A 57,037-nucleotide genomic window follows, 5' to 3' on the forward strand; every position below is an offset into this window, starting at 1 on the left:
TCTTCTACTCTCAAGTTTTAAAAAATAAGTCCGATGCCAAAAGGCATCGGACTTATTTTTTAAACTTGATGGCTATGGCTCTAAAGAGCTACCTTTTTATTTTACTTCTACTGTTTCTTCTTTATGTTCATGCAATTCGCCTTTTTTAACATGAACTTTCACTTTGTAAGAACCCTTTTCTTTGAAAGTATGTTTCGTTTCATACTCCCCTTTATTTCCTTCTTTTGCTGGAATGAATTCGTGTTTTTCCACACCATCTTTCCAAATTTCAAGTTGTACTTCAGCACCAGTTAAAGCTTCTTCTTTTTGTTTTAAATGAACTTTCATTGTTGATTCAGCATTTGCTTTTATGTCACCAGCCATAAGGTGAATCATTGTATCGCTTTTATGATCACCATGTCCTGCACCATGATCACTATTTTCTTTTTTCGCATCTTCTACTTTCGCATTTCCTACAGCCACTTTTACTTCTGGCATAACATGCATTTCACGCGCATTTGTGTGAGCGATAATATGGTATACGCCATCCGTCTCGAACGTTTTCTCTACAGCATAAACACCCTTTCCTTTATGCTTACCTTCTAGCATCTCGTGCTTTTCGTCGCCAGCTTTCCAAATTTCAAACTTTACATCATCAGCATCTGTTACCTTTTCTTTTCCTTGTGTAACAAGTGCTTGTACTTCTGTTTTTTCACCAGGTTTAATTTCTTTCGGATTTGTTTGAACTGCTACTTTTACAGCTTCTAGTTTCTGTTCTTTTTTCGGTTCTTCTTTGTTTGTATTACAGCCAGCCAATGCTAGCATCGCGATAAATAAAGTCATAATAAGTTTTTTCATCATCATTTCCTCCTTCATACTTTATTTAGTATAGAGGAAATACATTGTAATATTCTAGTCTTCTGCTGAAAACAATGTACGAAATGTTTGTGAAGTTTCTGTGAAGTGCTATAGCCTTTTGAATCTATGAAAAAAGAGCATAGTACCTATGCTCTCGGATGAAACTGTTTATATACATCTTTTAATCTAGTTTTTGAAACATGCGTATAAATTTGTGTCGTTGAAATATCTGCATGTCCAAGCATTTCTTGCACAGCACGTAAGTCTGCTCCATTTTCTAATAAATGCGTAGCAAAAGAATGACGCAATGTATGAGGTGTAAGCTCTTTTTCAATATTTGCTTCTTTCGCTAATCGTTTTAAAATTTTCCAAAATCCTTGTCTTGATAATCGATTGCCATGATGGTTTAAAAAGAGTGCATCTACTACTTTTTTCCCCATCAATTCTCTTCTTCCCTTTTCAATATACTTTTGAATCGCTTCCGTCGCTAAACTTCCTAGTGGAATAATTCTTTCTTTATTCCCTTTCCCTATGCATCGAACAAATCCCATCGTTAAATGTACATCTTCTAAATTTAATGCAATTAATTCTGAAACACGAAGTCCTGTTGCATATAATAACTCTAGCATCGCTTTATCACGAACCCCAAAAGCGCTCGTCATTTTTGGTGTCTGCAGTAACGCCTCTACTTCATCAACTGACAATACTTTCGGTAATTTCCGTTCTCCTTGCGGCGTTTCAATATGTACGGATGGATCGTGCTCTACCGCTCGTTCCCGAAGTAAAAATTGGTGAAACGAACGAATCGATGCAATATGACGTGCTAATGTTTTCGAAGATTTTCCGTTTTCTTTTAAGTGCTGCAGAAAGTTAACAATGTGCAAGCGTGTCACTTCGTGAAAGCTTTTCGCTTGTTCTACATTTTGCAAATACTTTACATAACTTTTTAAATCACGTTCATAAGATACTACTGTATTTTTCGCTAGTCCTTTTTCAACAACCATATAATGAATAAAATCTTTTAATTGATCTTCCAATCTACACTACTCCCCATTTTCATAGAAAAACATCATTCTATTTACGAAAGCATCCTTTGCCGGCTCTTCATTCCCTGATACTTTTTCTACAGTCTCTTCTTTTGGCTTTTCATAACGATGATAGCTTTCATATTCTTCATTTATCCATAGTATAGCGAAATAAAACAAAATCGTACAACTTGTAAATAATAAAAATACTTTTATCCCATCAAAAGTTAATTTTAAAGCTCGGCGCATTGTAAATTCCTCCAAAATATAAGTTATTACAACATATGCCAAGCTTTCACCAATTTATACCTTATTCAAATAAAAAACCTCTTCCTAGTTAAATAGGAAAAGGTTATTTTTCATCCGTTTCATTTTCTTGACAATTTTTACAAATCCCATGGAATGTTAAGCGATGATCCTTCACCTTAAAGCTCCAGTCATGTTCTACTTTCCTTTCCACTTCACCAAGTAAATCTTCTTGTATTTCTTGTACAGCACCACATTGTGTACAAATCAAATGATGGTGGAAACGCTGCGCACCTTCTTGGCGTAAGTCATAGCGTGAAACACCGTCTCCGAAGTTAATCTTATCGACAACTTTTAACTCAGATAATAGTTCTAAAGTTCGATAGACGGTTGCTAATCCGATCTCTGGCGACTTTTCTTTTACAAGGAGGTAAACATCTTCTGCGCTTAAATGATCTTCTTCATTTTCTAGCAGCACACGAACTGTTGCTTCACGTTGCGGTGTTAATTTATAGCTCGCTGCATGTAATTGCTTCTTAATTCGTTCAATTCTTTCTTCCATTCGGTACTACTCCCTCCTCGCCACTCTTACACCATTATATCAGAAGAAGGGCTTCTGTCAAAAGAAAAACAATAAAAACAAATTGATAATTATTCTCATAAAGTATTTATTGTTTATTAATAGCCTCAACGACTTCTTTCATTAAAACTGGTGATGCATAAGCCTCTACACTAGAAGCAAGAGCTAACACCGCTCCAATTACAAGAAAGAAGCATGTATAACGGATCAATAATGGTAATAGCGGCTCAGTTATTTTTCGGATAAATTGATGCCTAATCATGCGTAAGGAAAAACTTGCGGCAATTGTTGTCATAACGAGAAATACTGGGATGATAATGAGATTTTGTGGCAATACAGAAACGAATGCTAATAATAATCCATTCCATCCATGCTGACTTACTAAGAAACCTACTGTAAATCCGACAACTACTCCTTTTGCAAATAATAAAATAAAAATGAGTGGCAATCCAATAATTGAAATCCCTAAAATCCAAATAAATCCAATGTATTTTAATTGTGAAAAGTAACTTTCTCGAAACATTTCGCCTGCAATAGCAAATTCTCCTTTAGAAACTTGTCCAAAAAAACGTTGCAAATAAAATGATAAATCTTGTTTTTGATTTAATTGTAAACTATTTACAAGAATTGCTCCAAATATTACTCCCATCAATAACAAAACAGCGTTAAATATATATAATGAAGAGTTTTCCTGTATGTGAGACATTACACGGTCTTGCCAAGTTTTTCTCCACATTTTTCTTCCCTCCGTTCACACTCTTACTAAAAATGTATGAAAGAAAGAAAAAAGTATGACGAATTAACATTGAAATTCCGCTCTACTTTGCTAAACTAAAAAGTAGAGAATAGGAGGGATTTCTCTTGAAACCATTATTATTAGATTTTCCAACATTATTTCAAACTGAACGCTTACAGGTTCGTAAGCCATTTCCAGGTGATGGTGCAGAAGTGTATGAAGCAATACAAGCTTCTCTAGAAGACTTAGTACCGTGGATGCCAATTAACGCTGAAACAGAAGAAAGTGCTGAAGAAATCGTTCGTAACGCTCACGGACAGTTTTTACTTCGTGAAACACTTGATTTTCACTTATACGATAAAGTATCTGGTACATTCATCGGAGCTATAACGCTCAAGCCTGAAAACTGGGATATTCCAAAGTTTTCACTTCACTTCTGGCTACATAGCGCTTATACAAAACAAGGCTATATGACCGAAGCTGTGAAAGGTGCCATTCAATTTGCCTTTGATAAGCTAAGCGCTCGAAGAATTGAAATTCGTATTGATGCAACAAATACAAATGCATGTAACTTAGCAGAACGTTTAGAATTTATTCTAGAAGGTACAATGGAAAATGATTTCATAGCACCAGATGGTAGCTTACGTGATGCACGCGTATATGCAAAAATTAATTAAAAACACTCGCCTTTGGCGAGTGTTTATTTTTGTAGTTGTAAATATTGTACTGCAAACATCGTCTTCGCATCGTGAATACGAAGATCTTTCATAAGAGTAGTTGCTTCTTCTAACGATACTTCCATTAATTCCACAAACTCGTCTTCATCTAACGCAGCTTTATTTTCTTTTTTCGTCAAACCTGTCGCTTTATATACATATAAAATTTCATCTGCAAATCCTGGAGATGTATAGAAAGAAGTAATAAGCTCCATATTTTCACATACATAACCTGTTTCCTCTTCTAATTCACGAACTGCTGTCACCTCAGGTTTTTCACCTGGTTCTAACTTGCCAGCCGGAATTTCTATAATCGCCTTTTCAAGCGCTTTACGATACTGCTCAACAAGCACAATTTTCCCCTCATCAGTAATAGCAATAATAGCAACTGCACCAGGGTGATTTACAATTTCACGTTTACTCATTGCTCCATTTGGTAATACTACATCATCAACACGAACTTTTATAACTCTACCATCAAAAATCGGCTCAGTTTTTACTGTTCTCTCTGCAAGATTACTCATACTACTTCATCTCCCTGTTCTATTTCCTATTCTTTCCTCATACATTTTACCACATTGAAAGGAGCGTGATAGAAATGAAAGTTTATATTTTACCAAATCGCGTCACTTTAGTCGGAAAAGCATGGCAAATTCGCCATAAGCTAAAACAATATGGCAAAGAGTATACAACTGTACAAGAGTGGATTACAGCAACTAAAAAGTAAACGTTTGTCAACCTCTTTTCCCTTGCGTACAATAAGGAGAAGGAGGTTGAACTATGAAAAAACGTCAATTAGGAAACTCAGATTTATTTGTGACAGAAATGGGACTTGGCTGTATGTCCCTCGGTACATCTGAAACAGAAGCCCTGCGTATTATCGATGAAGCAATCGATTTAGGAATCAATTTTTTTGATACAGCGGATTTATATGATTATGGATTAAACGAAGAATTTGTTGGAAAAGCCTTAAAAGGAAAACGAGACCAAATTATCCTTACAACGAAGGTTGGGAATCGATGGACAGAAGAAAAAAACGGCTGGTCTTGGGATCCTTCTAAAAATTACATAAAGGCTGAAGTGAAAGAAAGTTTACGTAGACTTCAAACTGATTATATTGATCTTTATCAACTTCACGGCGGGACGATTGAAGATCCTATAGATGAAGTAATTGAAGCCTTTGAAGAATTGAAAAAAGAAGGTATCATTCGCCATTACGGTATTTCTTCTATACGTCCAAATGTCATCCGTGAATATGCACAGCGTTCAAATATCGTTAGTGTTCTAATGGAATATAGCCTTTTGAATCGTCGCCCTGAAGAATGGTTCCAGCTTCTTAATGAACATCAAATTAGCGTCATTGCTCGCGGACCACTTGCAAAAGGAATATTAACTGATAACAATACAAGAAAGATAGAAAGAGTAAAAGAAAAAGATTACCTTTCTTATTCTTACGATGAATTATATGCGACGCTTGCGAATGTAAAAGAAATAATTGGAGAAAACTCCTTAACTGGAACAGCTATTCAATATTGCTTACATAACGAAACTGTTGCAGCTGTTATACCTGGTGCAAGCTCTATTGGGCAATTACGAGAAAATGTACAAGCTAGTAAACAAACAAAGTTAACAACAGCAGAATATACACAGCTTCAGCAAATTGTGAAATGTGATACGTACGCATTACACCGATAAAAAGACGCTACCATACTGGTAGCGTCTTTTTATAACGTATCATATTTATCAGGATTCGTTCCTACATGTAAATTACGATTTAACGTATTAATTTGAGTCATCTCTTCTTCTGTTAATGAAAAGTCAAAGATAGAAAAATTCTCCTGAATGCGAGATGGTGTAACAGACTTAGGAATCGTCACAATCCCGCTTTGAATATCCCACCTTAATATAACTTGCGCAGGTGTTTTTTCATATTTAGTAGCAATGGCCTGAATAATCGGGTGCTGAAATACTTCTCCGCCCCTCATTAATGGACTCCATGCTTCCATTTGAATTTGCTCACCTTGACAGAAATTACGCAATTCAAATTGTGTTAACATCGGATGAAGTTCCACTTGGTTTACCATCGGCTTTATTTTGCAATTTGGTAATAGCAGTTCTAAATGATGTTTATGGAAGTTAGAAACACCAATCGCGCGCACTTTACCTTCTTCATACAGTTTTTCTAATGCTCGGTACGTATCAACATACTTCCCTCTTATTGGCCAATGTATTAAATATAAATCTACATAGTCCATTTGTAATTTTTTTAAGCTTTTCTCAAACGCCTCAAGTGTTTCCTCGTATCCTTGATCATCGTTCCAAACTTTTGTTGTAATAAAGATGTCTTCTCTCGGAATTCCTGATTCACGAACCGCTTCTCCGAAACCGCTTTCATTTTCATATACAGTTGCTGTATCAATCGAACGGTATCCAACTTCTAGCGCTGTTTTTACTGCTTGTTTTACTTCGTCGCCTTCTTTCGCTTTATAAACGCCTAAACCAATCATCGGCATTTTTACGCCATTATGAAGTGTAGTTGTTGGAATGTGCACAGTCGTCTCCCTTTCATCATTACATTTTTTTATAAGCCACCACTTTATTTGAACAAGATTCAACCAAAAAGTCAAAACATATGTACAGTTTACATAATAAACTTATATACTTTCTAAAATAATGCGAACTCATTAATTAACATTATTTTCCATACATTTCTTCGCTTTTTCATCAACATTACGTACAAACTCAGTTTTCCCTTCCGAATATAACGCACCATCATATGTATACTTTTCAGCTAATTCTTTCTTTAAAGTTGCATATGCCTCAGCTTCTTCACAATGAGCCATCATATAATCACGAAATGCTAAATGCCTTACTATCTCAGGGTTTCCTTTTTCAAACACGTGTAGGTGATACGAGCGTTTTTCCTCCGTTCCATGAATAAAATAACGGCGTCTTGAAATACCATTCTCCCCTTTTACGATATAGCCAAGCTCTTCAAAACGTTCATTCCACCTATCTACTCTGTCGATACTCTCTACTTCCATAATCATATCTATAATTGGTTTCGCTGCCAGTCCTGGCACCGACGTACTTCCAATATGATGGACCTTCACCTTTTCTGGCATCGCCGCTTTTAATCTTTCAGCCTCCATTTGAAATTTTTCACCCCAATGATTTTCATGCGGAACAACTACAATTTTTCTCATTCTAACTCCCCTTTTCTTACAAGCTCGTCAAAAAAATGATCAGCGTTATTCACTGATCATTTTCGTTATTATTTAAAGTCTTTCCAAGTAAGGTTACTTTCACTTAACAGTTCTTCAAATGATTTATTCTTTTCACGTTCTTTTTGTTCTTGGCGCTTTCTTTCCTGTTCAGCTGCCACTTTTTCCTCTTCTCTCACTTGCAACTCTTTCTTCTTATTCTTTAATTGCTGCATGAGTGAATCATTTAATTGATCACCTAATGTAAGCGACTCTTTCTTTTGTTGATTCACTTGCGCTTGTCTTTGCATTTGTCTTTGTTTCTTTTTCTTCATACTACTCACCTTTTACTTTTTTCTCCATTATAGTAGATACACAATGAACTCGACAATAAAAAAGGTCCTTTACTCTATTATTCACTTTTTGTAAATATGTTAATTTTTCGAAAAAACTATTTTTTTGTATAGATATAATCCTATGAATCTATTAAAATTATGTCGTATGATGTCAGATTATAAAAAAAGGAGAATTAGATTATGTGGAAAAAAATCATTCCTGCTGTTGCCGTTTTAAGCACCATTACTTTTTCAACCGTATTTGCTGCTCCCCCATCCCAGACTCCAGCTGAACAAAACCGCTACATAGACGTACAAATGCTTGGTATTAATGATTTCCATGGACAACTAGATACTGTTAAAAAAATTAATAACAAAGAAGCTGGTGGCGCTGATTACTTAGCTACTTATTTAAAAGAACGTAAAAAGCAAAACCCGAATACACTTCTCGTACACGCTGGCGATATTGTCGGAGCTAGTCCACCAGTTTCAGCATTGTTACAAGATGAACCAACGATTGAATTTTTAAATGACTTAAAATTTGATGTTGGTACAATCGGTAACCACGAATTTGATGAAGGTATTGATGAAATGAAACGTCTCATTTACGGTGGCTATCACGAAAAAACAGGGAATTTCAAAGGTGCAAATTTCCCTTATGTCGCTGCAAACTTCTATAATAAATCCACTGGCCGCTTATTTTTACCGCCATTTACTGTAAAAATGGTAAATGGTGTGCCTGTAGGATTCATTGGCGTAGTTACAACTGATACACCAAATGTCGTGATGCCTACTATGCTTAAAAATGTAGAAATCACTGACGAAGTAGAAGCAATTAATAAATCAACGCAGCAATTAAAGCGTCTTGGCGTTAAATCCATTGTCGTCCTTGCTCATGTCGGTGGAACAACAGATGAGTCTGGTGTGACAAATGGAGACCTTACTCGAATTGCAAATGAAACAGATCCGGAAGTTGATGTTATTTTTGGTGGGCATAGTCACACGTATGTAAATGGTACTGTAAATAATAAACTAATCGTCCAAGCGAACTCTTACGGAATGGCTTTCTCAGATGTAGATGTAACAATTGATCGTAAAACAAAAGATATTGTAAAGAAAAAAGCTGAAGTTGTTACAACATACCATGAAGGTGTAGAACCTGATAAACAAGTAAAGAAAAAACTAGATCAATATAAAGAAAAAATTGCACCGCTTGTAAATGAAGTTGTCGGAAAATCTACAGCACCTATCGACCGTAAACAAAATGATGCTGGTGAGTCCACTCTTGGAAATTTAGTTGCCGATGCCCAGCGCCAAACGATGCAAACTCAAATCGCACTTATGAATCCGGGCGGCATTCGTAATGACTTAGATGCTGGCGATATTACATGGGGCGAATTATACGGCATTCAGCCTTTTGGAAACCAATTAATTAAAGTAGATTTAACAGGTCAAGATATTCGCGACATTTTAAATCAACAATGGCAAAAAGGAACGACGAGAATGCTTCAAATTTCAGGTATTCAATATACGTGGGATGCAAATAAACCAAACGGTGAAAAAGTTACAAATATACGTTTAACAAACGGTGAAGAATTATCTCCATCTAAAACGTATAGCGTAGTGGCAAATGCCTTTTTAGCTTCTGGCGGTGATGGATTTGTATCATTTAAAAATGGTAAAAATCCAGAGACTGGTCCAAACGACTTTGAAGCGCTAGTCGATTACGTAAAACAATTAAAAGAACCTATTCAGCCAATTATCGATGGTAGAATTCAAAAAACAAATTAAGTACACTCATAATAAACAATCTTAATTTTTCATCGTAAAAGATACACATAAACCTTTTATCCGTCATATATGTGAAACCTAAAAAGGATACTCGTTCTTACAATGAACATAGTATCCTTTTCTTTATTTATCAATATGTGATGTGTTGTTAAAATCATATTGTTGTAAAAATTGTTGTAACGCCTCTTCTACAAGTTTAGATTTTTGAATTCCTTTCGATTCTGATATAACGTCTAGTTTTGCTAATATTTCTTTATTAATAGAAAAGGTACGTTTCTTTTTTTCTGTACTTATATTCATCATGGGGGCAATTACTTCTTCTTTCTTTCTTAATAACTCATAAATACTTTGTAATTGTTCATAAATTAATAGTTGATAATCCGTTTTCGCATATTGAAGGGCTGTCGCTTCTTGGAGTTGTAAGTGACGCGGTTCTTCTCCATCTCCTACAAAAATACGCTTTTTCTGTTCTCCATCATATTCGTATCCAATCAATCTTAATTTCTTCGATAATGTATACGGGCTTATTTCAAGACGTTTTGCTATAATAGCGATGGATTCACGCCTATTTAAACAATCGATAATTTCTCCAATCGTCACAATTTCCCTCCTCCCATATTGAAATGACACTAGTATGGTATGTTACAATGATTTTCTAACAGTATATGCAAAACGAATAGCCTGTGCGATTCATACGATTTTAGAAAAGGAGGTTTTCAATATGCTTTTTCGTAGCAATACCCCGCAGTTCTATAATGAAAATAAAAAACTCATTCCCAATAGTATCGCTACGATGGAAAGCGTTATGATTAACAACCGAAAACAAACTCTCCTTATGCGCGGGCAAAACGTAGAGCAGCCTATTTTATTATGCTGTCACGGTGGACCAGGCATGGCACAAATCGGATTTATTCGTCATTTTCAAAAAGAATTGGAGAAACACTTCATCGTAATTAATTGGGATCAGCGCGGGGCAGGTAAATCCTTTTCAATGAAAGATTTCGGAGCAAATTTTACAATCGAACAATTCATTTCCGATGCAAAAGAAGTGATTCAATATGTACTTAAAAAGTTCAATAAACAGAAACTATTTCTCGCTGGTCATTCTTGGGGAAGTATTATCGGGCTTAACATAGCACACTATTATCCACAATATATCGAGGCTTATATCGGTATTGGGCAAATTATACATATGAAACAAAACGAGGAATTACTATATCAGCATTTAATTCGTTCTGCAAAAAAATATAATCATAAAAAAGCATTAGCGTCCCTTTTAAAATTAGGAAAACCGCCATTTTTAGATACGAGACGCCTTATTATTCAAAGAAAATGGCTTGGTACATTCGGAGGTGCAATCCAAAACGGATCTTCCTTTTCTTTCATACGAAAAGGCTTCTTTTCTCCCGAATATACACTATTAGATTGGTTCAAGTTTCTCGCAGGAAATTTAAAATCTGGCGTTTTATGGGAAGAAATGTTGACAATCGATTTCTTTTCTTCTATTACGAGTTTATCTATTCCAGTTTATTTTTGTTCTGGTCGCTATGATTATCAAACTCCTTATGCACTCGTTCAGGAATATTGTGATGTAATAGAAGCACCGATAAAAAAGATGATTTGGTTCCCAAATTCAGCACATTCTCCTGATTTAGAAGAGCCAGAATTATTCGCTCGTTCTTTACAATCCATTAAACAAGAGCTAGCTTTTCACCATTAGTAACAAAAGGCTCTTTTACATTTCATAAGAAACAATTTATAATAATATGTCGCAACTATGTATAAATCTAGCAAGGTGATTCATATTTCCTTGCCTTAACACAATAAAATTTTGGGGAGATTACATTTATTATGAATGCTGTACTCATTGCAGTAGCAGTTATGCTATTGCTTAGTTTGTTACGTGTCCAGGTCATTGTCGCCATCATTGTTGGAGCTTTAACAGGCGGACTTATCGGTGGACTCGGTATTTCAGAAACGATTAACACTTTTACAACTGGTCTTGGAAACAGTGCTCCAATCGCTTTAAGTTATGCAATGCTTGGTGGTTTCGCTATTTCTCTTTCCAAAACCGGACTTCCAGATGCTATGATTCAAACTGCATTAAAGTGGATTGGCAATGAACAAGACACGAAAAAACAAGTTTACTCTAGAATACTTATTCTATTTATCATTTTAACGATGGCTTGTTTCTCACAAAATGTGATTCCTGTTCACATCGCTTTCATCCCCATCTTAATTCCAGCACTTTTAAAAGTATTAAATGAGCTGAAAGTGGATCGCAGACTTGTTACATGTATTATTACATTCGGATTGATTACTCCTTATATGTGGATTCCAGCAGGATTCGGAAAAATTTATCATGATGTATTACAAACAAATGCTGCGCAAAGCGGTCTTACATTTGATGTCGCACTTATTCCAAAAGCAATGACCATTCCAGCAATCGGTATGATTATCGGATTATGTGTGGCAGTATTTATTACGTACCGAAAACCTCGTACGTATGAAACAGAACAAATTCATACTACTGAAAATGAAATCGTTCCCTATACAAAACGAAGCATTACTTTCGGGCTAGTATCTATCTTAGCTACATTAACTGTTCAATTAGCAACAGAATCAATGATTTTCGGCGCTCTAGCGGGGATTATCGTTTTATCAGTTAGTGGTAGTCTACCTCTTAAAGAAGCTGATGCAATTTTAACAAGCGGAATGCGTATGATGTCCTTTATCGGATTTGTTATGATTTCTGCCGCTGGGTTCGGAGCTGTTCTTCGAAAAACAGGACATGTTGAATCTCTTGTACAAACGAGTGCACATATAATTGGGAATAACAAACCACTCGCTGCATTTCTTATGCTTGTAATTGGACTGCTCGTTACGATGGGGATTGGATCATCTTTTTCAACCATCCCTATTTTAACAACAATTTTTGTACCTCTTTGTATTCAGCTTGGATTTAGTCCAATGGCCACCATTGCAATTATCGGTACAGCCGGAGCGCTAGGAGACGCAGGATCTCCAGCATCAGATAGTACACTTGGACCAACATCCGGTTTAAATGCTGATGGTCAACACCATCATATATGGGATACGTGTGTACCAACTTTTTTACATTACAATATACCGTTACTTATATTCGGCTTTATTGCCGCAATTACATTATAAAAGGTGCGTTTTATACGCACCTTTTACTTTTTTATTTTTCCCTTTAATTGTTGCAATGCTATTTTCCCATTTTCTTCGATACAACTTTCCATTTGCATAAATGACGGACCTGCCCACTCACTGTCTATACTCCCGTTCAGTCCAATAATTTTCAATTTATCCGGTATACGGATATTTAATTTTTTTGCTGCTCGAATTAACTCAAAGGTAATCTTATCACTTGAAGTTACAATTCCATCTATATACGGATAAGTTTGCAATAATGTAACAAACTGTTTATTCGTATACCCTTGTACACATTCTTCTCGATAAGAGATTCCTTCCTCCCAAACAGCGTCTAAAAATCCTGATATGTACTCTTCCATTTCTTCACTATCTTCGCCCTCACCGAAATAAGCAAGAAAGTGACAACCTTTTTCTTTTAATAAAGAGACCGCTCTTTGGCCACTTTCATAATAATTTGCATGAGATTTTTTTTCATCAATCACAACAAACGGAAGTGGAATTTCTCCTATACTTTTAAAAACGGATCTTGTCAAAATAACACCTGCAACGTTATTTTCCTTCAACATATGTATGTATCTATCTTTATTCTCTATATTACAAACAATAATTTGATATCCTTCTTTATACGCTATTTCCTCAATACAATGTAGCAAAGTGATGTTTGATGGGTCATATAGATTATCTACAAGTAATGCAATTATCGTTGAATTCTCTTTAAATAGTGGCTTTGCTGCACTATTTGGCCTATAACGTAATTCCTCAATTGCTTCCTTTACTTGTTTTACTGTGTCCTCATGAACGTATCCTTTTTCATTTATAACTCGTGAAACGGTTGCGACTGAAACACCTGCCAATTTTGCAACATCACGTATAGTTGCCACATCGTCACCCCTTAATATGGTAATAGATTACAATTTTACGGTAACCTAAATTACAATATTCGTCAAGGTTAATAATTTATATTTCTGAAAATTGTTACATCATTACACTAAACTATATTCTAATTGAATTTCATGTAAAATCGGGATATTATCATACCCAATGCGCGGAATTTCTTTCTTTATTTTTCGTGCCTCTTCCACCGCATTTACATATAAATTCGTCATCAAAAAATTACGTTTTTGGTAAAAACGTAACGCATTCATATTATCATTTGTTGTTATAAGCCAAACCTTCCTGCACCGTTCTTCTTCTGCAACTCGTAATACACAATCCACAAGTTTTGTCCCTATTCCTTTTCTTTCTTCAAAGCTATCTAACGATACAATTTCGCACATATTTCCGATCAATTCATACGTTACAATTCCGATTATTCTGTCTTCTGAGAGCGCAACAAATCCTGGCAACTCTTCTAACTGATGTCCCTTACCACGTGAAACCATCAATGAACTCCCCCAGTTCTCACACATGAACATTCGGATTGTTTCTTTCATCGCTGGCGTAATTTTTTGTATATGCACCATTTCCTATTTCTCCCCTTTTCTATCCTTGTGATACAATATAAGTGTATCACATGTAACGGTATTTGGAGGATGAGGTAAAGTATGAAACGTTTTTTTGCAGCATTGTTTACTATACTAGGTGCGATAACTGCCCTTGGGATTTTCTTTACAAATAAGGTGATGTACTTAAAGAAAAAAACAGAGGAAGAAATACTCGAAAGAGAAACGAAAAAACATTTTCGTATAGAGGATTTTGAAGCTCTTCATAAAGAAGAAATTCATATTCCTTCGCAATTCGGATATGATCTTCACGGATATTACATTCCTGCTGGTCATTCCAATAAATTTATGATTTTCTGTCACGGCGTAACTGTAAATAAAATGAACTCTGTAAAATATGCAAGGTTATTTTTAAACAGAGGATATAATGTCGTTATTTATGATCATCGTCGTCATGGTAAGACTGGGGGAAAAACAACAAGCTATGGATACTATGAAAAGCATGATTTAAAATCTGTAGTTGACTGGCTAAAAAGTCGTTTTGGAACAAATATAACACTCGGTATTCATGGTGAATCGATGGGAGCTGCAACACTTCTTCAGTACGCAGGACTTGTAGAAGATGGTGCTGATTTCTATATTGCAGATTGTCCTTTTTCTGATTTCTACGGACAATTACAGCACCGTTTAAAGGTTGAATTCCATTTACCGAAATGGCCTTTATTACCTTTAGCAAATGCTTTCTTAAAAGTGCGTGACGGTTATACGATTCGTGAAGTTTCACCAATCGATTGTATAAAAAACATTAACAATCCCGTCCTCTTTATTCATAGTAAAGATGATGATTATATTTTAGCTGATATGACGAAAGCGCTCTATGAAGCGAAGGAAAACAATAAACAACTTTATATTGCAGAACACGGCGCACACGCTTGCTCTTATAACGAAAATAAAGAAGAGTATGAAGCAGCCGTTGATCAATTTTTAAACTCATATGTAAAAGAAACAAAAAACAGGCTTGCATAAGCCTGTTTTTTTATTGCGCTAAAACGTCTGTAACTTGTTCCATATTTTCAGAAATCCACTTTATTGCATCATCTAGCGTTGGAAATTCTGTCGTTTGAAATGTTACCTCATCTTGCAGTAACCAAACATCCTTTAACTCTTGTCCTACACCAGCAATGGACCAGTGTAACAAACTATATGGATGATTATCATTCAAAAATGAAGCCCACGTGCGCTCATTTGCAATATTTCGTAATGTACGTAATTGTTTATCCATCTTTCGTCACCTTACTCTAGTCAGTTATAAAAAACATTATAACACTCTCTTCTCTTCCAAAGAAAGTGCTCTTTTCATATTGTCAAGTACTTCTCTTGATTATATGATGAAATTAAGCGTTTGGGAAGGAGGGATAGCGTTGGCTAAAGTACAAATTAAAGTAAATGATAATGGCTCTTTTCGCGTTACAGGGGACGTGGAATTAGTTGATTCACAAGGGAATGTATTCCCAGCAAAACCGGCATTTTCTTTGTGCCGTTGTGGTTTATCAAAAAATATGCCTTATTGCGATGCTTCGCATAAAGGTAAATTCGAATCTGTTGTTAGAGCACCAGAGGCAGAATAATTTTACATGTGACATGCACATTTTTTTGTGCATGTTTTTTCTTTTTAGCAACTCCGTTATATCCCTTCTCCTTACAACATTTCTAATACTTTTGTCTCCATCTCAGCCTACATATATTTTCACACAATTCTTCACATTCGAATACTTTTTACTAGCCTTTTATTTTTTTTGTGCTATAATTTGAGCAAACAGCATCCTTCGGGGTCGGGTGAAATTCCCAACCGGCGGTGATGAAGTGCAAACTTCTAAGTCCGTGACCCGTTTTCAACTCGAAAACGGTGGATCTAGTGAAACTCTAGGGCCGACAGTATAGTCTGGATGGGAGAAGGATATGTTTTCTAGTAATTTTATATAGCGAATACACTTTTATTTCAGTATGCATATTTTTATAGATTCAATTCAAATCTATATATATGTTTTATTTTGTATACTTATCTTTCTATGCTGAAATAAAAAGATACGACTAGCGTTTGAAAAATTTGATATTTTTGCTAGGTTTCTTCCTTATGCCAAAATATCAATCATCGTTAGGTTTCTTTCCTATACTTTCGTATTCGAACTATATTTCTAGAAATCACGTCTCCCAAACCCCAAGGATATTAAAATCCTTGGGGTTTTTTGATTTTTTTAGGAGAGGTGAAGAAAATGACAGATCAAGAATATATGAGGATTGCTCTGCAATTAGCAGAAGGAACATCTGGGCAAACAAGTCCAAATCCTATGGTTGGTGCTGTTGTTGTAAAAGATGGAAACATCGTCGGTATGGGAGCTCATTTACGTGCTGGTGAAGAACACGCAGAAGTTCATGCTCTTCATATGGCTGGTGACAAAGCAAAAGGAGCCACCGTGTATGTAACACTTGAACCGTGTAGCCATTTTGGAAAAACACCACCTTGCTGTGAATTGCTCATCAAAAAAGAAGTCAAACGGGTTGTAATTGCTACTCTTGATTGCAATCCTCTCGTTTCTGGTAATGGAAAAAAAAGATTAGAGGAAGCTGGCATCGAAGTAACTACCGGTGTTCTTGAAGCAGAAGCAGTTTTATTAAATCGCTACTTTTTTCACTACATGAAAACGAAACATCCATTTGTAACAATAAAAACAGCGATGAGCTTAGACGGAAAAACAGCAACCGTAACCGGTGAAAGTAAGTGGATTACAAGTGAAGATGCACGAGCTGATGTTCATCAATATCGTCATACACACGATGCAATTCTTGTTGGAGTGAATACAGTTATAGCTGATAATCCACATTTAACAACAAGAATTCCTAACGGGGGGCAAAATCCTATACGCGTTATTTTAGATACCCATTTACGAACGCCACCATCTTCTCATGTCATAACAGATGGTTTAGCACCGACATGGATTATAGTTGGTAAGGATGTAAATCCAGAGAAAATAGCTTCTTATGAATCTGAAAATATAGCTATATTCCAAATGAAAACGAAACAGATTGAAATACAGGATGTTTTACACCTACTCGGCGAAAAACAAATTCTTTCTCTTTTCGTCGAAGGTGGTCAAACCGTTCATGCAAGTTTCTTACAAACAAAGTATTTCAATGAAATTGTAACTTATATAAGTCCAAAATTAATTGGTGGAAAAAATGCCCCTACTTTATTTGGCGGCAATGGTTTTTCAACATTACAAGATGCACTTTCCTTGGAAATTCAAGAGATGAAACAAATTGGCGATGATATAAAAATTGTTGCGCATGCCCGAAGTGAGGTGATGGAATGTTTACAGGAATTGTAGAAGAATTAGGAACGATTGCAAACATGCAACAAAGCGGCGAAGCGATGAAGTTAACGATTCATGCCAATAAAATTTTATCAGATGTTCACTTAGGTGATAGCATCGCGGTTAACGGTATTTGCTTGACTGTAACGAGTTTCACAACAACTTCATTCACAGTAGACGCAATGCCTGAAACGATGCAATCAACATCACTTCGCATGCTTAAACCACAATGCAAAGTAAATTTAGAACGTGCAATGGCTGCAAACGGACGATTCGGTGGACATTTCGTTTCAGGACATATCGATGGCATCGGAACGATATTAAACAAAAAACAACACTATAATGCCGTCTATTACAAAATAGCTATTTCTGATGAATTGCTACGCTATTGTTTGCATAAAGGGTCCATTGCTGTTGATGGAACGAGTTTAACAATATTTGATATAGACGAATCTTCCATTACAATTTCACTCATCCCGCACACAGTAAGTGAATCTGTTATCGGAGAAAAGAATGCCGGTGACATCGTAAACATTGAGTGTGACATGATTGGTAAATATATCGAACGCTTTATTTCTAAACCAGTAAAACGAACAGGTTCAATGACCGAAAGCTTTTTACAAGAAAACGGATTTCTATAAGGGGGAAGCATTATGTTTCATCGTATTGAAGAAGCTCTAGAAGATTTAAAACAAGGAAAAGTCGTGATCGTATGTGATGATGAAAACCGTGAAAATGAAGGCGATTTTATCGCTTTAGCAGAGTATATTACGCCAGAAACAATTAACTTTATGATTACACATGGACGTGGTCTCGTTTGTGTACCAATTACAGAAGGGTACGCAGAACGTCTACAATTAGAACCAATGGTAGCTCATAATACAGATTCGCATCATACTGCATTTACAGTGAGCATTGATCATGTTTCTACAACAACTGGGATTAGTGCTCACGAACGTGCAACTACGATACGAGAAATGTTAAATCCTGCATCAAAAGGTGCTGATTTCAATCGTCCCGGACATATCTTTCCATTAATTGCGAAAGAAGGTGGTGTCTTGCGCCGGGCTGGTCATACAGAAGCTGCTGTCGATTTAGCACAGCTCTGCGGAGCAGAACCAGCTGGCGTCATTTGTGAAATTATTAATGAGGACGGTACGATGGCACGGGTACCTGATTTACTACAGTGCGCAAAACAATTTGATATAAAAATGATTACAATAGAAGATTTAATTGCTTATCGCCGCCACCATGAAACATTAGTGACGCGAGAAGTGGAAATTACATTACCTACAGATTTCGGTACTTTCCATGCAATTGGCTATTCTAATTCCTTAGATTCGAAAGAGCATATTGCACTCGTAAAAGGTGATATTTCAACAGGAGATCCTGTACTTGTACGCGTTCATTCAGAGTGCTTAACAGGAGATGTATTTGGCTCGTGCCGATGTGATTGCGGACCACAACTCCATGCTGCACTTGCTCAAATTGAGCGTGAAGGAAAGGGCGTTCTTCTTTATATGAGACAAGAAGGACGAGGCATTGGGCTTCTGAATAAGCTTCGCGCTTATAAGTTACAAGAAGAAGGATTCGATACTGTAGAAGCAAATGAAAAGCTTGGCTTCCCTGCTGATTTGCGGGATTACGGTATTGGCGCTCAAATATTAAAAGATTTAGGTTTACAACATTTACGATTATTAACGAATAACCCAAGAAAAATTGCTGGCTTACAAGGTTACGATTTAGAAGTAATCGAGCGTGTACCGTTACAAATGCCAGCAAAAGAAGAGAATAAAACGTATTTACAAACGAAAGTAAACAAATTAGGACATTTACTAAACTTATAATTAAAGGAGAGATTTATTATGGTATTCGAAGGTCATTTAGTTGGTACAGGATTAAAAGTTGGGGTTGTTGTTGGACGTTTTAATGAATTTATTACAAGTAAATTACTTGGCGGCGCTTTAGACGGATTAAAGCGTCACGGTGTAGAAGAAGCTGATATCGATGTTGCTTGGGTTCCTGGTGCATTTGAAATTCCTTTAATCGCTAAAAAGATGGCGAATAGCGGGAAATATGATGCTGTTATTACGTTAGGCACTGTCATTCGTGGTGCTACAACACATTACGATTACGTTTGTAATGAAGTAGCAAAAGGTGTTGCATCTTTATCACTACAAACAGACATCCCCGTTATTTTCGGTGTATTGACGACTGAAACGATCGAGCAAGCGATTGAACGCGCGGGCACGAAAGCTGGTAATAAAGGCTATGAATCCGCCGTCGCTGCAATTGAAATGGCTCACTTATCAAAACAATGGGCATAAAAAAAGAGGCTGCGGCCTCTTTTTTTATTTCTTCACTTTTCTCCGTACATCTTTTATTAATCATCTATTGTCTTTCCTTCTGTTTGTATACGCAGCGTCTGTGCTGTTTTCCATACATTCTCTCTTTTCTTCGCTTCTTCTATAATAGTAATTTCTTTTCGTACTTCCTTTAAATCTTTCCCTTCTGTTTTCAATCCAAAATGTTCAGCTTTCGTTCGAAAATGTTGTTCAATTCGTTGTTGCATCTCTTTTTGTTCAGGATTTTCGGCGGCCTTAACTGGATCAGCGCTTATCGCTTTTAGTAAAATGAGACAAGTCATAATCGCTAATATATATTTGTGCATGTAAAATCCTCCAACCCAATGTAAATTACATATTTACTATGTACAATTGGGGCTTGGAAAATTCGTCCACCAAAATTCTTTTTTTCGCTCAAAAGCCACTAGTATCAAGCATTCACAACTATTTATTACATTTTATTTACAAAAAAAAGCAAACTCTTTTACAAGTTTGCTTTTTTCTATCTTATAATGCACATTCCTCAATCTCAAATCCTAAATCTTCAATCATACCCCAGTCTGCAGTCGGTTCTTGTCCAGCTGTCGTTAAGTAGTCTCCAACAAAAATAGAGTTTGCTGCAAATAAACCGATTGGCTGTACAGAACGTAAATTGATTTCACGCCCTCCTGAAATACGAATTTCTTTCGTTGGGTTTACAAAGCGCATCATCGCCAGTACTTTTAAACATTCTACTGGTGTTAACTCTTTTTGTCCTTCAAGCGGCGTACCCTTTACAGCAACAAGGAAATTACATGGAATTGAATCGGCATCTATACGTTGTAATTCGAATGCAATTTCAGCACGCTCTTCTATTGTCTCCCCCATTCCAAAGATCGCTCCTGAACATGGTGAAATACCCGCTTGTTTCGCTTTTTGAACTGTATCAACACGATCGTCATACGTATGAGTGGAGCAAATACTTTCGTAATTATTCGCATGTGTATTTAAGTTGTGGTTATAACGGTGTACACCCGCTTCCGCTAAACGTCCTGCTTGATCTTCGTTTAAGAAACCTAAACAACAACAAATCTTCAAGTCTGTCGTTTCACGAATCTCTTTAACTGCTCCAATTACGTGATTTACCTCTTTATCAGTCGGACGACGACCAGATGCTACAATACAATACGTACCCGCTTTACGGCGAATTGCTTCGTGCGCTCCTTCTACAATCTTTTCCTGCGTTAGCCATGCATATTTATCAATCGGTGCTTCTGAAATAATAGACTGTGAACAATATCCGCAATCTTCAGGGCATAATCCAGACTTCGTATTAATAATCATATTTAATTTTACTTTCTTACCAAAGTGATGGTGGCGAATGATATACGCAGCATTCATAATTTCTAAAATTTCTGTATCGTCAGCCTCTAATATCGCTATTGCATCTTCTTTCGTAATCACTTTCTCTTCTACTACGTCGTATGCAAGTTTTTTCCAATCCCTTTTTGTTTGTACTTGTTTCATTTCATCTCTTCCCCTCTTTTGTTATATGCACAAATAAAGCATGATACGTTGCCATTATCCCTTCATTTCCCGTGAAGTCTCTTTCGTATATGCGAAGCATCGCACGAAAGAGTGAGGGACTTTGACAATATGATTCTTCATTACTATTGGTCGCTCCTACTTTACGAATAGAATGTAGAAACTCCCTAACTTCTGTAAATCTCTCTATGTAACACGTTTCAGAAACATGTACATCCCCTGTTTCTATCTCACATATATGGCGCAACTGATTTTTCGAATAAAAACGTTGCCCAATCGATGTTTCATTTTGTATATTTTTTTCTTCTTTCGCCCGCTGGAACGAAGCATGCAATTCTTGAAATGTTTCCTGTCCAAATGTTGAAAAGAGTAATATCCCCTCTATAGATAAATGACGAAATAAATTTCTTATCACTTGTTTTAAATCATTTAGCCATTGAAATGTGGCATTTGAAATAATGACATCATACGTTTCTTCTAGTCGTAATCTTTCGATATCCTCACAATAAAATGTTACATTGTTTATATTTTGTCTAGTTCTCGCAACTGCAATCATACTTTCAGCAAAATCAATAGCTGTAATTTGTGCTTTCGGAAATAAGTTTGATAATTGCTCTGTAACATATCCTGTCCCGCATCCAAGTTCTAAAATACGTATCGATGAATTTGCACTATATCGCCGATTCAATGTAGAAAGTAATGAATGCGCCATCTTTTTTTGTACATTTGCATATTGATCGTAGGATACAGCTGCCACGTTAAATCGTTTTTGTAGTAACGTTTTGTTAATCATGTCGTATCCCCTCTACAAATTGAATGATTTCATTTGCGCAATATTCGAAATTCGTTACGCATAATGCATGTCCAGCCTCACTTACTACCTTGAGTGTGGCAGTTTCATTCTCAGCCATACTACATGCTGCAGACAATGGGCATATTACATCCCTCTCTCCGTGAATAAGTAGTATAGGGACGTTAATTTCTTTCAATGCTGCTCTCATATCTGTTTCTATTAAATAATCCAAACCGAATTGTAAAGACTGCATAGAATCACCTTTAAAATGTTTTACGATGTCTTCAAAACTTTTATTCTCTTTCAACTCATCTTTCGTAAACATATTTTCATAGAACCGCTTGAGCGTATCTTCTTTCCTTCTCTCCAAATTTCTTTTCAGCCGTTCTACATGCAAAGTATTCCATCCACTACTATAGTCACTTGTATTTGTAAATTTAGCAGTACCACCAATTAGCACGATACCCTTTGCCTTAATTTTTTTATAAGCTTGAATTGCCGCTAATGCTCCTAGTGACCATCCAACTAAAATTACATTTTCATCCTGTGCTACATCTATAATCCTGTTCGCAAACTCACTTTGTTCTTTCACGTTACGCCAATTAATGCATTGAACAGGATATCCTTTAAAATGGGGAAGTACTAAATCCCAAATATTTTCTTCCATTCCCCATCCAGGGATAAAAATAATCTTCAGCTCTTTCATACGAAAAGCTCCTCTTCTTTCGCAATGTGAGTAATTCGGTCAATAGCCCATTTTAAATCAGCTATTGTATGTTGCGATGTAACTGCAAAGCGAATTCGAGAACTATTAATCGGTACAGTTGGCGGACGAATTGCAATAGCTGCAATACCTACCTCTTGTAACCTTTTGCTAAACCGTAAAGCATTTTCATTTGAACCGACTACAATCGGTATAATATGAGTTGAACTATTCCCTATATCAAATCCAGCTTCTCGTAATTTGCTCCTGAAGTATTCTCCATTTGCTATAAGATTCTCTCTTCTCTTATGATCTTCTTGTACAATTTCAATTGCTTTTTGTACCGCTCCTAACGTTCCAGGCGGTAATGCAGTAGTAAAAATAAAACTTCTAATCATATTGTGTAAATACTCTATATAAATTGCATCGCCTGTCAAATACGCACCATAACACCCTAAAGCCTTGCTAAACGTCCCCATATGTATATCAATTTTTTGAGAAAGATCTTTTTCTATATGAGACAACCCTGCTCCATCAATTCCATATATTCCACTCGCATGCGCTTCATCCACTAAAATAATTGCCCCGTATTTCTCTTTCAGCTCTACTAACTCCCTCAAATACGCAGTATCACCATCCATACTAAAAACAGTATCTGTTACGATTAATTTCCGCTTTTCAGGTGACGCTGTTTTCAATAACTTCTCTAAATGATCCAAATCATTATGACGATACCTTTTATGCTCTGCCCCACTTAATATAATTCCATCAACAATGCTTGCGTGATTTAATTTGTCACTAAACACAATATCGTGACGACTCACTAATGAAGAGATCACTCCAATATTTGCGGTATATCCACTATTCACAACTAAGGCTTTTTCAGTGCCTTTCCAATCGCATATACTTCTCTCAACCTCTTCATACAGTGAATAGTTTCCTACCACGAGCCTTGATGCTGTCGCCCCAGTTCCATATTTTCTTGTACATGCGATAGCAGCTTCTTTTAACCTTTCATCTCCAGCTAACCCTAAATAATTATTTGACGCTAAATTTAGCATCCTTTTCTCATCTCGAATAAGCCATGTCTCTTCTGCTTGTTCTGTTACATGCAAATTACGATACTGCTCTCGCTCATGTAATTGTTGCAATTTAGATTGAAGATGTGTGCGCCACGTTTGATTCATTTCGGATAAGCTCCTCTAATTTTGAAATCATTATATATTCTTTAGCAGATTCCAAGACTTCTTCTCTTGTAAACTCACCTGCAAAGAATGGTAATAAACCTAAAACCGGTACCCCACTTAGCTCTTCAATCATTTCTTTATTTTCTTGCACTCTTTCCATTTCGCATTCTTTGCAGCCAGATAAAATGACACCTGCTACTGTTAAACCATATGCCTTTGCGTAAGCGATCGTTAAAACTGTATGATTTACTGTTCCTAATGTAGGGCGTGCTACTACAATAAGTGGAAGTTGTAATTCTTTTGCGAAATCAATTACTAAAGCATCCTCTGTATATGGAACAGCTAATCCACCTGCTCCTTCTACAAGTAGACTATTAAAATCTTTCAATCGTTCATTATAGTGATGAATAATGTCTTTTAACGTTACTGTCCTTCCAGCTCTTTTCATGGCAAGTCTCGGGGCAAGCGGCTCTTCAATAGAGTAAGGGCAAATTTCATCTTCTTTTGTCGGTACACCTGATAATGCCTTTAGCCTTGCTGCATCTCCTTCTGGATTTGATGCAACATGTCCACTTTGTAACGGTTTATATACCCCGATGTTATATCCCAGTTCTCTAAATACACCTGCTAATGCACCGGCGACTACAGTTTTCCCCACTTCAGTATCCGTTGCTGTTATAAAAAAGCCACTCATTATTCTCCCTCCGTAACATCCGAGATTGCTTTATACAAAATACGTAACATATCATCAATCTCATCAATTGTAGAAGCAAGAGGGGGCATAAACACAATCGTATTACCGAGCGGGCGCAAAATCATACCTAGTTCTCTTGAACGTTTACATACTTGAACACCGACTCTCTCTGTCCATTCAAACGCTTCTTTCGTTTCCTTATTCTTCACAAGTTCAATTCCAACCATTAACCCGCATTGACGAATGTCCCCTACATGTTTATATGCAAAGAGGTCTTCTAATTGCGTCGCCACATATTCTGTTTTACGTGCCACCTCTTCTATTAAATTTGTTTTCTCGTATAGTTCTAGATTTGCAATTGCTACCGCACACCCTAACGGATTCCCTGTATAACTATGTCCGTGGAAAAATGTTTTTTGTTCTTCATAGCCTCCTAAAAAGGCATTATAAATTTCATCTGTCGTTACAGTAATTGCAACTGGTAAATATCCGCCTGTTAAACCTTTTCCGGCTGTCAAAATATCCGGTGTTACATTTTCATGTTCACATGCAAACATTTTTCCAGTACGCCCAAATCCAGTCGCTACCTCGTCTGTAATAAATAGAACATTATATTTTGTACATAAATTACGTAGCCCTTTTAAGTATCCTTTTGGCATTGTAATCATACCGCCAGCACCTTGCATTAAAGGTTCTACAATAATCGCCGCAATCTCTTCATGTTTATCTTTCAGCAGCTCTTCCATTTCTTCTAAATGTTTTTTTACAATTTCCTCCTTATTATTTCCATAAGGAGAACGATATGTATATGGATAAGGCATTTTAATTGCTTCAAATAAAAGCGAACTATACACTTGGTGAAACAAGTCTATTGCTCCCACTGAAACAGCTCCAATTGTGTCACCATGATACGCTTCTTTTAATGTAACAAATCTTTGTTTCTTCGTTTTTCCTTTATGCTGCCAATATTGAAAGGCCATCTTAATTGCAATTTCAACAGCGCTAGAACCGGAGTCTGAATAAAACACTTTCTTCAAACCTTCTGGTACAACTTCAATTATTTTTTCGGCTAATAAAATAGATGGAACGTTAGCAAGCCCTAACATAGTAGAATGGGAAATTTTATTTAATTGCTCACGAATTGCCTCATCTAGTTCTGGCACTTGATGTCCATGAACATTTAACCAAATAGACGAAACACCGTCCCAATATTCATTTCCATTTACATCGTATAGCTTTCTTCCCTCTCCCCGTTCAATAATGACAGGATCTTCTTCTAAATAATCCTTCATTTGTGTAAATGGATGCCATACATAGGCTTTATTTTTCTCCGATAACTCTTCATATGTATATGATGGTTTGTCAGTCGTACTCTTACTAAAAGTCACAATTGTCACCCCTAATGTTAACTAGTTTATAAATATAGTTAACATTAAATCTAAATGACTGTCAATTATTTTTAAATCAAGTAGTTCTTAAAAAAGAACAACTTATCATAAGATAAGTTGTTCTACTTTCCATGTTGTATCTTTCCGATTTCTAAAATAATCTCTTCGTCTTTTTTTCCTTCTGTTTCAATTCCAAGTTGTTTTGCATGTTCAATCAATAGATCATGGTGCTTCTCAAATCTTGCGGTATTTACTTCTTTCGCAACCTCTTCTTTTGTTTTTCCTTCCGTAGAAACCCCTAGTTTATCAGCTGCTTTTTCCATCGACTTCTTCTCTTCAGCTTCTTTCGCTTTCTTCACTTCTAACTGCTGTATTTGCTTTTGCTTCGCCTGCTCTGATTCAGCTGCAAAAGCTGTGTAAATGCCAGCACTTCCGCCAATGACTAGTAAAGTGGTAAAAAGAATTATTTTTTTCTTCACTCTTTCCTCCCCTTTCAAATTCATTATAACGCACATTTTCATAGGATTAAAATCGTTCTCCTTTATTTCCCTAAAAAATTATTGAATATTTTTATTGACATGTGAGACGAATATATGATAAAAATTTAACTAACATCATATGAATCGGCATTGATAGGATTTAGTAGTATTTCGATTTCTGCTTTCAGAGAGCTGGTGGTCGGTGCGAACCAGTACAGAGCGAATTATGAATTACCCCCTGGAGCTTCTTTTGCGAAACGTAAGGAGTAGTGAAAGACGGTTATAGACCGTTATATCTAAAGAGTGGTGAAACGACACTGTTTCACAATTTAGGGTGGTACCGCGAACTTTTCGTCCCTGCATATATTGCAGGGGCGTTTTTATTTTATTAGCGCATATCATACGACCCTTTATTTTGTGATACATTCATTTCACAAGCTAGGGTGGTACCGCGATTTCTTCGTCCCTGCATAATTATATGCAGGGACGTTTTTTTATCCATTCATTTCCGTATCATATTAAAGAAACAACAATTACCGGTAATTTGTCACAAAATTCTAAAATTTAGAAGGAAATAAACAATATTGGCGAATTTTATATAAAAAAGAGCTATTTTAGATTACTTAGGAGGGGAAAACAATGGTTTCAAAAATTGAATCTGTTCTTTTAACAGTATTTATCTTTTTCTGCATTGGCTTTAGTGTTATTCAATTAGAAGTTTCACCACACATCCCAATTTTATTTGGTATCGTTTTTTTATTAGCATTTGGATTTATGAAAAAAATTGATTGGTCTACGATGGAAAAAGGAATGATAAGTAGTATTTCAGCTGGTATTCCATCTATTTTTATATTCTTAATTGTAGGCGTATTAATTAGTGTTTGGACCGCTGCTGGAACAATTCCAACTTTAATGGTATACGGCTTCCAGCTTGTATCCCCAAAAATTTTCATTCCAACTGTTTTTGTTGTTTGTGCAATTGTTGGAACAAGTATCGGTAGTGCCTTTACAACTGCCGCAACTGTAGGACTTGCCTTTATGGGCATGGGTAGTGCTCTCGGATACGATCCTGCTCTAATCGCTGGTGCAATTATTTCTGGTGCATTCTTTGGAGATAAAATGTCTCCTTTATCTGATACAACAAATTTAGCGCCAGCTGTAACGGGTGTAGATTTATTTGAGCATATTCGTAACATGCTTTGGACAACAGTTCCAGCTTTCATTATTGCTTTTATCGCATTTTTCATTTTAGGAAGCGGTACTAGTGGAGACGTTGACTTCACAAACTTCATTAGCACATTAGAGAAAAATGCAACGATTTCTATCTTTACACTTATTCCAATTTTATTACTGTTCCTATTCGCATTTAAAAAAGTTCCAGCAGTTCCAACATTACTTGCTGGAATTATAGTAGGGATCATTATCCTATTTATATTTAAACCTAGTACTTCTTTAACTGATTTAATGAAAATTATGCAAGACGGTTACGTTTCTAAAACGGGTATGAAAGATATTGATAGCTTATTATCTCGCGGTGGCCTGCAAAGTATGATGATGTCAATCGCTCTTATTTTCCTAGCTCTTTGTATGGGAGGATTATTACAAGGAATGGGTATTATTACGCAGCTAATGAATATCATCTCTAGCTTCGTAAAAACTAGCACACGTTTAATTATTTCTACTGCTTCAACTGCAATCGGTGTGAACTTCTTACTTGGTGAGCAGTACTTATCTATCGTTTTAACAGGACAAGCATTCGCTAATAAATATGATGAAGTCGGTTTAGAACGTCGTAATTTATCACGTGTATTAGAAGATGCAGGTACAGTTATTAACCCGCTCGTACCATGGGGAGTAAGTGGCGTATTCTTATCGAACGTCCTTGGCGTTCCAACTTTTGATTACGTTCCATTCGCAATCTTCTGCTTAGCTTGTCCAGTTGTAACAATTATCGTCGGCTTTACTGGATTTGGCCTTTCATGGAAGAAGGAAAAAGCTGTAACACTTTCATAATATATCAAAAAGGATTACCTGAATCGGTAATCCTTTTTATATTTCTCCACTATCTATTTGCTTTCTTTCTTCTAAATAACAGAAGGAATCCTGCTCCAACAAACGCCAAACCTGCTCCAATTGTAGAAACAACACTTGTACCTGTTTTCGGTAAATCACGTTCTTCTTTCTTTTCACTTACAGTTGTTGTTTCTTTTACGTTTTGATTATCCGTTGTAGTTTGTCCAGATCCTGTATTATTACCTTCATCTGTTGGTGGTGTCGTTGGATTTTCTCCATTATTTCCTTCACCTGTTGGTGGTGTCGTTGGATTTTCTCCATTATTTCCTTCACTTGTTGGTGGTGTCGTTGGATTTTCTCCATTATTTCCTTCACCTGTTGGCGGTGTTGTTGGATTCTCTCCACCAGTTTCTTTATCATCATCGTTCTTCTTCGTTATATCAATTGCATATTTAGCAAATTCATTTTCAGATGGTCCAACATATGATATTTTTCCATCTTTCTTTATATACTTTTGTGCATTTGGTGAAGAATCGAATGTTGTATGTAATTTATCGGCAACAATCGGTTTAAACGTCCAATTTTTATCTGCTGCTGGATCAATAACTGGCGTTTCTTGCATATACTTCACAATGATTTGACGCGTTTCATATTGTGATTGGTATACAACCTCCCCTTTGCTTACACCCGGGAACGTTTGGCTACTTCCACGATAGTTATTTGTAGCGACGATAAACTCTTGATTGTCAGCTACTGGCTTACCTCCATATGTCATATTTATAATACGATTCGTATTAGCATTTATAACTTTTCCATCTTTATCGTATTTCGCTGGTTGTGTTACATCAATTTCGTATTTTAAGCCATCTAAAATATCAAAGTTATATGTAGGGTATCCGATATTTACTAATGGCTGTTCTTCTGTTTTCTTTGGATCAATTTGATTAAACTGACCTGCAGACATTTCAAGCCATTCTTTTACTTGTGCCCCATTTACTTTTACAGCATATAATGTATTGGGATATACATATAAATCTGCAACGTTTTTAATCGCTAACGTTCCAGCTGGAATATCCGTATAATATGTAGCACCGTTTCGGCCACCCGCTTTAAATGGTGCTCCTGCAGATAAAACTGGAATTCCTTTATATTTGCTGTACTGTCCATTTTCAGCAAATAACTTTTCTACATACCATTTTTGTGCATTTGTCACAAGTTGTACAGAAGGATCATCTTGTACTAATGAGAAATAACTATTAATTGGCGCTGTCGTTTTTCCTACAGCAGTATTCACATAATCAATTGTCGCTTGGTGATCATCTTTAATTTCATTAACTAAATTTTGATCAGATTGTACGAGTGGGTTTCCTTTACTATCAGCAATCGGACGAAGTTGCGGCTTCGATTGCTCTTTTTGTACTTCCCATTTTCCATTTACTTTTTTCAATTGCATATCTATAATACCTAAGTTACTTCCAAAGACACCAGGCATTACAACTGGAACACCATTAAATACGTCCTTCACTTCAGTATGTGAATGTCCCATTAATACCGCATCTACACCAGGAACTTCTGTTAAATAATACGATGCGTTTTCCATGCCAACATTGTAACCACTCTTATCAACACCTGAATGCGCTAGTGCAACGATAACATCGGCACCTTCTGCTTTCATTTTTGGCACCATTTTTTTCGCTGTTTCAACTATATCTTTTGCTTTCACTTTTCCTTCTAGATTTGCTTTATCCCAGTTCATAACTTGAGGTGGAACAAATCCCATTACGCCAATTTTCACTTTTTGTTTTTGACCTGATTCATCTTCTACTTCTTTTTCAAAAACATGATATGGTTTAAAGTAATTTTGATCATTCTCTTCATTATTATCTTTATCATCTTTATAGACGTTCGAGTTAATAACCGGGAATTCTGTTTTACTAATTACTTTGTTTAAATAATCTAAACCGTAGTTAAATTCATGATTCCCAAGAGAGATGACGTCATACTTCATTAAATTCATTAAACGATATAATGGGTGCGTATAACTAGGATCCACAGGCTTCTTCGGATCATTTATTTTATTCGCTACATAATCTCCAAGCGGTGTCCCTTGTAATGCATCCCCATCATCAAACAGGACAGAGTTCTTCGCTTCTTCACGCGCTTTATTCACAAGTGTTGCAGTTTGCACGAGACCTACTTTATTATCGGTTTTCGTTTGATAATAATCGTAATTCATTAAGTTAACGTGAATATCTGATGTTTCTAGAATTCGTAAGTTAACCGTACTCTCCCCAGTTTGCTCATCCGCATGAGCTGTTGCTGGCAATACTTGCGGCGCTATAACACCAATAGCAAGAGTTGCTCCAGCTAGCATTTTTTTTGACTTTTTCACAAAAAATCCCCCTTATACAATTACCAAAGAATAATGAAATGAATTTCTAGCATTCTCTAACCACATACCTTTTTTCTTCTAGTAGATACACGATTTTCATTTCACCCTACGCTAACGAGTAGTCTCCTTAAACGATCCATTGATGGAGACTAGCAATTAACGGGAGATAAAGCTCCCACTATGTAGAATTTCACCTTATCTGACATTATCATATATAATGTACTTTCATATCGTCAATATTTTTTTACATACTTCTACAAATTTTCTGTAAAGTTATTGTAAACTTTTCATAAACATATAATATGCCCTTACATTGTTAATACTGCTGAATATGATACAATTACCAATTACAAGGAGGATGAATTATGAAAAAAGTCATCTTAACAATTGTTTGTCTCCTCCTTCTAATCATTTCTTATTCTTATTTTGAAAAGAACGATGAGACAAAACAAAATGAACCCGAAGAAAAAACAGAAAAAACATCTACTCCAAGTTGGATTGATAAGCAAACAAACGATTCCTTTTATCATCTCGTACTAGGTGATTCGCTCGCCAAAGGATATGGATCGACACAAGGTGGATTTGCTGAATTAGCCTCTAAACAAATAGAAGCACAAATTCATAAACCAATTACTGTAGAAAACCTTGGGATAAACGGTCTTACAACAGATCGTCTCGCTAAAAAGGTTGAATCAGAAGATGTAAAGCAAAAAATTAGAGCAGCCAATATTATTACAATTAACATTGGGGGAAATAATTTATTTCGCTTAAATCGTGATGTCGGTGTTATAGACGGTATTAAAATGTTAAATAAAGAAAAAGCTCATTTTGAAGCGGATGTAAAAAATATTGTAAAGACAGTCCGAGATCAAAATCCGGATGCTTTACTCATTCTTTCTGAACTCTATAACCCGTTACAACTCGATGACTCCATCGCAAGTTATGCAGATATGTTTTTAGACGGATGGAATGAATCCGTTTATTCCATTGCAAAAGCAAATCAACCATCTATCGTTTTACCAATTCGCAAATTAATATCGAATGATAAGAAAGATTTACTCTTTGACCAAGTACACCCAAATGATAAAGGCTATTCGATTATTGCCGATTCCTTTACAAAAAAAGTGTTGGCCTACAAATATTAAAATTCGCATGAAACAATTCTATTTTTATAACATGTCTTTTTTGTTATAATGAGAGTGGAAGGGGGCCTTTATATGGAATCACGCGAGTGGGAACGTATTGTTGATCATCTTCTTTCGCTAGTGCCTCTTTTTTATCGCAAATTTATGCTTCCTGGAGAATTTTCTTCTCAAAGACATATGCCGCCATCACATACACAAGTATTACTGCTTCTGCATGAAAATGGCACATTAGCAGTTTCCGAAATCGGCAAGCGGCTAGCGATTTCACGGCCTAACATGACACCTCTATTAAACAAACTGATCCAAGAAGAACTAATAGAGCGTCATTATAGCGAAAAAGATCGACGGGTCATTTTAATTTCCCTGACAGCTGAAGGGAAATTGTTAGTAAATCAGTATCAACAATTCATTTTAGACAAATTAAAAGAAAATTTCCAAACGTTATCTGAGGAAGAACGTGAAAAACTCATTCACTCTCTTCAAACCATTCAAAATTTAATTTTGAAAACAAACGTATAAAGCTGCTTCTAAATAGAAGCAGCTTTATGATTCGTAATAATTGCCATAGTATACATTTGAATATGGCCATGTCGTTAAATATGGTTTTTGATCTTGCGTAGGTTGTTGCGATGGTATTTGCGGTAGTTGTTGTTGTCGATATAATTCATATTGCCTACTCGTATCATAAACCGGATAATAATTTACATATGGATATACTTGCGGTACGTAATAATAATACATTCATTCTCTCCTCCTTTTTCTTAAACATATTCAAAGGAGAAAATGAGTGTGACACTCTTTATATTTGCATGAGTGGTTCTCTCACTCTTTTCTTTCTGTTCTTCAAACGTAACTTACGGTTCTTTTCATATAAATAATGCACAACGAAATATGAAACTACACCAAACACAACCCCTAAAATCGTCATTCCAATTAATACATACACTTCACTCTGTAATAAGCTCTTTAATATCGTAAAAATGTGACTTGAAAACAAGTCCGATATTGTAAAGGGTTCATGATGTATTTTTTGCACATGAAATGGATAAATCATTTTCCCTAGCGCATACGCAAGCGGAAATAAAACTACTGGGAGAAACGATATTTTTCCAATAATATTGCCAATCACCGCGGCAGGAAAAGATCCCTTTGCTAACCTGACGATTGGATAAAATATTAAATAGACGAGCGATGCTGTATATATAACCAACATCTCTAAACCAAAACCAATCGCAAAACCTAACGATACTTTCTTCGCTCCTTCTGGTGATCGAAGCAACTTATAATATTGAAACTTTAATATTCTCCACATCCGCTGAAAAAACGAATATGTTTTCTTAGTTGTTTTCACTCTCATCATCTCTTTAACTATATTTTTATACCTAGTATGCCCTTACACACCCCGAAAAACAAATTTCATTTCCTCTTTTATTATAGATGATATCGAAATAGTTAACTAAATATACATATGACATTTCAATAAAAAAAATACACCTCCAATTGTTATTTGTGTCTCACAACTGGAGGTGTACATCATTTAGGAAAGCTCTTCTACATTTTTAAATAAACTTACTAATAATGCTTTTTGCGCATGCAATCGATTACCGGCTTGCTCAAATACGATAGATTTTGGCCCATCTATAATTTCGCCTGTTACTTCTTCTTCACGATGGGCAGGTAAACAGTGTAAGAAGCGATATGTTTGCTTCGCATGCTTAACAAGTTCATTATTGATTTGGTATGGTTGAAACAACGTATATTTCTCTTCTTCGCCCTCTTGCCCCATGCTCATCCAAACGTCAGTATAAATGAAATCTGCTTCATTCACCGCTAATTCAGGGTTATGCAAAATTTCAATTTCAGCTCCTGTTTCCTTGGCAATCGCTAACGCTTTTTTTACAATCTCTTCATTCGGTTCATACCCTATAGGCGTTGCAACAGTCATATGCATTCCAACTTTTGCACTCGCTAACAACAATGAATGACATACATTATTTCCATCACCTACGTAAGCCAATTTTATTCCTTTAAATGTATTTGTTTCTTCGTATATTGTCATTAAGTCTGCCAATGCTTGACAAGGATGATGGTCATCCGTTAATCCATTAATAACAGGTATGCTCGATTCTTTTGCAAGCTCTTCTACATCCGCATGTGAGAATGTACGTATCATAATCCCGTCAATATACTGCGATAATACTTTCGCAGTATCTGAAACAGTTTCTCCTCTTCCCATTTGCATCTCTTTTCCACTTAAAAACATACCATGTCCCCCAAGCTGTACCATTCCTGCTTCAAAAGATACACGAGTACGAGTTGAATGTTTATCAAAGATAAGACCTAATATTTTGCCTTGCAGTAAAGGCTCTTGCTTATTCTTTTTTAAATATATTGCGAACTCAATTAAAGAAATAATTTCTTCTTGCGTTAGTTCTTCTAATGTTAAAAGGTCTTTCGTATTTAATTTCGGTACTTGTACAGTTGACATGAAAATTCCCCCTTATATGATTGATACGTTTTTTGTACAAACTACTTTTTTTATCATATATACTGCCTGTTCTAGTTCTTCATTCGTTACAATAAGTGGCGGTAATAGTCTTATAACATTAGGTCCTGCTTGTAATACGAGAAGTCCTTCTTCTTCTAGTTGTTCTATAAAACTTGCAACTTCATGCGTACATTCAATTCCAACCATAAGCCCCTTACCACGTATATTTTGAATACATTCGACATGTCGTAATTCCTCTTGCAACTTCTGTAATACGTACTCGCCCTTTTCCTTTACTTCTTTTAAAAACGATGGTCTTTTAATTATTTGCAATACTTCTTTCGCCGCAGCCATTGCAACATAATTTCCACCAAACGTTGAACCATGTGACCCTGCAGGAAACGATATTCCAAGTTCTTTCCGGCCAATCATTGCTCCAACTGGAATGCCATTTCCAAGCGCCTTAGCAGTAGTAACGATATGAGGTGTTATTCCCATTTGTTCGTAAGCAAATAATGTCCCTGTTCTTCCGATTCCTGTTTGGACTTCGTCTATAATAAATAAGGACCCGAACTTCTTACATAATGCTTCAATCGCTTTCAAAAAAGATAGATCAGCAGGTATGACTCCTCCCTCTCCTTGAACAACTTCTATCATTACTGCCGCAACTTCTTCATTCATTACTTCCTCTAATGCCTTTATATCGTTAAATGGTGTATGTAAAAAAGATGGAAGGAGCGGACCAAATCCTTCTTTCACTTTATTTTGTCCCGTCGCACTCATCGTTCCGAATGTTCTACCGTGAAAAGATTGCTCGCATGTTACGACGAGAGATTTTTCAGTATGCTTACGGGCTAGCTTCAAAGCAGCTTCATTCGCCTCTGCCCCGCTATTACAGAAGAACACATAATCTAATGCTATGTTTTCTGTTAATAATGACGCGACTTCTTCTTGTAAGCTGTTTGTAAACAGGTTAGATATATGCCATATTTCATGCAGTTGCTCTTGTACAGCTTTCATAACAGTAGAATGACAATGTCCTAAATTACATACACCGATTCCTGATGTGAAATCTAAATATTGCTTACTGTTATTATCAATGACTTTCGTTCCTTTTCCCTTTACAAACTCAATCTTTCTTCTCCCATACGTTTGAAAAAGATGACTTGTCATGCAATACTCACACCCCTCGTTACCGTCGTTCCGATACACTCACCTGTAACCTCGGTAAAATCCTTCATCCCATTTACGATACTAATCTTTTGCACTCCCATTTTTAATGATGCTAGTGCTGCCTGTACTTTCGGAATCATCCCACCGGTAATAACACCGTTTTCTATAAAATTAACAATCTCAAATTCGTCGGTTTTCTTTACTAACTTTCCTTCATGCAATACCCCATCTACATCTGTAATAAAAATGAGTTCTTTTGCAGATAATGCGGCCGCAATCCCAGCTGCAGCGGTATCCGCATTTATGTTATAAATCTCATTATCATTTATGCCGACCGGAGCAATAACAGGAATATAATTCATATTTATTAATCCTTTTAGTAAGGCCGTTTCGACATACCTTACTTCTCCCACATATCCTATCTCCTCACTGACAGGTTGAACTTGAAGTAGATTGCCGTCACATCCTGAACAACCTACCGCTCGTAAATTATGCTTTTGTAAATTCATTACGAGTTTTTTATTCGTACTTCCACATAACACCATTTGAACAACATCCATAACTTCTTTTGGTGTTACCCGTAATCCATCTCTTTTTTCTACGTTGATGTTACAATCTTTTAATTGGGCATCAATTTCTGGGCCACCACCATGAACAATCACTACTTTATACTTCTGTTGTAATTTCTTTATGCAATCAAAAAACACATCATTTAATTGATCCAACATACTACCGCCGCATTTCACTACAATATAATCGCTCATCTTCCCTCTCCTTATGTACGATAACAAGCGTTTATTTTCACATATTCATAACTTAAGTCACAGCCCCAAGCTGATCCGGTCTCTTCACCTAAATGTAAATACACATCAATGACTATTTCATCTTCTTGTAATCTCTCTTTCATTTCCTCTTCAGAAAACATTTGAGGTTCACTATTTTTCAGCACAACGATAGATTGAAGAGTAATATCAATTGTATTTGGATTAATCGCTACTTCACTTTGTCCAATGCTGCTAATAATTCGCCCCCAGTTTGGGTCTTCACCATGTATTGCTGTTTTCACAAGACTCGAACCGACTATTTGTTTTGCGATTTTCTTTGCCTCTTCATTCGTTTGAGCTCCTAGCACATTTACTTCTATTAACTTCGTAGCGCCTTCACCATCTTGTGCAATTTTTTTTGCTAAATCTTCACATACCTTCTGTAAGGCAAATATGAAAGTTTCCCAATCTGCATGTTCCATATCGATTGGTTTCGTTTCTGATAATCCACTTGCCATAGCGATGACCATATCATTCGTAGAAGTATCGCCATCCACCGTAATTTGATTAAATGTATGATTCGTTATTTGTGATAATGCGGTTTGCAATACGTCATGCTCTATATGAGCGTCTGTCGTAATAAAACTTAGCATCGTTGCCATATTTGGATGAATCATCCCTGAACCTTTCGCAACACCAGCAATCATCACTTTCTTTCCATCAATCATCATCTCATAGCAAGTTTCTTTCGTTATAAGATCCGTCGTTAAGATTGCTTCAGAAAAAGAATGAGCTTCATTTTCTTCCTTCGCCGGGATAAGAGTTGCAATTCCCTTTCGGATTATATCCATCGGCAACGGAACACCAATTACACCTGTTGAAGCTACTGCAACATAATTTTCTTTCACTCCAAAATGTTCCGCCCCTAATGCACGCATCTCGTATGCATCTTGTAATCCTTTCATCCCTGTACAAGCATTTGCATTTCCACTATTGACGATAATAGCTTGTAATTTCCCCTCAGTCGTTATACTATCCTTCGTTACTTGCAAGGGGGCTGCTTGTATTTGATTTGTTGTATAAACAGCAGCACATGATGCTGGTGTATCACAAACGATTGCCCCTAAATCCTTTTTCTCCTTTTTCAAACCAATTGCATTGCCAATGGCCGAGAAACCTTTTGGAGTTACAATCGAACCATTTTCTACTTTTGTAATAGACGCTACTTTAATCATCATGTCCCCCCTTATAGATAAAGCGGCATATGTTGTAAACCTGTTGTTTCTTCTAGTCCCGCTATTATGTTTGCATTTTGAATTGCTTGCCCAGCCGCACCTTTCATCATATTGTCTATAACAGAAACGACTGTCACTCTTCCTGTTCTTTCATCGTAAGCTATCCCCATATCACAATAATTTGAGCCCCTCACTTCTTTCGGACTTGGAAACTCTCCTTGCAGACGAATTCGAATGAAAGGCGATTGTTCATACGTTTCTTCATATAATTTTTGAAGTTGTTCTATTTCCATTTCTCGTTTTACTTTCGCATAAAGTGTAACCATAATCCCCCGTGATATCGGTATTAAATGTGTACTAAACGTGATTGGCTTCGTTTCCCTATTCCACTCCGCAAGCATTTGCTCAATCTCAGGAACGTGTTGATGCTCATTTACTTTATAAATACGCAAGTTATCGTATAACTCAGGAAAGTGAGTCATCGTTGTTGGCGTTTTTCCTGCTCCAGATACTCCTGATTTCGCATCAATAATAATCGAATCTTCTTCAATTATGCCGCTACGAACTAATGGCAATGTCGCTAATAATGCAGCTGTAGCAAAACATCCTGGGTTTGCAATTAAATTTGCATTTTGAACCTCGGACCTTTTCCATTCACTTAGCCCATATACAGCTTTACTAAGAATTTCTTCTTTTGCAGCTGCCCTTTTGTACCACTGTTCATATATGAAAGGATCTTTCATACGAAAGTCTCCAGATAGGTCAATTACTTTTAAACCTACTGCTAATAATTTTGGAGTTAGCTCTGCTGATACTCCTGCCGGGGTTGCCAAAAATACAATTTCTGCTTCTTTCACTATTTCCTCCGCATCAATTTCTTGTAACGTATGAACAAGAACATTTTGAAAATGCGGATATACATTTGTTATACACTCGCCAACTTGTGAAAAAGAATGGAGAGATGCTATCGAAAAATATGGATGTTGCTCTAATAACCGAATTAATTCAATACCTCCATACCCAGTTGCTCCAATAATCGCGACCTTCATATGCTCCTCCTCATATTGATTCTTTAAATTAAGTATGATTATAATATTGTATATTTATAGAGTCAATTAAATATTTATAAATTTTACAAACTTAAAAAACTTAATTTTACTAGAAAAATAATATGCACAACCGAATTTTTATACAAAAATAGTGCATAGTAGTTTTTTTATTTCACTTCAAGTACAATAAAACAATACATACGTACATACAGGCGAGGAAAACATGAATGAAAAATTAATTGAGAAAATGATTATAAAAAGTTTTCAGCAATATCAATGTAGTCCTATGTCAAATGAGGATCAGGAAATGCTTGTTAAACATATTCAAGCAATAATTCATTCAAATACTAAAATTGATGTATACGAGGCAGTTGAGGATATCGTTTACGATTATGTGACTGGAAAATAAAAAATAGGAGATTTCCATATGGAAATCTCCTATTTTTTACTTAATGATTTACCTGCAACACGCTCAAATAAACCTGGGAATAAAGCATACAGTTTCGGACCAATGCCCATCCATTTCGGTAAATTTACTTCACGCTTTTTCGTTTGCATTGATTTTACAATTTGCTCTGCTACATATGTTGGTTTTAACATGTATCGTCCCATATTTTTCACATATGTACCGGATTGATCAGCTATTTCAAAAAAGTTTGTATCTATCGGACCTGGATTAATCGCTGTTACGAAAACATTCGTACTAGACAACTCCATGCGTAAACTATTCGTAAATCCTAGTACTGCATGTTTCGTTGCTGCATACGCACTCGATTTCGGCGTTGCAATTTTCCCAGCAAGTGAAGCAATATTAATAATATGCCCTTCGTTTCTTTTCACCATATAAGGTAGTACCGCTTTCGTGCAAGCTACTAATCCAAATACATTTACTTGGAACATATCTTTCACTTCATCCATTGACGCATCTTCAAACGTTTTAAAAATACCAAATCCCGCATTGTTTACTAATATATCAATACGTCCTACCTCTTGTAATACTTTTGAAAAAACAGATTGTACTTCCGTCTCTTCACTTACATCTAATACATAATAATAGCAAGGCGTATTATAAGTTTCTTTAATTTTGTCTGCTAGCGCTTTTAATTTCTCTTCTGTTCTAGCCATTAATACTGGAGTCGCCCCCTGCTCTGCAACTTGCATTGCAACTTGCTCTCCAATTCCACTAGAAGCACCTGTAATGACGATTACTTTATTTTGTAAACGTCCCGTCATTGCTGTCACCTACTTTGCATAATAAATCAATTGTTGCGAAGATTCATCAATCATCACTTGTTGATTATATGCTAAAAAGTCTAATTGTCCAACCGTTTCTGAAATAGTAAGTGGCAATTGTTCCTTATACAATACCGGAAATAGTTTTACACATACTTCAAATGCTGTCATTGGTTTTTCCTTTAATAACTCAAGCACTTTAAATGCACGTGTTTCTTGCTTTTGTAATCTCGTTTCAATAAGTTGTTTCACATGGAGAACATCTTCTCCATGTCCTGATAAAATGCGCGAAATATTCATTTCACTTAAACGCTTTAACGTTTGATTATATTGTAATAACGGGCGCGCCCTTTCTGTTTGTCCTTCATATGGTGGTTCTAATATTGGATTCGAAGAAATATGACTAATGAGAGCATCCCCTCCAATTAGTATTCCATCAGATTCTCTATATAATGAAATATGAGTGGAAGCATGACCTGGTGTTTCAATTACTGTAAAACCAGGCATTGAATCAATACGATCTCCCTCTCTCACAGTATGCGTTAACGATCTATTACAAGAATATTTCAATGTCCTTGTCGTCAATAACGCCTCGTCTTTCAAAAACGCTGCTGGAACACCAAATTGCAAGGCTGTCTCTCTAAAAAACTCATGATACCGCTTTAAAAACTCTGGATTTTGCGTAATCCACGGCTCGTTCCAAAGATGTCCAATAATGTTCGTTTTCTCAGAAAATATATTTAAAAGCCCACAATGATCCGCATGATGATGCGTAATGACTACTGTTTCAATATCTTCTAGCGCATATCCTAATGCACCTAATTGACTCTCTAACGCACTTCTTGCCTCCTCTGTATTCGTCCCTGTATCAATTAATGTTAATGTCTCCCCCTCAACTAAAAACACATTTACAGTTTCAACTGCAAATGGCACAGGAATCTCCATTCGGTGAATCGCCGTCATGCTTAGCCCCCCTGTCTCTTTCCGGTTCAAAAATGAATACTTCTTCAGTTTACAACTTCCTTATATATTTGTCATTATTTTCAGATAAAAAGAGGTGTTTCCTATTTAAAAACGAATGTATGTACATTTATAAGAATTTCTAACCAAATTTAAAGGAGGAACATCATGTCTATTCAAAACATTTCCTTTCTCGGTGCAGGCTCTATTGCTGAAGCGATTATTGGTGGCTTATTACATGCAAACGTTGTGAAAGGCGAACAAATTACCGTAAGTAATCGTTCTAACGAGACAAGGTTGCAGGAGCTACATAAAAAATATGGCGTCAAAGGAACACATAATAAAAAAGAACTACTTACTGATACAAATATTCTTTTTCTAGCCATGAAACCAAAAGATGTTGCAGAAGCGCTTACCCCTTTTAAAGAAGACATACATAATAACCTGCTTATTATTTCGTTATTAGCAGGTGTTTCTACTCATTCAATTAGAAATCTACTTCAAAAAGACGTTCCGATTATTCGTGCCATGCCAAATACATCTGCAGCTATTTTAAAATCAGCTACTGCTATCTCGCCTTCTAAACATGCAACAAAGGAACATATTCAAACTGCCATAGCTTTATTTGAAACGATCGGTCTCGTCTCTGTTGTAGAAGAAGAAGATATGCATGCTGTCACTGCATTATCTGGAAGTGGGCCTGCTTATATTTATTACGTAGTAGAAGCGATGGAAGAAGCCGCAAAAGAAATCGGTTTAAAAGAAGATGTTGCAAAGTCACTTATTCTTCAAACAATGATTGGTGCTGCTGAAATGCTAAAAGCAAGTGAAAAACATCCTTCTATTTTGCGAAAGGAAATTACTTCTCCTGGTGGAACGACCGAAGCAGGCATTGAAGTATTACAAGAACATAAATTTCAACAAGCACTTATTTCCTGTATTACACAGGCAGCGCAACGATCACATAACCTTGGGGAAACGTTAGAACAATTAACAAAAGAAAAATAAAAAATGGAGCTCAATCTTACTTGAGCTCCATTTTTTTATAAACATATATTGTTTAGTTATTCGTCTTCCCAAAAATCTCTTCTTGCAGACGACGACCAGTCGGTGTTGCTGCAAGTCCACCTTCAGCTGTTTCACGAAGTGCTACTGGCATCGTTTGTCCAATTCTAAACATCGCCTCAATTACTTCATCACATGGAATCGTACTCGTTACACCAGCTAATGCTAAATCAGCTGAAATCATCGCATTTGCAGCTCCTGCTGCATTACGTTTTACGCAAGGTACTTCTACAAGTCCTGCAACAGGATCGCATACTAAACCAAGCATGTTCTTTAATGAAATTGCCATCGCTGTAGCTGCTTGGTCTTGTGTTCCACCAGCCATTTCAACTGCAGCTGCAGCTGCCATTCCACTTGCTGAACCAACTTCAGCTTGGCATCCTCCCGCTGCACCAGAAATACAAGCGTTATTCGCAACAACCATACCGAAAGCTCCCGCTGTAAATAAGAATTCAATCATTTCTTCACGTGTAGGCTGCAATTTTTCTCTTAGTGCAAATAGTACACCTGGCACTGTTCCAGCAGACCCTGCTGTTGGTGTTGCACAAATAATTCCCATCGCTGCGTTTACTTCATTTGTTGCAACAGCTTTACTCACTGCGTCCAAAATCGTATCTCCAGATAAGCCTTTTCCACTCTTCATATACGCCTGAACTTTTACAGCATCTCCACCAGTTAAACCAGTTGGTGATTTCACTCCGCGAATACCACGTTCTACCGCTTGCTCCATCACGACTAAGTTCTTTTCCATACCAGCAATTACTTCTTCACGTGAAATACTTCTTGTTTCCATTTCACATTGAATCATAATTTCTGCGATTTTTACATTTTGTTCTTTAGCTTGCGCCACTAGTTCCGCTGCGTTCCGAAACATGGTGTGTCCCCCCTGCAATTATTCCATAATAGTTACTTGACAAATATTTTGTTGCGCTTTTATTTCTTCAATCACTTCATCTGCTAATATTTCATCTGTTTCGATGACCATAAGCGCTCTTCTTCCTTTTTCCTTACGAGAAACACTCATTGTACTAATGTTAATCTCGTGTTTCGCAAGGATTGAAGCTACTGCTGCAATAGCACCGAAGCGATCGTTATTTACAATAAGTAGTGCTGGACTCGTGCCTGATAATTGAAGATCGAATCCGTTTAATTCTACAACTTCAATTTTACCGCCACCAATTGAGCAAGCAACAACTTCAATTTCTTCTTCACCTTTATACAAACGAATTCTCGCTGTATTTGGGTGAGGTGCATTGGCATCCTCTTCAATAAATTCCACTTCAATTTCGCGCTCTTTTGCTATCTCTAGCGCCTCTGGAATACGTAAGTCATCTGTTTCAAACCCTAATATCCCACCTATTAGCGCTACATCTGTACCATGCCCACGATACGTTTTTGCAAATGATCCATATAATGAAATGCTTACTCTTTCTGGTTCATGACGAAACAGCTGGCGAGCAACTTGCCCCATTCTTGCTGCGCCTGCTGTATGTGAACTTGATGGACCAATCATAACTGGACCGATAATATCAAATACTGAGCGATACTTCATCATAACTCCCCCTAAACCTCTATGAAAAAATTTTTTACTATTCTATTAAGCTACCAAATCGGTTGCTTTTCCAGTTGTACTACGAATTTGTTCCGCTATACGAATTGGATCGTTTTTGAATAACAGTGAAGCGATATATCCTGAAATAATACCAGTTATAATATGAAATAAGAAACTTAGCATTACCTTCATTTACACATAATATAAGATAATCTACAGTAAAGTCTTGTAGCAATCCAAAGTTTAACACAGAACCCCTTACAAGCATAGCATAAACAAGTGAAACGCCCATTGCTTTCATACCTTTTGATGCCTTAAAGCTAAAAAGTGAAAAAGGCTTCATACAAATAATAGTAATGTCCTTCCTATTATAATTTCCATGTTGCCCTCTCACAATTTATTCAACTTCACTTGTTATGATAAACGTCTCAAACACATGTAGCCTACAGTAAATTATAATCTGTCCTCATTATAGCTTGTTTTTAATAAAACGCTTACTTTTAATGAATTTTAAAACTTCTGAATAACAATCCATTTTTGCTATTTGTACTACTTGTATGTCGTCCGACTTATATAACAGTTTTTCTAAACAATCGATACTATGTTGTTTCATCTTATATCTTTACATCATTAAAACTTTCTGTTTCATCCTATATAAGCGTAAAATGATAACAGTTTTATTTTTATTTTTTTTAGAAATAAAAAAATGGCAACCTTTCGTCACCATTTTTTCACAACATTATTATCTGTCCACTGGAAATGATTTTAAATCTGTAGCTATTTCTGTATTAGAAAATAGCTCTCTTGCCTCTTTCAATAATTCCTTATATGTATCCCCTTGATAACGAGAACTAATATGAGTTAATATTAATCGTTTTGCATTTGCCTGAAGTGCAATACTTGCAGCTTGCTTAGATGTGGAATGAAAATAATCATAAGCTTGTTGTTCATCTTCTGCTGCAAAAGTTGCTTCATGAACAAGTACGTCAGCGTCTTGTGCTAGCTCTCTACTCGCTTCACAATATCTCGTATCACCTAAAATGGTAATAATTCTTCCCTTTTGAGGTGGGCCGATAAAATCTTTTCCGTTTAGTATCGTACCATTTTCCAATTCAACCACTTCTCCATCTTTTAAACGTTTAAAGAGTGGACCTGGTTTCACGCCCATCTCCAGCAATTTATCGACTAAAAGGGCGCCTTGTATATCTTTCTCTATAATACGATACCCAAAACATTCAATACCGTGTGACAATCTTTTCGTTTCCACATGAAATTCATTATCTTCAAACACAGTACCTTCTTCTGTTATCTCAACAATTTCAAGCGGGTATTTTACATGTGTCGTACTTACTGATAATGCGACTTCAATAAATTGTTTAATTCCTTTTGGTCCATACACTGTTAAAGGTGTAGTCCCTCCTTGGAACGAACGGCTTCCTAATAAACCAGGCAATCCAAAAATATGATCACCATGTAAATGCGTAATAAATATTTTTTCAATGCGGCGTGGACGTACTGATGTATGTAATATTTGATGTTGTGTCGCCTCGCCACAATCAAATAACCAAGTCTGTCCTCGTTCTTCTAACAATTGCAAAGCAATTGCTGAAACGTTCCTTCCTTTCGAAGGAACACCTGCACCAGTTCCTAAAAATACAAATTCCACTTTCTTTCCTCCAGCTCTTTATATAATCTACCTTTCATCTTACGGAATGTTATTTCAAATGGCAAATCGAATTTACATAACCAATCATCTAGACAACTATATATCACGAACGTTATACTCAAAAAACTTAGCAATCGTTCGTGTTTTATGTTAAAATGATTATACTACATTTTAAGGGAGCGTTTTATTATGAAAGAAGCATTTCGTTTACAAACTGATTTTTCATCTTCATTTGATCGCTGGGTAAGTTCTTTCGTGTCTGATCACCCAGCACAATTAGAATGGACGACTTTGAAAGAATTAATCCATGAATATACAACAACACATACAAATGACTCGTTACCAACATATATTTCTTCAGCTTTCACATATTACGCACAACGTGTTTCAACAACAAATCGTTCAGAAATTGTTATTTTTGAAAATGCTACAATCTCATAATCTATAAAAAAAGCACTGTAATCAGTGCTTTTTTTATGTTTATTACGGTATTTATTTTCCAAATTTATTTCCAAAAACCCCCTCTTATTTCCTACTATATAGCCAAGATGAATCTATTTGAGTTTTCAAAAAAATATATTGACACTACAAAATTTCAGTGCTAACATTCAACGTGTAATTGAATATGGTCTCTGTTAGGTGAGGCTCCTGTATAGAGAAACGCTGCTGCCCAAAAATGTCGAGAGACGCCAATGGGTCAACAGGAAAGGTCGGAATGAAGGCCTTTTTTAACGTAGCTGGTTTCAGTACCTATGCTATACAGTGCTAAAACTCAACGAGGGAGAGGTGCGTATATTTTGTCATACACAAAACTGTTTTAATCTATATTTACTAACAGTCTTTGTCGTGGACTCTTTTAACTACGAATTCAGACCTTTACTCGTTTTGAGTAAAGGTCTTTTTACGTATATATGCACCTTACTATGAAACAAACATAGCATATTCAGAAACTACTAAATTGTACGGAGGTGAGGAACAGTTGGCAATTGATGATTCGGCCCAGATACCCATATGTTTTACGTTAATATTTCATCATGTAGGTAGGAAAGAAACTGTTCCTCCTAATTTTAAATAGTCGAGTAACAGCTTGTTTCCTCCTTCATGAAAAAGGAGGAACTACCGATGTTAAATTTACAAAAACAAGAAACGAAACATTCATACGATCAAGATTGTATGAAAACAAATCACAAATTATTAGTGGAAGTCGCAACGCAGGATGCAAACAAAGCGTTACGACTTTTAGAAACAACAGAAAATGGACTCTCTAAAGAAGAAGTGTCTCGTAGACTTTCTTTATATGGCCTTAATGAAATAGCTCATAATAAAACATTACCGTGGTACATTCAATTTCTGCTGGCTTTTAAAAATCCATTTATTTTTGTTTTATTAGCTCTCGGCGCACTTTTTTTTTTCACAGATGACATACAAGGAACGATTGTCGTATCTGTAATGGTAATGCTAAGTGCAACGATTCGCTTTTTACAAGAATTTCGTTCTCAAAAAGCTGCAGATCAGTTAAATGCTATGGTTCGAACAACGGCGAGTGTCTTTAGAATAGATGGATTTGTACACGAAACAAAAAATGTAAAAAATTTAAAGCAAACTGATACAACGGAAATTCCAATTGAGGAACTTGTACCTGGCGATATTATTTCACTTTCAGCCGGAGACATTGTTCCAGCTGATGTGCGTATTTTATCGGCTAAAGATTTATTTGTGAACCAATCTTCTTTAACAGGAGAAGCACTTCCTGTAGAAAAATACGAAAACTGCTACCATACAGAAAATAAACATCTATTACCGAAAAGCACGAAAAAAAATTACAATCCACTTGATATGGAAAATCTTTGCTTCATGGGGACAAATATTGTAAGTGGTAGCGCAAGAGCGGTTGTCATCTCCACAAGTACCGATACGTATTTTGGCTCTTTAGCAAATAAAGTAATCGGTAAGCGCGTAGAAACAAGCTTTGATAAAGGTGTAAACAAAGTAAGCTGGCTTTTAATTACATTCATGCTTATTATGGCACCTATCGTTCTTCTCATTAACGGATTCACAAAAGGGGATTGGCAAGAAGCTTTCTTCTTCGCTATTGCAATCGCAGTTGGTCTAACACCTGAAATGTTACCAATGATTGTGACTGCTAATTTAGCTAAAGGTGCCGTTAACATGTCTAAACAGAAAGTAATTGTAAAACAGCTGAATTCTATTCAAAACTTAGGTGCTATGAACATTCTTTGTACCGATAAAACAGGAACTTTAACAGAAGATAAAGTTGTACTTGTTCGCCACTTAGATCCTAATGGTAATACATGTAATCGTGTATTACACTTTGCCTATTTAAATAGCTTCTATCAAACAGGATTGAAAAATTTAATAGATAAAGCCGTTATAAAACATACAGAAGAAAATCAAAAATTTGATCCATCTGTTTTTCAAAAGCTAGATGAAATTCCATTTGACTTTGCTCGTCGGCGTATGTCCGTCATTGTAAAAAACAATTCAGGTGAACATACAATGGTCTGTAAAGGGGCTGTAGAAGAAATTTTATCTATTTGCAACTACACTGAAATAGATGGCAAAATTGCTTCTCTTACCGATGACATGCGCTTACATGTAAAACAACTAAGTGAAACTTTGAATAGTGAAGGTATGCGCGTTATTGTTGTAGCTTATAAAAAAAATAGACTAACAAATAATAAAGAGTACGCCGTACAAGATGAAAATGATATGATTCTCGCTGGATATATTGGCTTTTTAGATCCGCCGAAACCATCTGCCGCTACTGCCATTCAAGCATTACAAAAACATGGTGTACAAGTAAAAATTTTAACTGGTGATAACGAAATCGTGACAAAAAAGGTATGTAAAGAAGTTGGATTAAATATTGGCGAGCCTATCCTTGGTTACGAAATCGATGCTTTACCTGATAAAGCATTAGCAAAGCTAGCCGAAGAAACAACTGTTTTTGCTAAACTAAATCCAATGCAAAAATCCCGCATTATACGAGTATTACAAGGAAACGGACACACTGTAGGTTATATGGGAGATGGCATTAACGACGCCGTAGCGTTACGGGAAGCTGACGTTGGCATATGTGTTGATACTGCAACTGATATTGCAAAAGAGTCTTCCGATATTATTCTACTTGAAAAAAGTTTAATGATATTAGAAGCAGGTATTTTAGAAGGACGCACTACATTCGGTAATATTTTGAAATACATTAAAATGACAGCGAGCTCTAACTTCGGAAATGTATTTAGTGTGTTAGTAGCAAGTGCCTTCATTCCTTTCTTGCCGATGCTTGCCATTCACCTTTTAATTCAAAACTTACTTTATGATATTTCACAACTGTCTATCCCATGGGACAAAATGGATAAAGAGTTTTTAGAAAAACCAAGAAAATGGGATACTGCAAATTTACGGAACTTCATTATTTGCATCGGTCCCATTAGTTCCATATTTGATATCATCACCTATGTGGTCATGTGGAACGTCTTCAGTGCAAATACAGCTAGCGAACAATCATTATTCCAATCTGGTTGGTTTGTCGTTGGGTTGCTAACACAAACTTTAATTGTTCACATGATAAGAACACAGAAGATTCCATTTATTCAAAGTACCGCATCAGTACCGGTTCTTTTATTAACCGCTTGTATTATGATAATCGGAATTTATATTCCATTCTCGCCACTTGGAGCAGCCGTTGGATTACAAGCATTACCACTTAGCTATTTCCCTTGGTTAGTAGGGATACTATTAGGCTATGCTTTCTTAACACAATTCCTGAAAAATCTTTATATTAAAAAGTTTCATAGCTGGTTATAAAAATGAGAATGAGCGGGTGCTTCCCGCTCATTCTCAAAAACATAACTTGGACTTATATGTATGGAGGTGACCATGATGGTATGGTATGACATTGTACTAAGATTATTTATTGCAATTATTGTAGGTGCTTGCATCGGAATGGAACGACAATGGAGACATAGGATGGCTGGGCTCCGGACAAATGCTCTCGTATCACTTGGTGCCTGTATATTTGTTTTATTATCCGTCATGATTGATCACGATGCTAGCCCTTCACGTATTGCCTCTCAAGTCGTCAGTGGGATTGGTTTTTTAGGAGGCGGCGTTATTATCCGCGATGGTTTTAGTATTAGAGGGCTTAATACTGCGGCTACCCTATGGTGCGCAGCTGCTGTTGGTACTCTTACAGGCGCTGGTTTCCTCATTGCAGCTATATTAGGTGCAGCTGGTGTTTTACTAGCAAACATACTACTTCGCCCAATCGCTCTCTTTATGAATCAGAAATCAAAAGAAGAATCACCTGAACAAACGAACTACTTACTTTCTCTCACTTGTTCAGAAGAACATGAAGCCCATATTCGTTTTTTACTTATGCATATGGTAAGTTCTGAAGGCATTGGTTTAAAAGAATTGTATAGTGAAGACGTAGATTCTAATCAAAAAGTATGTATACAAGCGACATTACACTGCAACACAAATACAGCAGTCTTAATTGAAAAAATAGTGAGCAGAATGCTATTAGAATCTGGCGTTACTGCAGCTGGTTGGAAAACTTCATTAGATTTAGAAGCAAGTTGAACATAAAAGGTGTCATGATATTTACAGCTTCATGACACCTTCTACATAAACTTATTTTCTAATTTTTGCTGAAAAGACTTTTCTTGCTTACGTAATAATTGACTACCTCGTTGTAAAAGCGGCATTCCATACTTATCATTAATTTGATCAATGACAGCAAGTAGCGGCTCTTCTTTCGCATCTTCTTCAAATGAAAACAAATCTAATTGCTTCACCGATTCAGTCTTCCACTCTATTTCAGTAGCTGTAATACCTAATAAACGAACGGAATCGCCATCCCAATGTTGCTTCCATAAACGAGAGGCCGCTTGAAAAATATCTCGTTCTTCCCAAATGGCATTTTTCAATTGCTTACTCCTCGTTACTGTCCGCCTATCATGATATTTAATCATAATTTGAATATTATAACTGACAAGAGTTCGCTTTTGTAATCTTTTACTCACTGATTTTGATAGCCTTTCTAACATATCAAGTAATTCTTTTTCTTCATCCATATCCTTTGAAAAAGTCATCGAATTACCAACGCTTTTATGTTGTCCCATTTGACTCGGATCAACTTCTCTATCATCCACACCTTTTGCCCTTCTTTGTAAATCAACACCATGCTTTCCAATTTTAGCGCGAATGATATGTTCATTTCCTTTTGCTAACTGTTCAATTGTTTGTATATGAATATCTTTTAATTTCTCAGCTGTTTTTTCTCCAATTCCATGCATCGCTCCAACCGGAAGTGGCCAAATCATTTCTGGAATATCTCGTTTTCGGAGCACGGTAATACCGAGAGGCTTTTTCATATCAGAAGCTGTTTTTGCTAAGAAAAGGTTCGGAGCAATCCCGATGCTACACGGAAGCTGCAATTCTGTTAATAACGCCTGCTGAATCATCTTTGCTATTTCAAGAGGTGAACCGAGTGCGTAACAGTCTGTAATATCTAAATACCCCTCATCTATTGAGACTGGTTGTATTTTTTCCGTAAAACGGGAAAGAATTTGAAACATTTGAAATGAAGCTTCGCGATATAATGTAAAATTAGGGCGCCTTACAATTAATTGCGGACATAACCTTTTCGCTTCCCAAAGTGGCATCGTTGTACGTATTCCATATTCTCTCGCCTCATAACTACATGTTATGATAATTCCTTTTCTTTCTTTTTCATTTCCAGCAACCGCTAACGGCTTCCCTTGTAACGATGAGTCATGAGCAATTTCAACAGATGCGAAAAAACAATTCATATCTACATGTAAAATAACACGCCCTTTTTTTGGATACATTTCTCGCATAGTACTCACCCCCTAATCAGAACGTTCGTTCTTTTATTATAGCAAATTTTGCACAATAATTATAATTATTACTTGTTCTTTTCCATCATATTTATTGCTATAATTTAAATGAAGTGGATATTTTTGTAATTAGGGGTGATTATTATGAAATCAACTGATAAACTCAATTATACGTTTCTCATAATTATACTAATCGTCGCAATCAATTATTTACTTCTTCCTATATTTGATATAAACATAGCTGGTTTCTTTCCTCGTCTAGTCCATGTAGTAACAACTTACATACTGCCATGGATTTTCTTGTATTGGCTTATCCGCCTTGTAAAAGCAATCGAATCAAAGTAAAAAGCGTGTAAATCACAATTGATTTACACGCTTTTTTGTTATATTATTTCGCTACTTCCTCTATGATTGCAACAACTAATTCTGCTGTTTTCGCTAATTCTTCAACAGGAATCTTTTCGTTTGTTGTATGAATTTCTTCATAACCAACTGCTAAGTTAACTGTTGGAATTCCGTGTCCAGCAATTACGTTTGCATCACTTCCGCCACCACTTTGGTGAAGAGAAGGTGTACGACCAATTTTTTCAGCTGCGCGTTTTGCAACTTCTACAACATGATCGCCATCAGCAAATTTAAATCCTGGATACATAACCTTTACTTCAACATCTGCTTGGCCGCCCATTTCTTTTGCAGTTGTTTCAAATGCTTCTTTCATTTTCGCAACTTGTACTTCCATTTTTTCATTGATTAAAGAACGCGCTTCTGCAAAGATTTGTACATGATCGCAAACGATATTCGTTTGTGTACCACCTTCAAAACGTCCAATATTTGCAGTTGTTTCAGAATCAATACGACCAAGTGGCATTTTCGCAATTGCTTTCGCTGCGATAGTAATTGCAGATACACCTTTTTCTGGTGCTACACCAGCATGAGCTGTTTTCCCGCGAATAATCGCATTCACTTTCGCTTGTGTTGGAGCTGCAACAACGATTTCGCCAACTTTCCCATCGCTATCTAACGCGTAACCATATTTCGCTGTAATGCGCTCACGATCTAATGCTTTTGCACCAACAAGACCAGATTCTTCTCCAACTGTAATAATAAATTCAATTGTACCATGAGGGATATTTTTTTCTTTTAAAACACGGATTGCTTCGAACATGGATGCTAACCCCGCTTTATCATCCGCCCCTAAAATCGTAGTACCATCTGATACGATATATCCATCTTTAATAGAAGGCTTAATTCCATTACCAGGAACTACTGTATCCATATGAGAAGTAAAGTAAATTGTATCAACACCATCTTTTGTTGCTGGTAATGTACAAATTAAGTTACCTGCACCATGCCCAGTAACAGCCATTGTATCATCTTCAAATACTTCTACACCTAAATCTGTAAATTTCTTTGTTAATACTTTGCAAATTTCTGCTTCAAATTTCGTTTCAGAATCTACTTGTACTAACTCCATAAATTCATTTACTAAACGTTCTTGATTAATCATAAGACTGCGCCTCCTACACTACCATTATGTATGTAACACTATTAATTATAACAGAATTTCGCAAAAGTTTCGAAATACAAGACAAAAAACAGACGGTTTATATGTCTAGATAACCATCTGCTTTCTATTACTCATTTAACAATACCCAGCGCATATGATCTTCCCACACTCCATTAACCATTAACATCTTCCTAGACACGCCCTCATACTGAAAACCTATCTTCGTTACGACTTGTATAGATGCTAAATTTCGTGGCATAATCGGTGCTTCTATACGATGTAATTGAAATTCCTCAAAAGCAACTTGAATCGCTTTTCTAAGCGCTTCTGTCGTATAACCTTTGTTTAACTCTTCCTTATCTAATTTATAGCCGAGTACACAAGATTGGTAAATTCCACGAACAATTAAATTAAATGAAATACATCCAATTATTTTCGTATCATCACCTTTTTTAAAAATCCAAAGTCTGATGATTTTACCTTCTGCGATCTCTTTTCTATCCTTTTGTAACTTTTTCTTTTGATAATCTAACGTAAAAAAATCATCCGGTCTATACTCTTCCCAGGCTTTTAAAAATTCACGATTTCTGTCGTAATATTGAAGAACTTTTTCAGCATACGACTCATCAATTTCCCTTAAATGTAAACGATTTGTTTCATATATTTTCATCATCGTATCTCCATTCTTCAGCTTGCATAACAAAAAACTCATACCCTATCATTCTTATATATTCTCTACGTACATACAAATTTCCTGTTATACTTTACACACACTTCTCGAATTTTGTCATTTCTCTCCCCCTTGTCCACAATATCATTTCTCGTTACAATGATATTGTACTGATTTGCAAGGAGGTTTAACGATGCATAAAAAAGCTCAAAAAGTTATGATTTATGTAATGCTAATTTCTATGCTTGTAACAACATTACTTGCTGGCGCAAGTATGTTTTGGTAAAAAGGACGATCTGTTCGTCCTTTTTTTACTTTTTACACATAATAAAATAAACCATCTCGAAATCGAGATGGTTTATTTTATGTAAAGCACAATCGCTACAATACTAAAGAAAAATGACATTACAAGTGCTATCACAAAACTTGTATATTGTTTCTGCTGAAATGCCCCAATAACAAAAGTAAGATTAAGTAATGCCATACATACAATCGCTACAAGATAAGAACATATATTAAAAGTTGCCAATATGAATGTAATAATAAATAGAAATCCCATAAAAAACTGCATATACGAAAGTTTTGGATTCAAGTACATATGAGCAACCCCTTTATCTCATTTTATCTTTCTATACTCTCATTAACGCATGGTTATGTACACATGTCAAGACAACTTATTACAATAGAAAAAGCCAACTTTTCCGTTGACTTTTTCATATGCAATGGCTCCTTTTTCTTTTGCCAATTGCTGAAATGACTTTTTCGATTTTACAATCCATACTTTCGTTCCAATTGGAATGCGATCAAATAAATATTCCACATCATTTTTCTTCATTCTTATACATCCTTGTGAAATATACTTTCCAATTGAACTCGGTTGGTTTGTTCCATGTATTCCATATTTACTCCCATCAGTTCCTCTTGCATTAAATCCCATCCACCTAGATCCAAGTGGATTTTTCGGTGATCCCCCAGGAATATTCTTCACAATATAATATGGGTCCTTTGCTTTCATTACAATATCAAAAGTTCCCTCTGGGGTTAATTCATTTGTTTTTCCTGTCGCGACTGGAAAAACCTTTTGAATCTTTCCATCGTCAATATAAGCTAGTTTATTCGTCGCTTTATTTACAATAATGAAAGGATCACCGGCACGCGGATTATCACCAAGAGGCCAAATAGGCGATAAAGAAAGACATAATAGGAAAGAGAGAAGATACGGCATAGATAATTCCTACCTTCTATATAAGTTCTTTTATATTATCCTTTCCTTTAAAGCGACTTTTAATGAGTAAATATTGTTCCATTTCGTATACAAGTTGAACAAGTTTCGCACGTATCTCAAATTCTTCACGTGTAGCCGGCAATGGCATATCTCTAAATAATTCTCGCATTTCTTGAAGCTGCCTTAAAGAAATAACCCCGGTACTCTGAGGGCTAATAGCATTTCCAATGTTTTCAACCACATCCGCAATCATGTCCGCTTGTTCATATGTCCATGATAAAGAAGCTGCTAACGGAATCATTCGCTCTAAAATTTCGAATTGTTGCATACGCATATTGAAATAGCGATAGTAATAGTCATCTTCTCGCATAAATGCATTCTCAAGTTTCTTAAACGATAAATCTCTAGCTTCATTTAGCATCTGTTCAGTTTCAATAAGTTCTGCTCCGCTCCAACTACTTTCTCGGTTTCGTAAATATACAACCATTTCAAACAAAATCGTTTTAAAATTATTTTCTATTTTACCTTGATACTCTTTTAGCTTATTTTCACTACTTGGCATATACATATTTACTAATAGAGCCACGCTAATCCCTATCGTTAATATCGCAATTTCATTCCCAACAATAAGCCATGTAATTTGTTTCAATGAATATAGATGCATCACAATAACTGAACTCGTAACAATACCTTCTTGAATTTTAAACATGACTGCAGTCGGAATAAATGTAAGTAATAGTACGCTAATTGCTAGTGGTGTATATCCAATTGTTTCAAAAATACAAAATGCGAACACCATTGATAATACACAGGCTAAAAAACGGTGTAACGACACTTGAAGTGATTTACGTTTCGTATTTTGTACGCATAATATAACTAAAATACCCGCTGAACTATAAAATTCCAACCCTAATAACTGTGCAATAAAAACGGCTGCGCCTGTCCCTATTGCTGTTTTTACTGTACGGTATCCAATTTTGAACATAGCATTGCTCCTATATGTATAAACGTATTTACAGTTAGTATAAAAAAAGGATGACACAATGTCATCCTTTTCTACTTATTATTCACGTAACCTTTACATATTACAATATCTTTTGTAAAAATTGTTGCGCACGCTCACTTTTCGGTGCTGCAAAAAATTCTGCTGGCGCACTATCTTCTACAAGCTTTCCACCATCTAAAAAGAGAACACGATCTGCTACTTCTTTTGCAAATCCCATTTCATGTGTAACAATCGCCATTGTCATTCCTGTCGTAACTAATGATTTCATAACTTCTAACACTTCATTTACCATCTCTGGATCTAGTGCTGATGTCGGTTCATCAAATAACATTACTTCTGGTTCCATTGCTAACGCTCTTGCAATTGCTACACGTTGCTTTTGTCCTCCCGAAAGACGATTTGGATACGTATCTTTTTTATCTAATAAGCCGACCTTTTCTAACAGTTTTTCGGCTTTCTTTTCAGCTTCTTGTTTCGTTACTCCTTTTACATTGATAGGAGCATACGTAATATTTTCTAATACAGTCATATGAGGAAATAGGTGAAAATGCTGAAATACCATTCCGACATTTTCACGAACGTGCATAATATTCGTTTTTGGATTCGTTACTTCTTCCGTTCCAATCCAAATGTGACCATTTGTCGGTGCTTCTAACACATTCATACAACGTAAAAATGTTGATTTCCCTGATCCAGACGGTCCAATAATTGCTACTACTTCCCCTTTTTCAATCGTTGTTGTAATCCCTTTTAATACTTCGTTTTTTCCAAATGATTTATGAAGGTTTTCAATTTTAATCACTTTTCTTCATTCTCCCTTCAATTGCCTTCCCGACTAATGTAAGAATAATGACTAGCATATAATAAATGAGTCCAACAAAAAGTAATGGTTCAAGGTATTTAAAAGTCTCCCCGCCTACGATATAAGCACGACGCATTAAATCCGTTGCTCCTATTACTGTTACTACAGCCGATTCTTTCGTAAGTGTCGCAAACTCGTTTACAAGTGCCGGTAATATATTTTTTAAAGCTTGAGGAAAAATGATATTTCGCATCATTTTTCCGTATGGAATTCCTAAAGCCATCGCCGCTTCTGTTTGTCCTTTATCAACCGCTTGAATGCCGGCACGGATTACTTCTGACATATATGCACCTGAATTTAAGCTAAATGCAAGTACAGCTGCTAAGAATGCCGGTATTTCATAACCAATTATTTGCGGGACACCGAAATAAATAATCATTAATTGCAATACAAGTGGTGTACCACGGAAAATTGACGTATAAAGATCTGCCGCTATATTTAATGCTCGTATTCTAGCAATTTTGCAAAGTGCTAATAACGTCCCTAAAAGAAACCCTGCTAAAGCTGATACTGCTACAATTTTCAAAGTAACTTCTAGACCTTTTAATATATATGGTATCGAAGGCGTAATCGCC

64 protein-coding genes, 1 pseudogene, 2 riboswitches and 1 other annotated feature (1 of these 68 cut by a window edge) are annotated in these 57,037 nt (G+C 36.1%); of the genes and pseudogenes, 22 read left to right on the top strand and 43 right to left on the bottom strand.

Going from position 1 to position 57,037, the window contains the following annotated elements:
• Positions 1–96: 96 nt before the first annotated feature.
• From PDQ33_RS08810 to spoIIM, 5 genes are all read right to left on the bottom strand, one after another.
• Positions 97–840, bottom strand: coding sequence for a FixH family protein (locus tag PDQ33_RS08810; RefSeq protein ID WP_001993299.1), 744 nt, complete (start codon positions 838–840; stop codon positions 97–99).
• Between the two features lie 143 nt (positions 841–983).
• Positions 984–1,874, bottom strand: a complete 891-nt coding sequence (xerD, locus tag PDQ33_RS08815; RefSeq protein ID WP_000390084.1) for a site-specific tyrosine recombinase XerD — start codon at positions 1,872–1,874, stop codon at positions 984–986.
• Positions 1,875–1,880: 6 nt separating this feature from the next.
• Positions 1,881–2,111 carry a YqzK family protein gene (locus PDQ33_RS08820; protein ID WP_001250432.1) on the bottom strand — a complete coding sequence of 77 codons (231 nt, stop codon included), beginning with the start codon at positions 2,109–2,111 and terminating at the stop codon, positions 1,881–1,883.
• Between the two features lie 103 nt (positions 2,112–2,214).
• Positions 2,215–2,670 carry a ferric iron uptake transcriptional regulator gene (gene fur / locus PDQ33_RS08825; protein WP_000392655.1) on the bottom strand — a complete coding sequence of 152 codons (456 nt, stop codon included), beginning with the start codon at positions 2,668–2,670 and terminating at the stop codon, positions 2,215–2,217.
• Between the two features lie 106 nt (positions 2,671–2,776).
• Positions 2,777–3,394, bottom strand: coding sequence for a stage II sporulation protein M (spoIIM, locus tag PDQ33_RS08830; RefSeq protein WP_223290733.1), 618 nt, complete (start codon positions 3,392–3,394; stop codon positions 2,777–2,779).
• Between the two features lie 155 nt (positions 3,395–3,549).
• Between spoIIM and PDQ33_RS08835 the strand changes: the two genes are divergently transcribed.
• Complete coding sequence (locus tag PDQ33_RS08835; protein ID WP_000803491.1) at positions 3,550–4,101, top strand: GNAT family N-acetyltransferase; 552 nt, start codon at positions 3,550–3,552, stop codon at positions 4,099–4,101.
• A 23-nt stretch (positions 4,102–4,124) separates the two neighbouring features.
• Here the strand turns inward: PDQ33_RS08835 and PDQ33_RS08840 are convergent, their stop codons facing one another.
• Positions 4,125–4,664, bottom strand: coding sequence for an NUDIX hydrolase (locus tag PDQ33_RS08840; RefSeq protein WP_000067038.1), 540 nt, complete (start codon positions 4,662–4,664; stop codon positions 4,125–4,127).
• 74 nt (positions 4,665–4,738) lie between these two features.
• Between PDQ33_RS08840 and mciZ the strand changes: the two genes are divergently transcribed.
• On the top strand, positions 4,739–4,867 hold the full coding sequence (gene mciZ / locus PDQ33_RS08845; RefSeq protein WP_000870299.1) for a Z-ring formation inhibitor MciZ: 129 nt from the start codon (positions 4,739–4,741) through the stop codon (positions 4,865–4,867).
• Between the two features lie 53 nt (positions 4,868–4,920).
• Complete coding sequence (gene lolS, locus PDQ33_RS08850; RefSeq protein ID WP_000747198.1) at positions 4,921–5,835, top strand: aldo/keto reductase; 915 nt, start codon at positions 4,921–4,923, stop codon at positions 5,833–5,835.
• Between the two features lie 29 nt (positions 5,836–5,864).
• Here the strand turns inward: lolS and PDQ33_RS08855 are convergent, their stop codons facing one another.
• The 3 genes from PDQ33_RS08855 to PDQ33_RS08865 form a co-directional block, all read right to left on the bottom strand.
• Positions 5,865–6,692 carry an aldo/keto reductase gene (locus PDQ33_RS08855; RefSeq protein WP_270755390.1) on the bottom strand — a complete coding sequence of 276 codons (828 nt, stop codon included), beginning with the start codon at positions 6,690–6,692 and terminating at the stop codon, positions 5,865–5,867.
• A gap of 132 nt (positions 6,693–6,824) precedes the next feature.
• Positions 6,825–7,346, bottom strand: coding sequence for a GrpB family protein (locus PDQ33_RS08860; protein WP_270755388.1), 522 nt, complete (start codon positions 7,344–7,346; stop codon positions 6,825–6,827).
• A gap of 68 nt (positions 7,347–7,414) precedes the next feature.
• Positions 7,415–7,678: a YqkE family protein gene (locus PDQ33_RS08865; protein WP_000727549.1), complete on the bottom strand. Its 264-nt coding sequence runs from the start codon at positions 7,676–7,678 to the stop codon at positions 7,415–7,417.
• 201 nt (positions 7,679–7,879) lie between these two features.
• Between PDQ33_RS08865 and PDQ33_RS08870 the strand changes: the two genes are divergently transcribed.
• Positions 7,880–9,469, top strand: a complete 1,590-nt coding sequence (locus tag PDQ33_RS08870) for a bifunctional metallophosphatase/5'-nucleotidase (RefSeq protein WP_000265584.1) — start codon at positions 7,880–7,882, stop codon at positions 9,467–9,469.
• 123 nt (positions 9,470–9,592) lie between these two features.
• Here PDQ33_RS08870 and PDQ33_RS08875 read toward each other — a convergent pair whose 3' ends face one another.
• A complete protein-coding gene (locus PDQ33_RS08875) occupies positions 9,593–10,069 on the bottom strand; it encodes a ribbon-helix-helix domain-containing protein (protein ID WP_000151910.1) in 477 nt (158 codons plus the stop codon).
• Positions 10,070–10,190: 121 nt separating this feature from the next.
• Between PDQ33_RS08875 and PDQ33_RS08880 the strand changes: the two genes are divergently transcribed.
• Both PDQ33_RS08880 and PDQ33_RS08885 read left to right on the top strand, forming a co-directional pair.
• The gene (locus tag PDQ33_RS08880; protein WP_061132234.1) at positions 10,191–11,189 is read left to right on the top strand and encodes an alpha/beta fold hydrolase; all 999 of its coding nucleotides are present in this window, start codon (positions 10,191–10,193) and stop codon (positions 11,187–11,189) included.
• Between the two features lie 131 nt (positions 11,190–11,320).
• A complete protein-coding gene (locus PDQ33_RS08885; protein WP_270755387.1) occupies positions 11,321–12,640 on the top strand; it encodes a Na+/H+ antiporter family protein in 1,320 nt (439 codons plus the stop codon).
• A gap of 23 nt (positions 12,641–12,663) precedes the next feature.
• On the opposite strand, the gene PDQ33_RS08890 is transcribed toward PDQ33_RS08885, so the two are convergent.
• Together PDQ33_RS08890 and PDQ33_RS08895 are read right to left on the bottom strand one after the other, a co-directional pair.
• Positions 12,664–13,527 carry a LacI family DNA-binding transcriptional regulator gene (locus PDQ33_RS08890; RefSeq protein WP_000201356.1) on the bottom strand — a complete coding sequence of 288 codons (864 nt, stop codon included), beginning with the start codon at positions 13,525–13,527 and terminating at the stop codon, positions 12,664–12,666.
• Positions 13,528–13,629: 102 nt separating this feature from the next.
• Positions 13,630–14,109, bottom strand: a complete 480-nt coding sequence (locus tag PDQ33_RS08895) for a GNAT family N-acetyltransferase (protein ID WP_000233414.1) — start codon at positions 14,107–14,109, stop codon at positions 13,630–13,632.
• Positions 14,110–14,190: 81 nt separating this feature from the next.
• Here PDQ33_RS08895 and PDQ33_RS08900 point away from each other — a divergent pair, with 81 nt between their 5' ends.
• Complete coding sequence (locus PDQ33_RS08900) at positions 14,191–15,114, top strand: alpha/beta hydrolase (protein ID WP_000819219.1); 924 nt, start codon at positions 14,191–14,193, stop codon at positions 15,112–15,114.
• Between the two features lie 10 nt (positions 15,115–15,124).
• On the opposite strand, the gene PDQ33_RS08905 is transcribed toward PDQ33_RS08900, so the two are convergent.
• The gene (locus PDQ33_RS08905; protein WP_061132231.1) at positions 15,125–15,370 is read right to left on the bottom strand and encodes a DUF2552 family protein; all 246 of its coding nucleotides are present in this window, start codon (positions 15,368–15,370) and stop codon (positions 15,125–15,127) included.
• Between the two features lie 139 nt (positions 15,371–15,509).
• Between PDQ33_RS08905 and PDQ33_RS08910 the strand changes: the two genes are divergently transcribed.
• The 5 genes from PDQ33_RS08910 (at position 15,510) to ribH (ending at position 19,786) form a co-directional block, all read left to right on the top strand.
• Positions 15,510–15,716 carry a CDGSH iron-sulfur domain-containing protein gene (locus PDQ33_RS08910; protein ID WP_001151582.1) on the top strand — a complete coding sequence of 69 codons (207 nt, stop codon included), beginning with the start codon at positions 15,510–15,512 and terminating at the stop codon, positions 15,714–15,716.
• Between the two features lie 190 nt (positions 15,717–15,906).
• A riboswitch (FMN riboswitch) is annotated at positions 15,907–16,050 on the top strand.
• A 311-nt stretch (positions 16,051–16,361) separates the two neighbouring features.
• A complete protein-coding gene (gene ribD / locus PDQ33_RS08915; RefSeq protein ID WP_061132230.1) occupies positions 16,362–17,474 on the top strand; it encodes a bifunctional diaminohydroxyphosphoribosylaminopyrimidine deaminase/5-amino-6-(5-phosphoribosylamino)uracil reductase RibD in 1,113 nt (370 codons plus the stop codon).
• Positions 17,456–18,100, top strand: coding sequence for a riboflavin synthase subunit alpha (gene ribE, locus PDQ33_RS08920; protein WP_000493917.1), 645 nt, complete (start codon positions 17,456–17,458; stop codon positions 18,098–18,100). Before ribD ends, ribE begins: the two co-directional genes overlap by 19 nt.
• Positions 18,101–18,112: 12 nt before the next feature.
• Entirely contained in the window at positions 18,113–19,306 is a 1,194-nt protein-coding gene (gene ribBA / locus PDQ33_RS08925; RefSeq protein ID WP_000468997.1) for a bifunctional 3,4-dihydroxy-2-butanone 4-phosphate synthase/GTP cyclohydrolase II, read from the top strand.
• Positions 19,307–19,324: 18 nt separating this feature from the next.
• A complete protein-coding gene (ribH, locus tag PDQ33_RS08930) occupies positions 19,325–19,786 on the top strand; it encodes a 6,7-dimethyl-8-ribityllumazine synthase (protein WP_000230889.1) in 462 nt (153 codons plus the stop codon).
• 24 nt (positions 19,787–19,810) lie between these two features.
• On the opposite strand, the pseudogene PDQ33_RS08935 reads toward ribH, so the two are convergent.
• The 8 genes and pseudogenes from PDQ33_RS08935 to PDQ33_RS08970 form a co-directional block, all read right to left on the bottom strand.
• Positions 19,811–20,130, bottom strand: a pseudogene (locus PDQ33_RS08935) (hypothetical protein).
• Positions 20,131–20,311: 181 nt separating this feature from the next.
• The gene (gene bioB, locus PDQ33_RS08940) at positions 20,312–21,310 is read right to left on the bottom strand and encodes a biotin synthase (RefSeq protein WP_000815866.1); all 999 of its coding nucleotides are present in this window, start codon (positions 21,308–21,310) and stop codon (positions 20,312–20,314) included.
• A 1-nt stretch (position 21,311) separates the two neighbouring features.
• Positions 21,312–22,121 carry a malonyl-ACP O-methyltransferase BioC gene (gene bioC / locus PDQ33_RS08945; protein WP_000608932.1) on the bottom strand — a complete coding sequence of 270 codons (810 nt, stop codon included), beginning with the start codon at positions 22,119–22,121 and terminating at the stop codon, positions 21,312–21,314.
• Positions 22,114–22,827, bottom strand: coding sequence for an alpha/beta fold hydrolase (locus PDQ33_RS08950; RefSeq protein WP_000661275.1), 714 nt, complete (start codon positions 22,825–22,827; stop codon positions 22,114–22,116). Before PDQ33_RS08950 ends, bioC begins: the two co-directional genes overlap by 8 nt.
• Positions 22,824–24,011: an 8-amino-7-oxononanoate synthase gene (gene bioF, locus PDQ33_RS08955; protein ID WP_061132227.1), complete on the bottom strand. Its 1,188-nt coding sequence runs from the start codon at positions 24,009–24,011 to the stop codon at positions 22,824–22,826. The genes PDQ33_RS08950 and bioF overlap by 4 nt, the downstream gene beginning before the upstream one ends.
• Positions 23,977–24,705, bottom strand: coding sequence for an ATP-dependent dethiobiotin synthetase BioD (gene bioD / locus PDQ33_RS08960; RefSeq protein WP_000012488.1), 729 nt, complete (start codon positions 24,703–24,705; stop codon positions 23,977–23,979). The genes bioF and bioD overlap by 35 nt, the downstream gene beginning before the upstream one ends.
• A complete protein-coding gene (gene bioA / locus PDQ33_RS08965; RefSeq protein WP_061132226.1) occupies positions 24,705–26,093 on the bottom strand; it encodes an adenosylmethionine--8-amino-7-oxononanoate transaminase in 1,389 nt (462 codons plus the stop codon). The genes bioD and bioA overlap by 1 nt, the downstream gene beginning before the upstream one ends.
• Before the next feature lie 122 nt (positions 26,094–26,215).
• A complete protein-coding gene (locus PDQ33_RS08970; RefSeq protein WP_061132225.1) occupies positions 26,216–26,572 on the bottom strand; it encodes a hypothetical protein in 357 nt (118 codons plus the stop codon).
• A gap of 141 nt (positions 26,573–26,713) precedes the next feature.
• Positions 26,714–26,934, top strand: a binding site (T-box leader).
• A gap of 277 nt (positions 26,935–27,211) precedes the next feature.
• Between PDQ33_RS08970 and nhaC the strand changes: the two genes are divergently transcribed.
• On the top strand, positions 27,212–28,585 hold the full coding sequence (gene nhaC, locus PDQ33_RS08975) for a Na+/H+ antiporter NhaC (protein ID WP_270755380.1): 1,374 nt from the start codon (positions 27,212–27,214) through the stop codon (positions 28,583–28,585).
• Positions 28,586–28,634: 49 nt separating this feature from the next.
• On the opposite strand, the gene cpdB is transcribed toward nhaC, so the two are convergent.
• The gene (gene cpdB, locus PDQ33_RS08980) at positions 28,635–30,977 is read right to left on the bottom strand and encodes a bifunctional 2',3'-cyclic-nucleotide 2'-phosphodiesterase/3'-nucleotidase (protein WP_270392894.1); all 2,343 of its coding nucleotides are present in this window, start codon (positions 30,975–30,977) and stop codon (positions 28,635–28,637) included.
• 365 nt (positions 30,978–31,342) lie between these two features.
• Here cpdB and PDQ33_RS08985 point away from each other — a divergent pair, with 365 nt between their 5' ends.
• Both PDQ33_RS08985 and PDQ33_RS08990 read left to right on the top strand, forming a co-directional pair.
• Positions 31,343–32,122: a GDSL-type esterase/lipase family protein gene (locus PDQ33_RS08985; protein WP_000755836.1), complete on the top strand. Its 780-nt coding sequence runs from the start codon at positions 31,343–31,345 to the stop codon at positions 32,120–32,122.
• Between the two features lie 72 nt (positions 32,123–32,194).
• The gene (locus PDQ33_RS08990) at positions 32,195–32,641 is read left to right on the top strand and encodes a MarR family winged helix-turn-helix transcriptional regulator (RefSeq protein WP_000445819.1); all 447 of its coding nucleotides are present in this window, start codon (positions 32,195–32,197) and stop codon (positions 32,639–32,641) included.
• A 24-nt stretch (positions 32,642–32,665) separates the two neighbouring features.
• Here PDQ33_RS08990 and PDQ33_RS08995 read toward each other — a convergent pair whose 3' ends face one another.
• The 7 genes from PDQ33_RS08995 to argC form a co-directional block, all read right to left on the bottom strand.
• On the bottom strand, positions 32,666–32,863 hold the full coding sequence (locus PDQ33_RS08995; RefSeq protein ID WP_000291952.1) for a hypothetical protein: 198 nt from the start codon (positions 32,861–32,863) through the stop codon (positions 32,666–32,668).
• Between the two features lie 58 nt (positions 32,864–32,921).
• Positions 32,922–33,482, bottom strand: a complete 561-nt coding sequence (locus PDQ33_RS09000; protein ID WP_002028428.1) for a DUF2062 domain-containing protein — start codon at positions 33,480–33,482, stop codon at positions 32,922–32,924.
• Positions 33,483–33,659: 177 nt separating this feature from the next.
• Positions 33,660–34,610: an ornithine carbamoyltransferase gene (gene argF, locus PDQ33_RS09005; protein WP_000108891.1), complete on the bottom strand. Its 951-nt coding sequence runs from the start codon at positions 34,608–34,610 to the stop codon at positions 33,660–33,662.
• A gap of 12 nt (positions 34,611–34,622) precedes the next feature.
• Positions 34,623–35,783 (bottom strand): acetylornithine transaminase, encoded by a 1,161-nt coding sequence (argD, locus tag PDQ33_RS09010; RefSeq protein WP_061132222.1) that lies wholly within the window; start codon positions 35,781–35,783, stop codon positions 34,623–34,625.
• The gene (gene argB, locus PDQ33_RS09015) at positions 35,780–36,547 is read right to left on the bottom strand and encodes an acetylglutamate kinase (protein WP_001286784.1); all 768 of its coding nucleotides are present in this window, start codon (positions 36,545–36,547) and stop codon (positions 35,780–35,782) included. The genes argD and argB overlap by 4 nt, the downstream gene beginning before the upstream one ends.
• 11 nt (positions 36,548–36,558) lie before the next feature.
• Positions 36,559–37,782: a bifunctional glutamate N-acetyltransferase/amino-acid acetyltransferase ArgJ gene (gene argJ, locus PDQ33_RS09020; protein ID WP_061132221.1), complete on the bottom strand. Its 1,224-nt coding sequence runs from the start codon at positions 37,780–37,782 to the stop codon at positions 36,559–36,561.
• A gap of 11 nt (positions 37,783–37,793) precedes the next feature.
• Complete coding sequence (gene argC / locus PDQ33_RS09025) at positions 37,794–38,831, bottom strand: N-acetyl-gamma-glutamyl-phosphate reductase (RefSeq protein WP_000861218.1); 1,038 nt, start codon at positions 38,829–38,831, stop codon at positions 37,794–37,796.
• Between the two features lie 223 nt (positions 38,832–39,054).
• Between argC and PDQ33_RS09030 the strand changes: the two genes are divergently transcribed.
• Positions 39,055–39,240, top strand: coding sequence for a YqzH family protein (locus tag PDQ33_RS09030; protein WP_001003229.1), 186 nt, complete (start codon positions 39,055–39,057; stop codon positions 39,238–39,240).
• Positions 39,241–39,269: 29 nt separating this feature from the next.
• Here the strand turns inward: PDQ33_RS09030 and PDQ33_RS09035 are convergent, their stop codons facing one another.
• Both PDQ33_RS09035 and PDQ33_RS09040 read right to left on the bottom strand, forming a co-directional pair.
• Complete coding sequence (locus tag PDQ33_RS09035) at positions 39,270–40,064, bottom strand: SDR family oxidoreductase (RefSeq protein ID WP_000147804.1); 795 nt, start codon at positions 40,062–40,064, stop codon at positions 39,270–39,272.
• A gap of 9 nt (positions 40,065–40,073) precedes the next feature.
• Positions 40,074–41,027: an MBL fold metallo-hydrolase gene (locus PDQ33_RS09040; protein WP_270755374.1), complete on the bottom strand. Its 954-nt coding sequence runs from the start codon at positions 41,025–41,027 to the stop codon at positions 40,074–40,076.
• A 165-nt stretch (positions 41,028–41,192) separates the two neighbouring features.
• Between PDQ33_RS09040 and proI the strand changes: the two genes are divergently transcribed.
• Positions 41,193–42,032, top strand: a complete 840-nt coding sequence (gene proI, locus PDQ33_RS09045) for a pyrroline-5-carboxylate reductase ProI (protein WP_000027256.1) — start codon at positions 41,193–41,195, stop codon at positions 42,030–42,032.
• A gap of 52 nt (positions 42,033–42,084) precedes the next feature.
• Here the strand turns inward: proI and sdaAA are convergent, their stop codons facing one another.
• The 4 genes from sdaAA to rnz form a co-directional block, all read right to left on the bottom strand.
• A complete protein-coding gene (gene sdaAA, locus PDQ33_RS09050; RefSeq protein ID WP_000489462.1) occupies positions 42,085–42,963 on the bottom strand; it encodes an L-serine ammonia-lyase, iron-sulfur-dependent, subunit alpha in 879 nt (292 codons plus the stop codon).
• Positions 42,964–42,981: 18 nt separating this feature from the next.
• Positions 42,982–43,641, bottom strand: coding sequence for an L-serine ammonia-lyase, iron-sulfur-dependent subunit beta (gene sdaAB / locus PDQ33_RS09055; protein ID WP_000877446.1), 660 nt, complete (start codon positions 43,639–43,641; stop codon positions 42,982–42,984).
• Positions 43,642–43,686: 45 nt separating this feature from the next.
• The gene (locus tag PDQ33_RS09060; protein WP_154214285.1) at positions 43,687–43,824 is read right to left on the bottom strand and encodes a hypothetical protein; all 138 of its coding nucleotides are present in this window, start codon (positions 43,822–43,824) and stop codon (positions 43,687–43,689) included.
• A gap of 559 nt (positions 43,825–44,383) precedes the next feature.
• On the bottom strand, positions 44,384–45,307 hold the full coding sequence (gene rnz, locus PDQ33_RS09065; RefSeq protein ID WP_000397443.1) for a ribonuclease Z: 924 nt from the start codon (positions 45,305–45,307) through the stop codon (positions 44,384–44,386).
• A gap of 189 nt (positions 45,308–45,496) precedes the next feature.
• On the opposite strand from rnz, the gene PDQ33_RS09070 reads away from it, so the two are divergent.
• From PDQ33_RS09070 to PDQ33_RS09080, 3 genes are all read left to right on the top strand, one after another.
• Positions 45,497–45,748, top strand: a complete 252-nt coding sequence (locus PDQ33_RS09070; protein WP_061132219.1) for a DUF3932 family protein — start codon at positions 45,497–45,499, stop codon at positions 45,746–45,748.
• 183 nt (positions 45,749–45,931) lie between these two features.
• Positions 45,932–46,099, top strand: a riboswitch (M-box (ykoK) riboswitch).
• Positions 46,100–46,429: 330 nt separating this feature from the next.
• Positions 46,430–49,135, top strand: a complete 2,706-nt coding sequence (mgtA, locus tag PDQ33_RS09075) for a magnesium-translocating P-type ATPase (protein ID WP_270755371.1) — start codon at positions 46,430–46,432, stop codon at positions 49,133–49,135.
• A 75-nt stretch (positions 49,136–49,210) separates the two neighbouring features.
• Positions 49,211–49,912 (top strand): MgtC/SapB family protein, encoded by a 702-nt coding sequence (locus PDQ33_RS09080; RefSeq protein ID WP_000262357.1) that lies wholly within the window; start codon positions 49,211–49,213, stop codon positions 49,910–49,912.
• Positions 49,913–49,953: 41 nt separating this feature from the next.
• On the opposite strand, the gene PDQ33_RS09085 is transcribed toward PDQ33_RS09080, so the two are convergent.
• Positions 49,954–51,192: a DNA polymerase IV gene (locus PDQ33_RS09085; RefSeq protein WP_061132217.1), complete on the bottom strand. Its 1,239-nt coding sequence runs from the start codon at positions 51,190–51,192 to the stop codon at positions 49,954–49,956.
• A 144-nt stretch (positions 51,193–51,336) separates the two neighbouring features.
• On the opposite strand from PDQ33_RS09085, the gene PDQ33_RS09090 reads away from it, so the two are divergent.
• Complete coding sequence (locus PDQ33_RS09090) at positions 51,337–51,537, top strand: hypothetical protein (protein WP_000842869.1); 201 nt, start codon at positions 51,337–51,339, stop codon at positions 51,535–51,537.
• A gap of 43 nt (positions 51,538–51,580) precedes the next feature.
• Here PDQ33_RS09090 and PDQ33_RS09095 read toward each other — a convergent pair whose 3' ends face one another.
• Both PDQ33_RS09095 and PDQ33_RS09100 read right to left on the bottom strand, forming a co-directional pair.
• A complete protein-coding gene (locus PDQ33_RS09095; RefSeq protein WP_000609811.1) occupies positions 51,581–52,699 on the bottom strand; it encodes a tripeptidase T in 1,119 nt (372 codons plus the stop codon).
• Between the two features lie 127 nt (positions 52,700–52,826).
• A complete protein-coding gene (locus tag PDQ33_RS09100) occupies positions 52,827–53,372 on the bottom strand; it encodes a GNAT family N-acetyltransferase (RefSeq protein WP_001993297.1) in 546 nt (181 codons plus the stop codon).
• Positions 53,373–53,562: 190 nt separating this feature from the next.
• Here PDQ33_RS09100 and prli42 point away from each other — a divergent pair, with 190 nt between their 5' ends.
• Positions 53,563–53,655, top strand: a complete 93-nt coding sequence (gene prli42 / locus PDQ33_RS09105; protein WP_000549038.1) for a stressosome-associated protein Prli42 — start codon at positions 53,563–53,565, stop codon at positions 53,653–53,655.
• A gap of 72 nt (positions 53,656–53,727) precedes the next feature.
• Here prli42 and PDQ33_RS09110 read toward each other — a convergent pair whose 3' ends face one another.
• The 5 genes from PDQ33_RS09110 to PDQ33_RS09130 all read right to left on the bottom strand — a co-directional run.
• Entirely contained in the window at positions 53,728–53,967 is a 240-nt protein-coding gene (locus tag PDQ33_RS09110; protein ID WP_000281163.1) for a DUF3894 domain-containing protein, read from the bottom strand.
• 66 nt (positions 53,968–54,033) lie between these two features.
• A complete protein-coding gene (locus PDQ33_RS09115; protein ID WP_061132216.1) occupies positions 54,034–54,594 on the bottom strand; it encodes a L,D-transpeptidase in 561 nt (186 codons plus the stop codon).
• 16 nt (positions 54,595–54,610) lie between these two features.
• Positions 54,611–55,579 carry an aromatic acid exporter family protein gene (locus tag PDQ33_RS09120; RefSeq protein ID WP_000472680.1) on the bottom strand — a complete coding sequence of 323 codons (969 nt, stop codon included), beginning with the start codon at positions 55,577–55,579 and terminating at the stop codon, positions 54,611–54,613.
• 100 nt (positions 55,580–55,679) lie between these two features.
• Positions 55,680–56,402, bottom strand: coding sequence for an amino acid ABC transporter ATP-binding protein (locus tag PDQ33_RS09125; protein ID WP_270755369.1), 723 nt, complete (start codon positions 56,400–56,402; stop codon positions 55,680–55,682).
• Positions 56,395–57,037, bottom strand: partial view of an amino acid ABC transporter permease gene (locus PDQ33_RS09130; RefSeq protein WP_001046921.1) — the 3' portion only. The gene runs 17 nt beyond the window's last position; the window shows 643 of its 660 coding nt (coding positions 18–660); its start codon lies beyond the right edge, outside the window; its stop codon occupies positions 56,395–56,397. The genes PDQ33_RS09125 and PDQ33_RS09130 overlap by 8 nt, the downstream gene beginning before the upstream one ends.

Source organism: Bacillus cereus group sp. Bc031, assembly GCF_027716265.1.
Lineage (GTDB): Bacteria > Bacillota > Bacilli > Bacillales > Bacillaceae_G > Bacillus_A > Bacillus_A paranthracis.

Excerpts from the sequence above, each read along its gene's own strand:
- PDQ33_RS09080 (WP_000262357.1), top strand. The coding sequence starts at position 49,211 with ATGGTATGGTATGACATTGTACTAAGATTATTTATTGCAATTATTGTA.
- PDQ33_RS09095 (WP_000609811.1), bottom strand. The coding sequence starts at position 52,699 with ATGATTAATCAAGAACGTTTAGTAAATGAATTTATGGAGTTAGTACAA.
- PDQ33_RS09060 (WP_154214285.1), bottom strand. The coding sequence starts at position 43,824 with ATGCTAAGTTTCTTATTTCATATTATAACTGGTATTATTTCAGGATAT.
- PDQ33_RS09070 (WP_061132219.1), top strand. The coding sequence starts at position 45,497 with ATGAAAGAAGCATTTCGTTTACAAACTGATTTTTCATCTTCATTTGAT.
- mgtA (WP_270755371.1), top strand. The coding sequence starts at position 46,430 with ATGTTAAATTTACAAAAACAAGAAACGAAACATTCATACGATCAAGAT.
- bioC (WP_000608932.1), bottom strand. The coding sequence starts at position 22,121 with ATGATTAACAAAACGTTACTACAAAAACGATTTAACGTGGCAGCTGTA.
- PDQ33_RS08840 (WP_000067038.1), bottom strand. The coding sequence starts at position 4,664 with ATGAGTAATCTTGCAGAGAGAACAGTAAAAACTGAGCCGATTTTTGAT.
- argD (WP_061132222.1), bottom strand. The coding sequence starts at position 35,783 with ATGACAAGTCATCTTTTTCAAACGTATGGGAGAAGAAAGATTGAGTTT.
- spoIIM (WP_223290733.1), bottom strand. The coding sequence starts at position 3,394 with ATGTCTCACATACAGGAAAACTCTTCATTATATATATTTAACGCTGTT.
- PDQ33_RS08950 (WP_000661275.1), bottom strand. The coding sequence starts at position 22,827 with ATGAAAGAGCTGAAGATTATTTTTATCCCTGGATGGGGAATGGAAGAA.
- PDQ33_RS08895 (WP_000233414.1), bottom strand. The coding sequence starts at position 14,109 with ATGGTGCATATACAAAAAATTACGCCAGCGATGAAAGAAACAATCCGA.
- PDQ33_RS08995 (WP_000291952.1), bottom strand. The coding sequence starts at position 32,863 with ATGTATTATTATTACGTACCGCAAGTATATCCATATGTAAATTATTAT.
- PDQ33_RS09090 (WP_000842869.1), top strand. The coding sequence starts at position 51,337 with ATGAAATCAACTGATAAACTCAATTATACGTTTCTCATAATTATACTA.
- prli42 (WP_000549038.1), top strand. The coding sequence starts at position 53,563 with ATGCATAAAAAAGCTCAAAAAGTTATGATTTATGTAATGCTAATTTCT.
- PDQ33_RS08885 (WP_270755387.1), top strand. The coding sequence starts at position 11,321 with ATGAATGCTGTACTCATTGCAGTAGCAGTTATGCTATTGCTTAGTTTG.
- PDQ33_RS09030 (WP_001003229.1), top strand. The coding sequence starts at position 39,055 with ATGAATGAAAAATTAATTGAGAAAATGATTATAAAAAGTTTTCAGCAA.
- PDQ33_RS09100 (WP_001993297.1), bottom strand. The coding sequence starts at position 53,372 with ATGATGAAAATATATGAAACAAATCGTTTACATTTAAGGGAAATTGAT.
- PDQ33_RS08985 (WP_000755836.1), top strand. The coding sequence starts at position 31,343 with ATGAAAAAAGTCATCTTAACAATTGTTTGTCTCCTCCTTCTAATCATT.
- fur (WP_000392655.1), bottom strand. The coding sequence starts at position 2,670 with ATGGAAGAAAGAATTGAACGAATTAAGAAGCAATTACATGCAGCGAGC.
- ribBA (WP_000468997.1), top strand. The coding sequence starts at position 18,113 with ATGTTTCATCGTATTGAAGAAGCTCTAGAAGATTTAAAACAAGGAAAA.
- ribD (WP_061132230.1), top strand. The coding sequence starts at position 16,362 with ATGACAGATCAAGAATATATGAGGATTGCTCTGCAATTAGCAGAAGGA.
- ribE (WP_000493917.1), top strand. The coding sequence starts at position 17,456 with ATGTTTACAGGAATTGTAGAAGAATTAGGAACGATTGCAAACATGCAA.
- PDQ33_RS08860 (WP_270755388.1), bottom strand. The coding sequence starts at position 7,346 with ATGAGAAAAATTGTAGTTGTTCCGCATGAAAATCATTGGGGTGAAAAA.
- PDQ33_RS09040 (WP_270755374.1), bottom strand. The coding sequence starts at position 41,027 with ATGACGGCGATTCACCGAATGGAGATTCCTGTGCCATTTGCAGTTGAA.
- argF (WP_000108891.1), bottom strand. The coding sequence starts at position 34,610 with ATGTCAACTGTACAAGTACCGAAATTAAATACGAAAGACCTTTTAACA.
- argB (WP_001286784.1), bottom strand. The coding sequence starts at position 36,547 with ATGAGCGATTATATTGTAGTGAAATGCGGCGGTAGTATGTTGGATCAA.
- PDQ33_RS08900 (WP_000819219.1), top strand. The coding sequence starts at position 14,191 with ATGAAACGTTTTTTTGCAGCATTGTTTACTATACTAGGTGCGATAACT.
- ribH (WP_000230889.1), top strand. The coding sequence starts at position 19,325 with ATGGTATTCGAAGGTCATTTAGTTGGTACAGGATTAAAAGTTGGGGTT.
- PDQ33_RS09000 (WP_002028428.1), bottom strand. The coding sequence starts at position 33,482 with ATGATGAGAGTGAAAACAACTAAGAAAACATATTCGTTTTTTCAGCGG.
- bioB (WP_000815866.1), bottom strand. The coding sequence starts at position 21,310 with ATGAAACAAGTACAAACAAAAAGGGATTGGAAAAAACTTGCATACGAC.
- PDQ33_RS09035 (WP_000147804.1), bottom strand. The coding sequence starts at position 40,064 with ATGACGGGACGTTTACAAAATAAAGTAATCGTCATTACAGGTGCTTCT.
- proI (WP_000027256.1), top strand. The coding sequence starts at position 41,193 with ATGTCTATTCAAAACATTTCCTTTCTCGGTGCAGGCTCTATTGCTGAA.
- PDQ33_RS09115 (WP_061132216.1), bottom strand. The coding sequence starts at position 54,594 with ATGCCGTATCTTCTCTCTTTCCTATTATGTCTTTCTTTATCGCCTATT.
- PDQ33_RS09120 (WP_000472680.1), bottom strand. The coding sequence starts at position 55,579 with ATGTTCAAAATTGGATACCGTACAGTAAAAACAGCAATAGGGACAGGC.
- PDQ33_RS08905 (WP_061132231.1), bottom strand. The coding sequence starts at position 15,370 with ATGGATAAACAATTACGTACATTACGAAATATTGCAAATGAGCGCACG.
- argJ (WP_061132221.1), bottom strand. The coding sequence starts at position 37,782 with ATGATTAAAGTAGCGTCTATTACAAAAGTAGAAAATGGTTCGATTGTA.
- argC (WP_000861218.1), bottom strand. The coding sequence starts at position 38,831 with ATGAAGGTCGCGATTATTGGAGCAACTGGGTATGGAGGTATTGAATTA.
- mciZ (WP_000870299.1), top strand. The coding sequence starts at position 4,739 with ATGAAAGTTTATATTTTACCAAATCGCGTCACTTTAGTCGGAAAAGCA.
- PDQ33_RS08990 (WP_000445819.1), top strand. The coding sequence starts at position 32,195 with ATGGAATCACGCGAGTGGGAACGTATTGTTGATCATCTTCTTTCGCTA.
- nhaC (WP_270755380.1), top strand. The coding sequence starts at position 27,212 with ATGGTTTCAAAAATTGAATCTGTTCTTTTAACAGTATTTATCTTTTTC.
- sdaAA (WP_000489462.1), bottom strand. The coding sequence starts at position 42,963 with ATGTTTCGGAACGCAGCGGAACTAGTGGCGCAAGCTAAAGAACAAAAT.
- PDQ33_RS08870 (WP_000265584.1), top strand. The coding sequence starts at position 7,880 with ATGTGGAAAAAAATCATTCCTGCTGTTGCCGTTTTAAGCACCATTACT.
- PDQ33_RS08880 (WP_061132234.1), top strand. The coding sequence starts at position 10,191 with ATGCTTTTTCGTAGCAATACCCCGCAGTTCTATAATGAAAATAAAAAA.
- PDQ33_RS08810 (WP_001993299.1), bottom strand. The coding sequence starts at position 840 with ATGATGAAAAAACTTATTATGACTTTATTTATCGCGATGCTAGCATTG.
- bioD (WP_000012488.1), bottom strand. The coding sequence starts at position 24,705 with ATGAGTGGCTTTTTTATAACAGCAACGGATACTGAAGTGGGGAAAACT.
- PDQ33_RS09085 (WP_061132217.1), bottom strand. The coding sequence starts at position 51,192 with ATGCGAGAAATGTATCCAAAAAAAGGGCGTGTTATTTTACATGTAGAT.
- PDQ33_RS08820 (WP_001250432.1), bottom strand. The coding sequence starts at position 2,111 with ATGCGCCGAGCTTTAAAATTAACTTTTGATGGGATAAAAGTATTTTTA.
- bioF (WP_061132227.1), bottom strand. The coding sequence starts at position 24,011 with ATGAATCAAACGTGGCGCACACATCTTCAATCTAAATTGCAACAATTA.
- PDQ33_RS08865 (WP_000727549.1), bottom strand. The coding sequence starts at position 7,678 with ATGAAGAAAAAGAAACAAAGACAAATGCAAAGACAAGCGCAAGTGAAT.
- PDQ33_RS09110 (WP_000281163.1), bottom strand. The coding sequence starts at position 53,967 with ATGTACTTGAATCCAAAACTTTCGTATATGCAGTTTTTTATGGGATTT.
- lolS (WP_000747198.1), top strand. The coding sequence starts at position 4,921 with ATGAAAAAACGTCAATTAGGAAACTCAGATTTATTTGTGACAGAAATG.
- sdaAB (WP_000877446.1), bottom strand. The coding sequence starts at position 43,641 with ATGAAGTATCGCTCAGTATTTGATATTATCGGTCCAGTTATGATTGGT.